Here is a 56819-nt window from a genome sequence, read left to right as displayed (position 1 = left end):
CGAGAAGACTGCGCTTTATTTTCCTCATTGGAAAAGATAAGCTCGGCTAGCTTTTCTCGGTTCAAATCTCCTGATTCTGTCAGAATCTCCTGACCCAACCAGTCTACAAGAGCATAATAAAGTTTTCCACCCTTGGCCTGCAATTCATGCACCACCTGATCTGCATCAATAATGGTATAGTCACGTCCACGCAGGTAATCGACCACTGTTGACTTGCCAGAGGCGATACCGCCTGTAATGCCGATAATCTTGCTCATATCTTTTGACACCGCGGGCAGAAATGACTGCCCCGCCCTCCTACTTTAATTTTCCAAATAGCGGTTCCGCAACGCTCGCAAGGCTGACCTGTCCGACCGTAAACCTTGAGAAAATCCTGCATAGTTCCATCTTCTCCTAGAGCATTGCGATAGGTCCTAATAGTTGACCCCCTCTTTTCTACACCCAGCTGCAAAATCCGAATCGTCTCATCGTGGAGCCGCTTGATCTGCGCTTTTTTGAGTGTCGCTACCACTGTCTCAGGGTGCACACGCGCCGCCCAAAGGACCTCATCCACATAGATATTCCCCAGACCAGCCACTAAGCTCTGCTCTAAAAGGTAAGGTTTGATTTTCTTTTTGGAAGATAGCAGAGCTGACTCAAACGGCTCAAGTTTGAAATCTTCCCTCGTTGGCTCAGGACCAATTTTCTTCTGAGCAAAGAATACCTCTAAATCAGTCTTTCTGATCAACTCCAGAGTGCCAAACTTGCGGACATCCTGATAAACCAAGGTCGCCCCATCATCCAGCCTAAAAAAGACATGAAAGTGCTTATTATCAGGCACCTGATTGTCAAAAAGTAAGTATTTTCCTTCCATCCTTAGATGAGAAATCATGAGACATTCGTCCAGCTCAAAAATGAGGTATTTCCCCCGACGAGCAAGGCTCTGGATAGTCTGACCAGCAACTGTTAAGCAAAAAACTTCTGGTTCAGGCGTTACCATCCGAGGCACACGGACATCAACCGAAGCAATTGTCCGCCCCAGAACCAATTTTTCCAAACCACGACGCACCGTTTCAACTTCAGGTAATTCAGGCATAAGACTCCTTCCTTATATTTCTAATCTATCAGAGGGAATGGGCACTCCAACCAACTAAAAAATTGTTTTGTCATTTTCAGGCTCAGACTGGGAGTTGATAGACAAGCTCACTGCAACAATCTGCTTTTACTGTCTAAGAATGATAGAGCGTTAGACTTTTCCCAGCCCAAGATTATTTGATGGGAGCTCTGTTTTCGATAATCAAGGGATTTTAGGAAAAAATAACAATGACTAGCGAAAAAATAATCTTGAATGAAAGTGTTGAAGAATCACTTGTTTTTAAAATTCCAAAGCCACCATTTGCCCGTGTGATACAGGATAGTCAACTCTTTTGTTCGTAAATGGACGATTGTTTTCTAAACACAAGATAGCATTGATGACGCCACCATGTGTCACCAACAAACTCTGGTCTGGCGCAGCTTTTTTAAACTCAAACCAAGCACTCTTGATTCTTTGAAAAAAAGTTGCTGGGCTTTCCCCATTTGGATAGGTCTGTTCCTCCGCCAATGTCCGCCAATAAAAACCCGGAAACTGCTCTTGAAAAGCCTCAAAGGTCAAGTCCGCCAAATCACCATTGTTCGTTTCCCGAAACTGCTCCATAAAGGTAATCGGAAGCAACAAAGCTTCTGAAAGAATTTCAGCAGTCTGCTTGGCCCGCAAAAGGTCACTCGAAAAAAGATGCTTGATATTCTCCTGAAAAGCCAACTGACCAGCAATTTCTTGAATGTGAATCTTACCAGCAGTCGTCAAAGAACTCTGACTCCAACCTCCTAAATAGGTCTCATCATCTTGCCCATGACGCATGAGATATAGTCTTTTTCCCACAAAATCCTCCACACGCTAATCTGCCGCCGTATCCATGAGATAATGAACCGTTCGAGACACTTCCTGAAACCCTAAAGACTGATGAAAAGCCTGACTCACTTCATTTGCGAGCTCACAGTTAGAAGCCAATTGCTGCAACCCTTGCTGACGCGTCCAAGCCTTGGCATAATCAACCATGGCGCTGGCTAAGCCTTGTTTTCGGTAATTCGGCAAGACGTAAATGCCCTCCAAAAAGGCCGTAGGTCTGTTATGACTTCCTTCTACATAATCTTGACGTAGAGACAAACTGATAAACCCCACAGCATCTTCTCCTTGCCAGTAAAGAAATTCATAGGGAAATTGACCTGCCAAAAAGGCTTGCCTAAGTGTTTCGGAGTTTGAATGCCAAACCCGCGCAGCCAGTTGTGCCCAAGCGCTAACCGTATCCTCAGTCACTGGTCTGATTGTCATCACCCAGCTCTCCTTTCTTCTCACAGAAAAATCCGCTGTAAAATCCCTGCCTCATCGCGCTCATAAAAAAGCTCTGAGGCATCATTATTAAAATAAAAATCTAAAATGTCAGCCATCGAATCCGCCAAGGCAACCTTGCCAGCCTGAATATCCTCACGACTGACCCAAACAACTTCACCTTCAATAGACGGCTGAATATCACCTGTAAACTCAGAAGTACGGTAGAGAAAAACCAGATAACGGATCTCATCCCCTCTAGTATGGAAATGTTTGACCCCAACCAACTTCGGATTAAAGATAGTAAGCCCCGTCTCTTCATAGATTTCACGGATGACAGAGGCTTGCAGGCTTTCCTTTTCTTCAATGTGCCCGCCGGGTAGTGCTGCCCCATCCCATGCATAGCGCTCAGGGTCACGGATCTGCATGACAAAACGCCCTTGATCGTCCTCCACTAAACACATATTCGTTAAGATCACTTGAGAATCTCTCGCCATTTTTTCTCCTTATACTTGCTTGCTAACTTTCATTATACCATAAAGTAAAAGCTCGCGCCTTGCTAGCAGACACGCGAAGAAAAGGTGATTGGAGACGATTTTGAAAATAGCAAGTAGACAGTTTAACGACTGATGATATGATTTCCTCTAGAATATCATAAAACAGGCAGAACAATGACAAATGCTAACCGAGAAAACAGGTTCGAGTTGTTTGGAAATCACCCAAGTTCCGGCAAGTCCAATCCTTTTAAAAATGTCAACTTTATCCTGCAGAAATAAAAAAGAAGATCTGCTCATCGCAAACCTTCTTGGTTATCGTGTTTTTGTTATCAGCTAGATGAACTCTCTAATTCCCCAATGCGAAAGTGTCTGCAAAATATTCAGCAATCATTCGTCTATGCTTGTCAAAGACAGGCTCTAGCTCAGCAATTTCTGCCTCCGAATAGAAGCCCACTTCTAAAGTTTCTCCATTGTGAAAATCTGTGATGTCAAACGCCTCAAGCGCTTTGACTTCATAGAGGATGACAACAGTCTGGACCTCATCACCATTGGGATAATGGTTTTCATCCTTGGTGTAGACGTTGAGAAGACGCGTGGCCTCAACCTTGATCCCCGTCTCTTCAAAAAACTCCCGCTCACAAGCCTCTTTTGAGCTCTCACCCAATTCCATCGCTCCTCCTGGGAGGCCGTAGCTGCCAAAGTCACTGCGTTTTTGCAGTAAAATTCTACCATTTCCATCAGCAAGAATACCGCCCGCAAAATTCAATATGATCTTGTCATGCCCAACCTTAGAGCGAATATAGGAAATATAATCTTGAGTCATAAAGCCTCCTTGGATAAGCTAAAAAGCGCCTAGTTCTGTGATTTTTATTATAGCATATTTCACAAAGGTTTTATTTCTTAAAACTGTTTTGTACTTCTTTCAACTTCTAAAACGATTTTTCAATTATTGACAGAAAATTTTAAAACTTCCTTCATTAATACTTTTCATATCATTCATTTAGCGCTATAATAGAATTAATTTTTATTGAAGGACACACCACTATGAAAAAAAGTTTTATTCATCAGCAAGAAGAAATCTCTTTTGTCAAAAACACCTTTACCCAATATTTGAAAGATAAGTTGGAAATCGTTGAAGTTCAGGGACCCATCCTTAGCCGTGTGGGCGATGGCATGCAGGACAATCTCTCAGGCGTCGAAAATCCCGTTTCCGTCCATGTCAAGCTCATTCCAGAGCATACATTTGAGGTTGTGCATTCTCTTGCTAAGTGGAAACGACACACCCTGGCCCGCTTTGGCTTTAATGAAGGTGAGGGGCTCTTTGTCCACATGAAAGCTCTGCGACCTGACGAGGACGATCTGGATCCGACACATTCCATTTATGTGGATCAGTGGGACTGGGAAAAGGTCATTCCAGATGGCAAACGTAACCTAGCCTACCTCAAACAAACTGTCGAGTTGATTTACAAGGCTATCCGCTTAACTGAGCTAGCTGTCGAAGCCCGCTATGACATCGAATCAGTCCTCCCAAAGCAAATTACATTTATCCATTCAGAAGAACTGGTCGAGCGCTATCCTGATTTGACTCCTAAAGAGCGAGAAAAAGCCATCACCAAAGAATTTGGCGCTGTCTTTCTGATCGGAATCGGTGGTGAACTAGCCGATGGCCAACCGCATGATGGCCGTGCTCCTGACTATGACGACTGGACAACTCCAACTGAAAATGGTTACAAAGGGCTCAATGGCGATATCCTCGTTTGGAATGAGGCTTTGGGATCTGCTTTTGAACTTTCTTCTATGGGAATCCGTGTCGATGAAGACGCCCTCAAACGCCAGTGTGCCATTAAGGGAGACGAAGACCGTCTGGAATTAGAATGGCATCGTGCCCTGCTCAACGGTCTCTTTCCGCTGTCCATTGGCGGCGGTATCGGCCAATCCCGTCTAGCCATGTTCCTTCTCCGTAAAAAACATATCGGCGAAGTTCAATCTAGCGTCTGGCCAAAGGCTGTTCGTGCCGAATTTGACAATATCCTTTAAGGTATCAATAACTGTAAAAAGACTATTTCAGATTATCATAGTATCTCCATTTGCCAAATATGCCAACCATTTTTAAACAATAGACTTGTTCGGAAACCGAAAATGTTTTAAAAGACAGACTTCTCCATCATCTAAGCAAGATGATTGTCATAACAATTTAAAAATCTTGAACGATAATTTATGAAAAGAGAACAACTTTTTAATGAGTTTCTGAACAAGTCTAATATAAAGCCATTATCTGGTTTAATCGCATACTGTTTTCAAACCAAGTTGCCCCTAATATTATGATATTGAAAATGACTGTCTTACAAGGGCAGTCATTTTCTTGGTTTACAATTCTGTAATCTTATCTTCCATGATACGCTAGAATAAAGTTCGGGCAATAGTTTCACAAAGACAACGTGTCATCTAGCATGCTTTTCTTGAAACAAAAGGGTATCATTCTTGGTTCGGTCGAATGTAAGACATATCACTCATGCTTTTAATAACACGTTTTCCTTGTTTTTCAAGCAAGAGACTAACACCACCTGAATTGCCATATAAATCAGCACGATTCAAAAATTCAGGTTCTAATCCTAACCACATAGCATTAAAGAGACTGAGCAAATCCCCATGGGAGACTAAGATAATATTTTCATGAGGTTGATTCAAAAGCTCATCATAGAAAGGCTTGAGACGATTCCAAGCTTCTCGTCTCGTTTCAGCATCTGAAAAAAGCCGGCTATCAATGTCCGTTTCATGAGATTCGATATTATCTTTCAGCCACTGTACTGATTGCCCACAAGCTCTACCGAGATTTCGCTCTCGTAAGGCTCCTGACAAATGGATTGGAATACCAAAAACATCTCCTATAGCTTGAGCTGTTTGCTTCGCCCGCTTCAAATCAGAACTGTACAATGTAAAATTAACATCTGGATAGTCTGCCTTTAACCTTTTAGCAATTCGCTCCGCTTGCTCTTTACCAGTCGCAGTCAACTCCCAATCGGTCCAAGACCCAATCATACCATTGGTATGGTGAACAGACTCCGTATGTTGAACTGTTATAATGCGTCTCATGTTTTATCCTCTAAAAATAAAGTAGGAATAGACAAAAAATCGTATGCTGAGGAGTGATGCTTCAATAGTTCACACAGTTGAGTAAGACTATAAAAACTGCTTTGATAACAAATAATAGTCTACTCATAGGATAACCGTATGAAGAAATTCTCTCCTAGTTTTCCTAAACTGAATAGGCAGAAATATTACAAAGCAACAAAAACTAGTCATAAAATTTAAAGAAAATCTCCCTTTTCTCACTCATTTTTTCACACCGATTTTCTATCGAAATATTGGTAGAGTTGGCACACAGCTTAATATTCTTTCTGATTATAGCCAAAATCTGCCAAGTCTAGCTTTTTGTCACGCCAGTTCTTTTTGACTTTAACCCAGGTTTCAAGGAAGACCTTGTCACCCAGCATGAGTTCGATATCACGACGGGCCATAGAGCCAATTTTCTTGAGCATGCTGCCTTGTTTCCCAATGATAATCCCCTTTTGGCTGTCGCGCTCTACCATAATAGTTGCACGAATATGAACCTTATCAGTCGCTTCGTCGCGCTTCATAGAATCAACGACAACAGCAACAGAGTGAGGGATTTCTTCACGGGTCAGGTGCAGCACTTTCTCACGAATCATTTCGGATACTAAGAACCGCTCTGGGTGGTCTGTAATCTGGTCTTCTGGGAAATATTGATACCCCTCAGGGAGGTTTTCTTTGAGAATTGCCATCAGTCGGTTAACATTGTTCCCCTGAGTAGCTGAAATCGGCACGATCTCCTTGAAGTCCATCTGGTCCTTAAAATCTTCAATTTGCTCCAAGAGCTGATCTGGATGGACCTTGTCAATCTTGTTGATGACCAAAATCACGGGAACTTTAGCATTCTTCAAGCGCTCAATAATCATATCATCTCCCTTACCACGCGCCTCGTCAGCCGGCACCATAAAAAGAACCGTCTCTACCTCACGCAGGGTTGAATAGGCAGACTCTACCATGAAGTCGCCAAGAGCTGTCTTGGGCTTGTGAATCCCTGGTGTGTCAATAAAGACAATCTGCTCAGTTTCAGTAGTGTAAATTCCCATGATTTTGTTACGGGTGGTCTGAGCCTTATCACTCATGATAGCAATTTTTTGCCCCATGACATAATTAAGAAAGGTTGATTTACCGACATTTGGTCGGCCTAAAATAGCTACAAAGCCTGATTTAAACATAGAATACAAAGGACAGCAAAAGCCAAGTGAAAACAGGAAACTAGCAGAAACGTCTCGGTTTTGTGACCGTTTATCTCGCCAAGATAGCATTTTTTGTCACCAGCTGAAGCAAGGCAAAAAGCAGGTATTTCAGTGACTTCAGCAGTCTCTCCAGACTGTCGGACACTTCCTTTTCAAACCCTGCCAATACGCATGATCTGCAATCTACTCACCAATTATGCAGAGCCAGACCAAGCGAGGTTCCTCTCCAACTGTGTCTTGTTCAATTAACACTTTTATCTTAGCTTCACTCAGCATTTTTCGTGTTCGATTAAAGAACACGGGCTGTCCTATCCTTTCATTTTATTTTTTTCAAAAAAGCAAGTTCCAAACTTTTGGCAAAAAGATAATGGCACCGGTCAAGAGGGCATACCCTGAGACAAAAAGAACTGCACCTGCTGCCATATCCTTAGCGTGCTTGGCTAGCATGGAAAAGTGATAGTCACTAGCCAAATCAACAACATTTTCGATAGCTGAATTGACGATTTCAAAGGCAATGACCAGACTAACCGCTAAAAGCAGAAAGAGCCATTCGATCGCTGATACTTGAAAGAGTAAGCCTAAGAGGACGACCAGTACTGCTGATACCCCATGCTTTCTCATGTTTCGCTCTTCTTTAAAAGCTGTCAAAAGTCCTGTGATGGCAAATTCCATACTGGTGATCAGGTCACGGTTTTTCCATTTTTTTCGAGAGTTGTTTTTATCGTGATAGTCCATAAGCACTCAAAATTTCTTCTTGGAGGCCAAACATCTCGGCCTCTTCTTCTGGAGTATAGTGGTCGTAGCCATTGATGTGAAGAAAGCCATGGACCGCTAAGAAGCCCATTTCCCGCTCAAAGGTATGGCCATAACTCTCAGCCTGCTCCCTAGCCTTATCGACAGAGATGTAAAGTTCTCCCAGATAGCTATCGAACTCCGCAATCATCTCAGCTAGCTCAGGGTTATCTTCCAAGTCTTCCTCCTCAAAAAAAATTTCAGAGTCTGGCTTGTACTCCAAGCTGACCACATCGGTCGGCTGATCCTTATCCCGATAGAGTTTGTTAATCTCTTGGATTCTGGCATTGTCCACGAAAGTCACAGCCATTTCTTTTTGCTGCTTGTCTAGACGCTTCGCCGCAAAATCCAGCAAAGCCAAAGTCTGATCCTGAATCGCCTTAGTCACCTGACCTGTTTCGTCATGCATTTCAACGTACATTTGTATTCTCGCTTTGATTTGATTAATTCCATTATATCACAGATAGCGCATTCTCGCTCAGTCTACCTGTTGGCTCACTCTAGTGATTTTTTGAAAATTATCATAGCATAGTATCAGTTTTCCCCCGTTTAATATCGGACACTGACTAAAATATCATTTATAATTAAAGAGTAATCAAACAAACAGAGGTGACCTATGTCTAAAATTCTATTTCTTGATGTTGACGGAACCATCGTTAACTACGAAAACCAAATCCCAGCTTCCACCATCAAAGCCATAAAGCTGGCCCGTAAAAATGGCCACAAAGTTTATGCCTGTACCGGTCGCTCACGTGCAGAGATGCAGCCTGAGCTATGGGACATGGGGATTGATGGCATGATTGGTGGCAATGGTAATTACATCGAGTCTGATGGCGAAGTTGTCTATCACAATAGTCTAACTTTGGAAGACTGTACTGCTATCGTAGACTATCTCCATGAGCACGGTCTTGAATTTTACCTTGAGAGTAACAGCGGACTTTACGCTTCTGAAAACTTTGAAGAGCGCTCGCTCCCTGTCATGCGCGAGTACGCTCGCCGTAAAGGATATGAAAATGCAGAAACTCTGATGACCAAGGACGCTCTGCACGGGATTGTTTTCGGTGAGACAAACCTCTACCGTGACGATGTTAACAAAATCTCCTTTATCTTGGAATCTTACCAAGATTATTTAGATGCCAAAGCTCATTTCACCAACTTTGAAGTCAACACTTGGGGCGGTAAGGGTGAAATTGCTCTTTTTGGAGATGTCGGTGTCAAAGATATTGACAAGGCTTTTGCCGTTGAACAATTGCTCAGTCATCTCCAAGCAGCACAAGTAGATACATTTGCCTTTGGTGACGCCAAGATTGACATCCCAATGTTCAATTACTGCGCTTATAGCGTTGCCATGGGAAGCGGTGGCCCAGAAGCTAAGGAAGCAGCTGATTACATCACTACAGGCGTTGATGAGGACGGTATCTACAATGCCTTTAAGCATTTAGGATTGATTTAAAAAACTAGTCCTTTCGGAGGCATTCAGCGCTTCGCTGGTCTCGCTTGCCTAACTGTGTAAGAGCTTGGCTAGGCCATGCAACTGTTTCGTCTTGTTCAGCCAACATTAAAATAGGAGTGGAAAGAACTCAAGCAATCAAAAAGAGTTCGTTTTCCCACCCCGTACAGTTGATTAGGGTTCTAAAGTTGATTATCCATGTATTAGAGCCTCATCAGCAGTGGTTCATTGGCGCTAAAGCACCTAATGATCTTTGCAGGGGTAAGACTAAGTTGGCATAGCCAACAAGTCTTACTCCCAACCACTGCGCTGAGATGTTGACGTAAACTATGAGAGATGAGGTTGGATTTTTTGTCCAGCCTCATTTCATGTACTCAAACTTGAAATTTATAGTGCTTTGGAGGATACTCGCCATGAGATAGCTTAGTATTGATGATGAAGTTCTTTTTAAAAAGACTCAACTCTGATATTTTCATTTTTAAAAGCTGTATTCATAAGCGAAGTGCTTTCATCTCAAAAAGGCATGTAGAGGTTACACACAATCCCCTCATCGTACTTCATGAGTACCTTATTTCTCCAACAACACGCGTGCTTGTTCAAGCGCTGCTGGAGTCAAACTATCTCCTGCAATCATCTTGGCGATTTCTTCCACGCGCTCCTCAAGCGTTAAAAGTCGGACACGAGAGACTGTTGAGGTCTCATCTGAAATTTTTTCGATGAAGAATTGATAATCAGCGATAGCGATAACCTGCGGCAGATGCGAGATAGCTAAGACTTGACCAGCTTGAGCGATTTTGTAGATTTTCTGGGCAATAGCCTGTGCTACACGGCCTGAAACTCCCGTATCCACCTCGTCAAAGACAATACTCGTCTTATTCTCCTTGCGCGAGAAGGCTGACTTGATGGCCAGCATAAGACGGGATAATTCGCCACCGGATGCCACCTTGACTAGCGGTTTGAAGCCCTCACCAGGGTTGGTCGAGATATAGAATTCCACCTGCTCATTGCCAACCTTACTAAACTTAGCCTTGGTAAAGGTCACCTGAAACTCAGCCTTTTCCATATAGAGATCTCGAAGCTCTTGCTTGATTTCTGCCTCCAATATCTTAGCCAAATCATGTCTCGCCTGACTAAGACGCGAAGCCTGCGTGATCAGATCTTTTTCCAAACGCTTGAGCTCCTGTTCCAGATCGCCTTGCCCCGGCAAAATGCCGGTCAAGAGCTGGTATTCCTCGGAAATTTTCTGAAAGTACGTCAAAACATCATCAACACTCCCGCCATACTTACGCGTGATACTATTGAGCAAATCAAGACGACTCTCCACCTGCAAGAGACGATTGCCATCAAAGTCCAGATTATCTAAAATCGACCCTAGACGCTTACCGACATCGTCCAAAACATAGTAACTCTCCACCACCTGATCTGCCATATTCTTATAGTCAGGTTCGTAGCTTTCGATACTCTGCAAGTCATTCATAGCCGAGCGTAAATTTCGCAAGGTTCCCAAATCGTCATCATCTAGCATGGTAAAAGCATTAGCCAGCGTATCTGCGATGTTCTTGTGGTTGACCAAGCGGTCTCGCTCCTTGTGAAGACGCTCGTCTTCTCCTGCTTCTAGCTCTGCTGACTCAATCTCGTCCAGCTGAAAACGTAACATCTCAATCCGAGCCTTGTTTTCTTGCTCATTTTTTTGCTGGGTCAGAACCTGACGGCGCAGGACACGATAATGCTCAAAAGTTTCTTCATACTGAGCTTTTTGTGCCTGAAATCCTTCATCTCCAAACTGATCCAGCATGCTGATGTGGGACTGTGTCTTCATCAGCTCCTCCTGATCATGCTGACCATGAATGTCAACTAGGTGCTGCCCGACCGCTCTCAAAACCGTCAGATTGACCATTTGGCCATTGATACGACTAACACTCCGGCCATTTTGAAAAATTTCCCGTCGGATAATCAACTCGTTTGAAACCTCAATGCCTTGCTCTTCCAAGATTTTGTCAATGGCAGAGCTTTTTTCCAGCGAAAAGAGCCCTTCGATTTCAGCCTTAGTAGCTCCATGTCGAATGGCATCAGTCGTTGCTCGCGCTCCTAACATCATATTCATGGCATCAATGATAATGGACTTCCCAGCACCGGTCTCTCCAGTCAAAACAGTCATACCAGTCTGGAAGTCCAATGAAATTTGCTCAATGATTGCAAAATTCTTAATCGAAACAGCTAGTAACATCTAAATCTCCTTGACTTTAGCAAGAACGTCTTCAATCGCTGCACCTTCTTTGACCACCATCAGGATACTATCATCATCGGCTATTACACTGAAGAGTTGATCAGGCAATTGCTCAGACAGCTGACGTTTGACAACAGCACTTGTCCCCGGCTCAACTTTGAGATGGATAAATGGTGCCTGAACCGCAAAATCGCGAAGGTACTTCTTTTGCGGTCTAATCTTACGTTTCCGTGAGTGAGGCAGATCATAGATATAGCCCGACTCAGACGGCACCTTTACAATCCCTAGAGTCTTAATGTCTCGCGAAACGGTCGCTTGGGTGGCCTTAATGCCAATTGCTTGCAAACGTGTGACAATCTCCTCTTGGGTATCAATCGCATTCTCACTGATCAAATCGCTGATAATCTGCAAACGTTCCTTTTTATTCATGCTTAAACTCCTGATGTGATTGCTCCACAAGCTCAGCCAGAGACTGACTGTAAGCCATTTCCTGTGCCTTGCTTTTTTGCAAATGAGCTAGATACTCAATATTTCCATGACCACCTTGGATCGGTGAAAAATCTAAGTTTTGGACAGAAAAGCCCGACTCAAGAGCAAAAGTAGACACATTTTCTAACACCTGCAAATGCACTTTTTTATCCTTGACAATGCCGTTTTTGCCTATTTGCTCGCGTCCTGCCTCAAACTGAGGTTTAATCAAGGCAACAACCTGACCGTCATCTGCCAAAATCTGCGTTAGTGCTGGCAAAATCAGGCTGAGCGAGATAAAACTCACGTCAATTGACGCAAACATCGGCTGTCCATATGGAAAATCATCTAATTTAGCATGGCGAAAATTGTACTGTTCCATGCTAATCACTCGCGGATCCTGACGCAACTTCCAAGCTAACTGATTAGTCCCTACGTCAACCGCGTAGACCATCTTAGCTCCAGCCTGGAGCATGACATCGGTAAAACCACCTGTTGACGCTCCAATATCCAAAGTCAATTGTTCTGCCACTGAAATCCCAAATTGCGCAAGGGCCTTTTCAAGTTTGAGGCCACCTCGGCTGACGTACTTGAGCTTTTCACCCTTGAGTTTAAGCTCAGTGTCTTCGTCAATCTTCTCACCAGGCTTGTCATAGCGGTGACCATTGACACTGGCAATGACAAGACCTGCCATGACCCCACGCTTAGCCTGCTCTCTGGTTTCAAAAAGTCCCTGACGATGCGCCAGGACATCTACACGCTCTTTAGCCATTTAATCGTAAACTTTCTATCAATTGACCGACCTGCTTTGCCTGAAACGGGCATTTTTCAGCAATTTCCTTGAGCAAATTCTGAACTTGATCCAAGGTATGATTCAAGAACTGCTGTGATTCTACTAAACCAAGTAAGGCAGGGTAGGTCGACTTCTCCGCCAAGAGATCCTTCTGCGGGGTTTTTCCGAGATCCTCAAAGTCAGCCGTAAGATCCAAAATATCATCGCGCACCTGAAAGGCTAGTCCGACTAGTTCTCCAACCTGACGCAATTTGGTCAAGACGTCCGTAGAAACCTCCGCCACAAGACCAGCTGCCACGAAAGAAAAGGTCAAAAGCTTACCTGTCTTATTGGCGTGAATGGTCTGTAAGCTCTCAAGGTCAATCAATTTGCCCTCAGACATCATATCCAAAGTCTGTCCAGCCACCATGCCATATGTCCCAGAGCTGTCAGACAGTTCCTGCACTAGATTAATTCGTATTTCTGCTGGAAAATCAGCACGGGCAATAAGACCAAATGGATCCAAAAAGAGACTGTCGCCCGCCAAAATAGCTGTTGCCTCATCAAACTGCTTGTGATTGGTCAAACGCCCTCTGCGGTAGTCGTCATTGTCCATGGCCGGCAGATCATCGTGAATAAGGCTACCTGTATGAATCATCTCCACACTTGCCGCTACCTGAAAATGAGCCTGAGTCAACGTCTGTCCCAGAGCTTCGACCATCTCCAAGAAAAAGAGTGGGCGAATGCGTTTACCACCTGCATTGACAGAGTAGAGAACCGCCTCAACGAGACGCTCTGCCACCTGTGCTTCCTCATAATAAGATCGAATAGCTTGTTCAACACCTGAGACTTTGCCTTGTCTATCCATTAAATTCTACTTCTGTTCCATCTTCTTGCATGACCTTGACCAAGGTTTCTTCTGCCTTGGCTAATGTTGCTTGGAGTTCCTTGGAGAGGACCATCCCCTTTTGGAATTCAGACAAGGCCTCTTCCAAAGCAATATCACCTGACTCTAGACGACCCACGATGGTCTCCAATTCTGCTAAATTATCTTCAAATGTTTTTTTCGTCTTTGACATCTTTCACCTCAACTTCTATCTGACCATCCCGCATCTGGATGGTAGCCTGAGAGCCGATTGCAACTCCCTTAACACTCTCAACAACGCGCCCTTTTTGATAAACCATGGCATAGCCTCTGGCTACAATTCGATTCGTATCCAGCATGAGCATAGCCTCACTGAGTTGTTTGACTTTATTCATTTTATTGTCATAAAGGATAGCCATGTTACTCTTGAGCAAACGCGTCTGTTGCTGTAAATTGACCTGCTGGCGTTTTATTTCTTGATCCAAACGCTGCGCTTTTAACCGTTCTTGCAAAAGACGCAGAGCCTGTTGATTCAGCTGGTAAGCTTTTTGCATATTCTGCTGGAGCTTATCGGTCAGATGATCTAGCTTTTGCAGGTAGCCGTCGTAAAGCCGTTCTGGCTGACGAAAAATAACCGATTGGCTCAGCTTGCGCAGACGTTCTTGATAAAAACGTAGGCGGTTGAGTGATGCCGTGTAAAGTCTGTTTTGTTGCTGACGGAGATGATTAAGCAAATCCGCCTTGGTCACTGGTGTCGCCAGCTCAGCCGCAGCCGTAGGCGTTGCGGCTCGGCGGTCTGCGACGAAGTCTGCTAAGGTTGTGTCCGTCTCGTGTCCTACAGACGAAATGATTGGCAGACGAGACTCGAAAATGGCCCGCACAACGCTTTCTTCATTAAAAGCCCAAAGATCCTCGATAGAACCGCCCCCACGACCAACGATCAGGAGATCTAAATCTCCTCTGTTATTAGCCTTTTGGATATTGGCAACGATAGCTGGTGCTGCACCAGCGCCCTGAACAACTGTCGGATAAAGCAAGATTTCCACGCCAGGAAAACGACGACTGACTGTGGTGATAATATCCCGAATAACAGCTCCACTTGGACTAGTAATAACTCCGATCTTCCTGACAAACTGAGGGAGAGCTTGTTTCCACTCGGCCTTAAATAATCCTTCATCACCCAAACGCTTCTTTAGCTGTTCAAATTGAACCGCTAAAGCACCTAAGCCATCTGGCTCAGCCCTTTCGATGATAATGGAGTAGGAGCCGCTCGGTTCATAGAGCTGTACTCTACCAACCACATTGATTTTCATCCCTTCTTCCAGTTCAAAGCCCAATTTTTGATAAATTCCACCCCAAATAGTAGCCTGGATCACAGCCCCTTCGTCCTTAAGCGAAAAGTACTGGTGGTTGGGGCGCTTACGAAAGTTGGAGACTTGACCAGTCAAATAGACGCGAGCCAGATAAGGATCCTTGTCAAACTTTAATTTCAAATACTTAGTTAGGTGCGACACCGTCAGATACTCAGTCATCGTCCCTCCTTATTCAAGATACAAAGCCCGTTTAGAAAAGCGACGGAAAATGAAAAAATTGACGAAGAGTGTAGACACTCTAGGAAATTTTTGAATTTTATCAAGCTTTTTAGGGCGTGTCCAGTTATTTAAGATACAAAGGGCGTATAAAAAGCGACTGAAAAATAGGAAATCTGACAATGAGTGTCTTCACTCTAGGAAGATTTATCATTTTTCCGAGCTTTTAGCCCGTGTTCAGTTGATTAAGATATAAGGCCGTGAAAAAATCTGATGAAAAATGAGAAGACAGACGACAAGTCTTTGGACTTGAGGAGGTTTTCGAATTTTATCGAGGATTTTAGGCCGAATTCAGTTGTAAGATACAAAGCCCGTCAAGAAAAGCGTTGAAAAATGGCGGTAAGTCAGGGAGTGAGACAGCGAACCGTTGAGTAGGGCTCTAAAATTTGATTTATCAATGTATTAGAGCCCACTCAACCACTGCGTCTTGCCACTAAACAAAAAATACAGAAGATGGGAGTGCCTTTTGTTCCGGACTCGCTCTACAAACCAGACAACTACTGCGTCAATCTGTTCAAACTATAAACGAAACGAGACTTATACCTTACCCAAGTCCCATAAACGCACCCCAGCCAGGGCAGCTAGGATTTTCACAGATGAATTCGAAAAAAATCCAGAAGGCTACCGTCCTAGCCATTCTAAACTCGATCTAGCTTTTTAGCCCATGTTACAGAATTTTGTTTCACTAATCATTATTATACCAAAAAGCCTCTCCAAATACCTAACCTTTTCCTTAAAAATTAAGATAAAGAATTGAACAAGGCCCTTTAATATAAGGAGGCAAAAGACATTTTCATCAGCACAAATTATCAAAAAAGTTATTTTTCTTTGACTTATAACTGATTTTTGCTACTTCAGAATGCTTTCAAAAAATCTAACAGTGGTTCTCTTACTACATTTAGCCTGCCTAAAAACACAAAAAAGTTGGGACAAAAAGTGTCTCAACCTTAAATTTTACTAGTTTAAAACCTGCATTCACAAGTAAGATACTTTATGCCTTTTAAAGAGATTGGGGCTGAAATACGACCGATGAGTAGCAAAAAAGCCAGCCTTAAATCCAAGGTACTGAGCTGGGAGTACAGCTCTTAGACCTAACAATAGTAGCCAGCTAGTTTATCAGGGGAAATCACGTAATCAGGCTTTTAGCCTGATCCTTTTAATCTTAAGGAGAACATGGGATTCGAACCCACGCACCGCTTACACGACCTACCACCTTTCCAAGGTGGCCTCTTAAGCCACTTGAGTAATTCTCCAAACTAGGTAACAGTATACCATGACCAGCTGAATTAATCAAGTTTTTTCTCACTTTAAGGCAAAATGCTGCGCATAAAGACAGGAATTTGCTCCGCAATCTGACTAGGTAGCGTCACATAGTTGGTCTGACTAAGCTCTCGAGCAATAGCCGAATGGGCATAAACCGCTGCGGACACCGCATCTAATCTATCATTCTTAAATTGCCCCACAAAACCCGCAATCATCCCTGCTAAAGTGTCTCCCATGCCACCTGTCGCCTGATAGGGACCACCGATCGTGATTTGCCTAGGCGTTTGTCCTAATTGCAAGATTTGGGTCTGATAGCGCTTGGCAATGAGAATACTCCCTTGTGGAAACTGCTTCAAAGCCTGTAAATTCGCTTCTACTAACTGGTCTTCTACTGCTAGGCCACTCAGTCGTTCCCATTCTTTCTGGTGTGGCGTGAGGATCATCTGCCCGGCAAAGCTGTTAACCAAGTCCAATTTCTCAGCTAAAAGCGTTAGTGCAGAGCCATCAATGATAAGGACCTGAGATGACCTAACAGCGCTGAGAACTGATGTAAAAACTTCCCTAGCCAAGTCAGATTCACCCAGTCCTGGGCCGATCACAATAACTTCAGCACCAGCCAACTGCGCTTCAAGAAGAGGGCACTCCTCTATATCAAAAGCCATAGCCTCTGGCAACTGAGCATGCAGAGCTGTTATATTATCCCGTTCTGTCGCGACCGTCACAAGTCCTGCTCCGCTGTAGACACAGGACCTTGCAGCCATGAGAATCGCACCACCATAGGGATAGCAACCCCCAATGAGAAGTACACGGCCATAATTCCCCTTGTGGCTATGAAGAGACCTAGGAAGAATGACCTTGCGAATGAGATTCACATCAACTGTCTGTATTTCTTTCACCATAATTTCGATAGGCGCTCCCTATTTTTCTAAAACTTAGCCTGTCATAAAAATCATCATTAAATGACGCCAAGTCTATTCTAAGACCAACATGTCTGCTGAAGATTTCCTGAATAAGCGAGCGGCCAATCCCTTGTTGTCGAAAATCAGTCGCCACGATCAATTCACACAGATAAACAGTCAATACGCCATCTGTTATATACCTTGCAAAACCGCAAATATTCCCATCTTCCTCAGCAATCACCCAGTGTGACTTATCTTTCAAAGACTGAATCATGTGGCTCTTAAAACTCGTCCATTTTTCCTTTTGATAAAGTTCTTCTAATCTTTCAATATCTGAATCTTGAATTTCTCTATATAGCATCGTTTAGACTCCTTTAGACGGTTAGTTGATTAACAAGGGCTACTGACTACCAGCCTCACCTGCTAAAAGACAGGCTTGGTAGGTCTGCTCCAAAAGCATGGTAATGGTCATCGGACCAACCCCTCCTGGCACTGGTGTGATATAGCTCGCCACATCCTTGACCTCATCAAAAGCCACATCTCCGATTAACTTGCCATTTGCATCACGGTTCATACCCACATCAATGACAACCGCACCTGGCTTAACAAAATCCTTTGTCACGAAATGCCCGCGTCCAATGGCCACAACCAAGATATCAGCAGTCTTAGCTAATTCTGCCAAATTCTGTGTTTGCGAATGGGCAATCGTCACCGTCGCATTCGCATCTAGTAACATTTGAGCCATCGGTTTGCCAACGATATTGGAGCGTCCAATAACAACCGCACGTTTTCCAGCTAAGGCAATCTCATATTCCTTAAACATCTCCATAATACCTGCTGGCGTAGATGGAATCATGACCGCATGCCCACTCCAGAGCTTACCCATATTGGTCGGATGAAACCCATCAACATCTTTTTTGGGATCAATAGCGTGCAAAATAGCTTCTTCATCAATATGCTGTGGCAAGGGCAGTTGCACTAAAATCCCGTGCCATGACGCATCCTGAATATAGCGCTCAACTAGGGCCAGCAACTCCTCCTGACTAATCGTAGCTGGCACGCGCACTACCTCACTCCTAAAGCCGGCCGCTAAAGCAGAGCGCTCCTTATTTCTGACATAGACTTGACTAGCTGGATCCTCACCGACTAAAATCACGACTAGCCCAGGCACCACACCCTTTTCTTCTTTTAAACGGGCTACTTTTTCAGCCAATTTTCCCTGTATTTTCACTGCTAGAGCTTTTCCATCAATCAAAACCATAGATTGCTTCTCAATTCTTTTCATTTTTTTGATTATAACAAAAACAGCCTCTATTTTCAAAAAAACGAGCTACTTATCACTGTTTTTACGAACCTTATAAGACTTTGGATATAAAATCCTTCGTTCTCTCTTTGATATAAGAGTTCTCCTTGATAATGGCCACAGATATATACCAAACGAATAGCTCCCTTCACCTGACCAACCAGCCCTCAAACGACATCCCAAATGACATCTGAATAATAAAGCAATTAGAAGTCCCTTATCAAAAGAGGATCAGAAATCTAGCCAAAGTAAAATAGGCAGAGTTCCCATTTAAAACTATAATTGACAATGTGCGTTTTTGTATATTAATCCAAAGTATTTCGTTGTTTACTGCTAACCAAAGAGTATTTAAACGTTTCATCCACCACTTCTTGCACTTTTATTTTAAAAAGAGTATACTAAAGAAAAAAAGAAGGTGAGGTAATTCCTATGTTATCAGCTATTCAAATTGACGAGACTTTTTGGTCTCGATTCCCAGAAGGCCGTATCGTCGTCATGACATTGAAAGGGATTGATAACCGTGTTATTCCTGAGAAAGAGGCCTATTTTAAAGATTTACTCCAAAAAGGCAAAGAATCTTCGCTTCAATTTTTAAAAGATGATAACTTTAGTCAAAATCCTGTTGTAGCTGAATGGCGTGAAGCTTACAGCCAATTCAAAACTAAAAAAGGCGCTCGTTCATCTATTGAAGCCATGCTCAAGCGTGCAGCTCAAGACCGTGATTTTAACCCTATCAATCCATTGGTCGATCTCTATAATTATGTTTCGCTAACCTATGCGACACCTGTTGGAGCAGAGGACATGGATAAGGTTGAGGGCACTCTCAGACTTGCTGAAACAGCTGGCGGCGACTCTTTTAAGCCACTCGGTGCGGAAGAAGATGCTCCAACCCTTGCTGGTGAAGTTGCTTGGTTAGATGATGCTGGTGCTGTCTGTCGCTGTCTCAATTGGCGTGAAGCCCAACGAACCATGCTCACAGAAGACACTCAAAATGCTATCGTTATCATGGAAACTGTCAATGAAAACCAAGCTGCACGAGCTCAGACAGCCATGAACACTCTAAAAGACCTCTGCCAAGATTATTTCGGTGTAACAGGGGAAATCCTAGTGCTATCCAGCAGCCTAGCGTCAGCTACTATTTAAACCTTGCAAAAAAAGATACCAAAGCACTTGGCTACAACCGAGTATCTTGGTATCTTTTATTTTAAAACTATATTAATAAAGCAACTCATAAATTTCCATCGCGATCAAATCAATAGAGTCAAACGTATAGGTTTCATGCGCTTCAATGTCACGAAGAGTAAAGAGCGAACCATTTTCCTCATCATAACTGTATGAAACTTCAGCAACTACGACACCTTCACGCTCAAAGTTACGTTTAAGAGTTCCCCCATCTTTAGCCATCAACTCTAGACGATTGATAATTCTCACCAAATGTGATTCCATGTTCTTCTCCTTTTAACTGAAACTGCCTTGATTAGCCTGAACTGTGTCAAAAACAACGCCAATTTCAGCTGCGTTTCTAATTCTATATCCCTATTCTACCATAAAATAAACCGCTTAGCCTAAGAAAAATGCTTATTTCTCAAAATTTGAGCCCTCAAATAACGCCAAATCCCTCGTTACACTGACTTCTCAAGCAATCAACAACCATTCCAGTAGTTATTTAATTTGGAGCAAAAGTTGACTGTTTGTCATCTGATTTTCTGAAAGCAATGTTCTAAAGCCACAATGATTCATTTAACGCACTTATAAATTCCTCGAAAAAATGGACGATAGAGGCAATAGCATTCATATGATTAATCTTTTCACTTGATTTCTCTTTAATAAGTGATATAATAAAATTAAGATTTGACCTTTATTGACCTTTAATCAGATTGTTCAAATCATTCTAGAAAAAGAGGTATTGCCATGCTTTGTCATAATTGTAAAATGAACGACGCAACCATTCACCTGTATAGCAATTACAATGGTCGCCAACAACAGGTTGACCTCTGTCAAAACTGCTACCAAATCATGAAAACTGACCCAGAAAATCCTATTTTAAGAGGATTATCTCAAATTCAAAACCAACAAAGAAGCCCGTTTGATGACTTCTTTGATAATTTGAGCAATTTCCAACATCCAAGTCAAGCTCCTGGAAATCAAATTCCACCAACTCAAGCTGGCCGAAACAACAGTAACCGTGGTGGCAATCAACAACCGCCTAAAAAGGGACTTTTGGACGAATTTGGTATTAATGTGACCGAAATCGCTCGCCGTGGCGGCATTGACCCTGTCATCGGTCGTGATGAGGAGATTGTTCGCGTCATTGAAATCCTCAATCGTCGTACCAAGAACAACCCTGTTCTAATCGGAGAGCCTGGTGTTGGTAAGACAGCTGTCGTTGAAGGCTTAGCTCAAAAGATCGTTGATGCTGATGTACCACATAAGTTGCAAAACAAGCAGGTCATCCGTCTTGATGTCGTCAGTCTCGTCCAAGGCACCGGTATCCGTGGTCAATTTGAAGAGCGCATGCAAAAGTTGATGGAAGAAATCCGTGAGCGTCAAGATGTCATTCTCTTCATCGATGAAATTCACGAGATTGTCGGAGCAGGTAGCGCTGGCGATGGCAATATGGATGCAGGCAACATCCTAAAACCAGCTCTAGCTCGTGGAGAGCTCCAACTGGTCGGCGCGACCACTCTCAACGAATACCGCATTATCGAAAAGGATGCGGCTCTGGAGCGTCGCATGCAGCCAGTCCGTGTCGATGAACCAAGTGTAGAAGAGACCATTACGATCTTAAAAGGCATCCAAAAACGCTACGAAGATTACCACCATGTGCGCTACACCGATGAAGCCATCGAAGCTGCCGCTAATCTGTCTAACCGTTATATTCAAGACCGCTTCTTGCCAGACAAGGCTATTGACCTTCTGGATGAGTCAGGCTCCAAGATGAATTTGACCCTCAATTTTGTGGATCCTAAAGAAATTGATCAACGTTTGGTTGAGGCTGAAAACCTCAAAGCTCAAGCTACTCGTGATGAAGATTACGAAAAAGCTGCTTATTTCCGCGATCAGATTGCCAAATACAAAGAAATGCAGAAGGCCACCCTTGATGAGAAAGACATTCCTGTCATTACCGAAAAAGAAATTGAAGCAATAGTTGAGCGCAAAACCAATATCCCTGTCGGAGATCTCAAAGAAAAAGAGCAGAGTCAACTTGTCAACCTTGCGAGCGACCTTAAAGCCCATGTCATTGGTCAAGATGAAGCAGTTGATAAGATTGCCAAAGCCATTCGGCGCAACCGTGTCGGACTTGGTGCTCCAAACCGTCCAATCGGCTCCTTCCTTTTTGTCGGCCCAACAGGTGTCGGTAAAACAGAGTTATCGAAACAGTTAGCCATTGAACTCTTCGGCTCAGCGGATAGCATGATTCGTTTTGACATGTCTGAATATATGGAAAAACACAGCACAGCCAAATTGGTCGGTGCTCCTCCAGGTTATGTTGGCTATGACGAAGCTGGACAACTGACCGAGAAAGTCCGCCGCAATCCTTACTCACTCATTCTTCTTGATGAAATTGAAAAAGCGCACCCTGATGTCATGCACATGTTCCTTCAGGTTCTAGATGATGGCCGCTTAACCGATGGCCAAGGCCGCACAGTCAGCTTCAAAGACACCATTATCATCATGACGTCAAATGCCGGTACTGGTAAGGTCGAAGCCTCTGTTGGCTTTGGTGCAGCCAGAGAAAATCGGACGAACTCTGTTCTTGGTCAGCTGGGCGACTTCTTCAGCCCAGAATTCATGAACCGATTTGACGGTATCATCGAATTTCAAGCTCTCAGCAAAGACAATCTTCTCCAAATCGTTGATCTCATGCTTAACAACGTTAACGATCGTCTTGCTAACAACGGCATCAGCTTACACGTGACCGATAAGGTCAAGGAAAAGCTGGTTGATCTGGGCTATGATCCGAAAATGGGAGCTCGTCCTCTCCGCCGAACTATCCAAGATCATATTGAAGACGCCATCACGGACTTCTATCTAGAAAATCCAACCGAAAAAGACCTCCGAGCAGTTATGACCTCATCAGGCAACATTGCGATAAAGCCTGCTAAAAAAACTGAAAAAACCAACACAACTGATGAGGAGACCGACCAATAGACTTGCTTACGACCTAAACTATTTTTCTCAGTCAATGGTTTGGAAGCTAAAACAGACAATCATGATGGTTTAGCCCTTACTCCCAAAGCTTTGGCCATTACAAAATTATGTGGTCTAAAGGACTAGACAAAAGGGGTGGGAATAAGTTTTGCTGACTAGGCCAACTTACTTAGCCTTAGCCTTGCATATTTTATCACCAATGAACCTGCCAAGCGAACTCGAATGTGCTGACTATCTCGGTCTTTACAGCTCTACTCAACTGTATAGGATACTTCTAACAACGCAAGCTTGAGACAAAAAACGCCTCAAGCTTACACTTGTATCTCCTAAATAATTGAACGCAGGCTTGCTAAATTTGAGCTCACCTTCTCCTTGCCTGACCAAAAGCAGCAAAGAGCGCTTGCTTAGCTGGTTAGAGTTGATTTCACAGCCTTTTTGACAAAAATCACTCCAAAATCATTATTTTTTAGTATAATAGAAAAAGAAAGTGACAAGCAAGAACTCGAATCCGGATAAATCCAAGTGAGAAGTTATACACAGCCCAACACTATCATCCAAGGCTAGTTTCACACCACTCAGCGTTCGTTTTTTTTGAAACACAGTTCGCATTCTTTCAAAAAATGCTTTGATTATCAAAAAACGACTTCCTAAGTCAAAGGAATTTACTAGTAACTAGTTCTTGTTTATCCTTAGTCGAGTCAAGGAGCCTACTTATGTCTAACCCTACTTTTGGCCACAAAGTTGATGGTGCAACTTACAAAAATCGTTATGGTGTTTATGCCATTATTCCCAGTAAAGATCGCACAGAGATGATATTGGTTCAAGCCCCTAACGGTGCCTGGTTTTTACCTGGTGGTGAAATTGAGGCTGACGAAAACCATCTCCAAGCTCTGGAACGCGAGCTTATCGAAGAGCTTGGTTTCACAGCTAAAATCGGTGATTATCTGGGGCAGGCCGATGAATATTTCTACTTTCGTCACCGTGATACGCATTACTATCATCCCGCTTATATCTATGCAGTCGAGGAATTTGCTCAAGCACACGCCCCTTTGGAAGATTTTAACCATTTGGCTTGGTTTCCCTTTGAAGAAGCCCGACAAAAGCTTAAACGAGGCAGCCACCAGTGGGGGATTGAGCAGTGGCTTCAGCATTACCAGTTTTCAAATCAAAAGTGACACTACCAACTCATGATCTCATATCGCAAAGGAGACGCTCATGAAAATCATTAATACCACCAATAGCCACGCTGAACTGGTCGCCAATCAGCTATCAAATACAGATGCTATTTTGGTCGAAACCTATTCAGCTGGAAATACCGACGTCATATTTACTCAAGCACCAAATCACTATGAACTGCTGATTACCAACAAACATCGTGCTATTCGTCAGGACGAAGTTGAGAAAATCCGTACCTTTTTCCTAAAGCGCAAGATTGACACCAGTCTCATTGATCAAGAAAAAATCCAAACTCTGGTCTGTCCAACCCTCATTGAGATGTCTATTCCCATTGTGAAATAAAGCTCAAAAAGCCAAACCTGTTACGTAACAAAGTTTGGCTTTTTATTATACACTCAATTGAGCTACATTAGTATATGATTGATTGAAACAAGATTAGGTCAAAGTTATCTCCAAATCAGAGCATCGCCTAGCATGCTTTTCTGAACCACAGTTGTACCGCTCTTGATTCAATTGACCATAGTGCTTACACTTTAAAACAGTCTGTCAAATCTTCAACGACATATCTTGAAAAAATAGCACAGCATACTCGTTAAAAGCGTGAACCTTATGTATTTTAGTTCGATCAAAATAAGAAAGACTTCCATTTAAAAAACCAGCTGAAATTGGAAACTCCGATTTCAACTGGTTGAAAAAGTCATTAGTGAACAAAGCAATTAGCTCTCAAACCCTTGAGCAACTGCTTCTGGGAAGTTTTCTTCCAAGATTTTAGCGTTTGAATCGCTCACAAAGGCATTGTAAGGACGCATCTTAGTTGTCGGGTCAATACGGCGCGAACGTTCGCAGACTTCCCCTTGAGCGCGTTCAACCGTAAAGGCTACGCCATCAAATGCGAGAGCATCTTTAGGAGCCTCTGCAAAATCAGCAATGCTCAACTGCGATACAATCAAAAGCAGGGCAACATCACTCTCTAGCGATGACAGCAAGGCTTTGACTTCTGGTGTCGCATAGATAGTCAAGTGAGCCTCAAGAGATTTCCCGATAACTTTAACATTACGAGCCTCTTCCAAGGCTTTTTGAGCTTGTCCACGCAAGTCCATAAAGTCTGCCCACTGAGCTAAAATAGTCTCTTGCTTTTCAAAAGTCTCTGCAACTGGCATCTCTGCCAATTGAACAAAATCTTCTGCTTCATGTTCTAGATAAGACCAGATTTCCTCAGCAGTGTGAGGTAAGATTGGTGTTAAAAGTTTTGTCAATTTAACGAGAATATCGTAGAAGACTGTTTGCATTTGGCGCCGAGCTGGGCTGTTTGGTGCTTCGATGTAAACAACATCTTTGGCAAAGTCCAGATAGAAAGCTGATAAATCAAGCGTTACAAAGTTGACAACTGATTTATAAATGGCCATAAAGTCATAGTCTTCATAAGCCTTGGTAATGGTTTCAATTAACTGATTGAAGCGGATGGTCATGTACTGATCAACAGGACTAAGCTCTTCATAAGCTACTGCATCATTATTTGGATTAAAATCACTGGTATTTGCCAAAAGGAAACGCATGGTGTTTCGGATTTTACGATAGGTTTCAGAAACTTGACCAAGAATATCCATGGAAACACGAACATCATTGTCTGTGTCAACTGAGGCAACCCAGAGACGAAGGATTTCAGCTCCATACTGCTTGGCAACGTCGTTTGGTGAGATGATATTGCCCTTAGACTTGGACATTTTCTCACCCTTGCCATCAAGAACGAAACCTTGGGAAAGGACTGACTTATATGGAGCATGGCCGTTGACAGCCACAGACGTGATCAAGGATGAGTTAAACCAACCCCGGTATTGATCAGAGCCTTCTAGGTAAAGGTCAGCAGGATAGGAAAGATTTTCACGCGCATTCATAACACCGTTCCAAGACGAACCTGAGTCAAACCAAACGTCCATGATGTCCGTTTCTTTTTCAAAGATGCCGTTGGGCGATCCTGGATGCGTAAAGCCAGCTGGCAAGAGATCTTTAGCTTCTGATTTCCACCAGATGATTGAGCCGTGCTCTTCAAAAAGTTCAGCCACATGATCGGTCACTTCCTTGGTCATGATAGCAGTGCCATCCTCAGCATAGAAGATCGGAAGCGGAACACCCCAAGCACGCTGACGAGAAATCACCCAATCACCACGGTCGCGAATCATGTTATAAAGACGCGTTTTACCCCAAGCTGGGTAAAAGTTAGTCGCTTCAATTTCATCTAAAATTTCCTGACGGAATTTAGAAACAGAGGCAAACCATTGCGGAACTGCACGCCAGATGATTGGTTTTTTCGTCCGCCAGTCAAATGGGTAGGAGTGGTTAATGACTTCAGAAGCCAGTAGCAAATCACCTAATTTTTCAGTAACAGTTGGCAGGACTTTATCATAAAATTGACCTTCAAAATCTGGACCAGCTAGTTCATTCATTAAACCGCGCTCATTGACAGTCACGTAAACTTCAAGGTCGTATTTCATGCCGACATTGTAATCGTCCTCACCAAAAGATGGTGCGGTATGGACGACACCAGTACCTGAATCTGTAGTAACATGGTCCCCAAGAATAACCAATTCCTCAACAGTATCATCCCAGGGGTGTTCAGTGACGATGTATTCTAACTCGGCGCCTTTGTACTGACTAACAATCTCAAAGCTGTCCCAACCAAATTTATCAGCCAAGCTATCAACTAAAGCTTCAGCCAGCACATACTTACGGTCTGAACCATCTGGTTTAACAACTACATAGTCCAAATCAGGACCCACGGTTAAGCCACGTGACGCTGTGATGGTAAATGGCGTTGTCGTCCAAACGACGATATAGGTAGCTGTATCAAGAATCCCTTTCCCGTCTTTTACCTTATTGGCATAGTAAAGTGACGTTGAATCAATATCGTGGTACTCAATCTCTGCCTCAGCAAGCGCTGACTCAGATGACCAAGACCAGTAAACCGGCTTAGCGCCTCGGTAAATAAAGCCCTTGTCTGCCATAGCTCCAAAAACACGGATTTGAGCCGCTTCATAGTCTGGTGTCAGAGTGATATAAGGATTTTCCCAGTCAGCAGAAATCCCAAGACGTTTGAAGTCTTCACGCTGTTTATCAACTTGAGAAAGGGCATAATCACGGCACATCTCAAGGTATTCTGCAAGATCCATCTCTTTGCGTTTCACACCTTGTTTAGACAAGACCTGCTCGATTGGAAGACCGTGCGTGTCCCAACCAGGAACAAATGGAGCTTGATAGCCCATCATGGATTTTGAGCGCACAATAATATCTTTTGAGATCTTATTCAACGCATGACCAACGTGGATATTGCCATTAGCATAGGGAGGCCCATCGTGAAGATGAAAGGCTGGTTTACCCGCGTTCAACTCTTGACGCTTCTTATAAATTTCTGCTTCGTCCCAACCTTTTTGCCATTCTGGCTCCTTGTTTGGCAAGCCAGCACGCATCGGAAAAGCAGTTTTCCCTAAATTTAACGTTTCTTTTAGTTTCATTTTCTCTCTCCATTTTCAAATCAGAAGGCGTTTCAGCCAACGATCCGTTAATTTATAATTTAAAAGGTACCACAAACCTCGCTAAGGACGAAAGTTCGTGGTACCACCTTAATTTAGACAGAGTTTCCCCTGTCCCTCTTGAGCATGTAAGGTATGCCATTCCTCCTGACTTAATTTCCAACCTCGTGAATTTCAGCCAGAATCTGCAAAGGGATAATCAGTTTCAAAGGGAGTACAGGTCTTCCACCATCACCTGCTCGCTAAACCTATTTAAAAAGATTGTGTCTTTGCTTAGATTCGTTTTAATATAAATCAACAGACTCAGCTTCTGCTTGTTGTACAGCATCCGTAATCTCTTGACGATTCAAAATTTGTGTTTCTTGATAAGCTTGCAACTCTTGGTTAGCTTCCTCAGCACGACGCGCAATCTCAGCCAACTCTTCTGGTGACAACTGTCTTGTCATATCTATCGCTTCTTCTTCGACAGGATGGACTTCTTCAGCCAGAGCTGTTGACACTACTTCTTTGAATGCCTCATCACTAGTTTGAAGATAAGTTGCTGTTGGACGAAGAATCTCGTCCCATTCGGCAGAATTGACAATAGCTAATTGACTCTCAATGGTTGATTTCAAACGCTGTTGGAAAACACGCGATTTATTCTTCAACTCTTCTGTCTCAACAGCTACTCGCTTAGCGTTGTCAGTTGCTTCACGCAGGATATCATTAGCCTTTGCCTTGGCCGTATCCAACAAGAAGGCTGCATCGTGCTCTGCCTGCTTGATGATGTTTTGGCTTTCGCTTGCAGATGTTGCCTTAAGTTTTTCAGCCGTGTCTTGGGCCAAGATGACCGATTGACTGAGAGATTCTTTCATCTCATCAAAATAAGCCAAGCGCTCTGTTAACATTTTAATCGTTGTTTCTTGTTCAAGATTCTTGCGGACTAAGTCTTCGTAATCACGGGTTACAATATCCAAAAACTCATCCACTTCTTGGATATTATAGCCTCGGAACTTTCCACCAAATGTTTTATCTCGAATATCTAAAGGTGTAAGAGCCATTATTTTCCTCCAATTTTTGTAATCATCAGCTTATGCTTGTTGTGGCGCGTCAATCCATTATCGTCTTCAATTTTGAAACGACCATAGCCTCGACAACTGATTAAGTCAGCTAGCTTTACAGCTTGAAATGCTTGTGAAATAGGTTGATGATTTAATTTTACTTTATTTTGCTCAATCAGCTTCGCTGCTTCTTGCCGTGACAAGCCATAAGTAGCTGCAATGACACTGTCAAGACGCAGGCTAGTGGTCAAGATTTGTTTGACCTCTGACTTCTCTGCTGGTTTAACTAACTCTGAAAAGCTAAGTTTTCGCCAACTGACAGGAACTTTTGAAATCTTAGTCACTTGCTGAGTGAGCATTTGACTAATCTTTGCATCCAGAAGAAGCTGCGTACAATCCTCAGCAATGATAATATCTCCCAAGAGATACCTTTGAATCCCTAATTGATTCACCAGATTTCCCAGGATTTGAGAATGCGTCAAATGATTGAACTTTCTAGCATATTGGATTTTCAGCAAGTCAATCTCAAAATCCTCTTCCTCTAGCATATAATAATCTGGCGCAATAATCAACCGACAAAGTTCTGTCTGTAGTATTTCTGAGCTACTATATACTTGAAGAGCAGCTCTTCTTGCTAAAGATGTTGTAATCTCAGCCTCTCTAGGATTTAAGAAAGGCGTCAATTCGATACTATACTGTTGTTGAACACGATCAATCCTGTCCAACATCTTTTCGACAAAAACTTTTTCATCGGCATGAAAATGTTGAAAAAGAAACTGATTCTCTTTTGAAGCCATCATCTGATAAACAGGACCATCAGAAAGCCTAGCAAACGCAAACCTAACATCTGAATGAGCTGTAACGAAAGAATAGCTACCGCAACCGAAAAGTCCATCATCCCAAAAGTCAGATTGAACCGTCTGAAAATGCTAATATAAGGCTCTGCCAACCTTCCCAAAATGTCTCCTAATCTTGTACGGTAAGCTCCCGGAAACCAAGATAAAAGAGCATACGCCAACAGAATAAAGGAGTAAACTTCAATCACTCTAGTAAAGACAGTTGCAATAAATTGAAATAGTTGAATCATATATTAACGTCGTTTCATATCAAAATCATACTGAGAATCACTGGTTTCACCACGCAAACCCATATCCTCAATGTTGACAACAACATTTGCAGGCGTCAGCAGCCACATCGTCGAAGAAATCTTTTTCAAGTTTCCATCCAAGACAAAACGCGCACCATCAAGGTAGTCAATGCAACGTCTCGCCTGTGAATCCGTCATATGCTGAAAATCAATTAGAACGCTAACCCCCTGCAAGAGAAGGTTTACGATTTCTCGAGCTTCTTCATATTTTTTAGGAAACTTAATGTCAATAGTCGTGGTCTCTACATTCACATTAGCGCGCTGCGGTTGTGTATGACGCGCTGTTTCACGATGATTAATCGGTGCTACCGTCTGATTTGCCATAGATTTAGTTCTCTCTTGTCTTGCTTCTACTGTTTGGGTTACTTCGATTACAGGAGTGGTTTCTTCACGAACCTCATAGTCTGGAACAACCTCGTAAGATTCCTCTTCGACTTCTTCTGTATCAAAATACCCCATCAATCTGCTAATCTTATCTAATAATGCCATAGCTGTATCCTTATTTGAAAAATGCTGTACCGATTCGAACATATGTTGCCCCTGCCGCTATCGCTAAAGGGTAGTCTTGGCTCATTCCCATACTCAACTCTGTCATGGGCATATTAGGCCAGGCTTGACTTTGAATGGTTTTGCGCAAGGTCTCTGTTTCCTCAAATATCGTCTGGATTGTCTCTTTTTCTGCTTCAAAAGGAGCCATTGTCATAAGGCCAACGATCGTAATCTTCTCTAACTTAGCTAACTGAGGTAAAACTTCCGCCAACTCTTCCACAAGAAAACCGTGCTTGCTGCCTTCTCTAGAAATATTAACCTGTAAAAAACATTTCACTGGCTTAAGAGCTCGCTTTTCGATTTCAGTCGCTAAACTGATGGAGTCTAGGGCATGAAAGTAATCAATTTCATTGATGACATCCTTGACTTTACGTCGCTGAAGACTTCCGATAAAATGCCAAGTAACCTTTTCATTTATCAGCTCCGCCTTCTTTTCTAGAAACTTATCGACACGATTTTCTCCTAAATCCGTCATTCCAGCATCAATTAGCTTTTTAGTAATAGAGCTGTCAACATACTTGGTGACAGCTATAATTTTTACCGAGGTTTCTGAACGGCTTGCTGCTTGACAAGCCTGTGCAACCTGAGAAGATACCCTTTGAACGTTTTCTTTGAGAGTCATCATTAGCGGTTACGGAAAAACGGTGGTGTATCCAATTCTTCGTCATTATCAAGATCGTCAGCAGGCGTGTATTTTTCAACAGCCACACCGTTGGTCTCATTGACAGGACGCACAATGTTGTTACGGCGCAAATCCCAATCACCAAAAGAAGATCCTCTTGGCGTTTCTGGACGAGATGGTTGTGACGGGCTAGGCTGTTCAAAACGTCCCACTGTGTCAAAATTACGCTCGTAAGCTGATGGCTGAGATGCTGCTACTGAGCCAGTCGAACTAGAAGCATTGGACTGACCCAGGCCAGAAACTGCATTTGCACGTTCCTGACGGACACCCGTTGCTACAACAGTAACACGAATTTCATCCTGCATGCTTTCATCAATCGACGTTCCAAGCCAGATGTTAACGCCTTTACCAGCCGCTTGGTGAACAATCTCTGAAGCCTCTTCAGCCTCAATCAAACTCATGTCCAGACCACCAGTGACGTTTACAATGACATCTTCTGCGCCATCAATAGTTGTCTCAAGAAGTGGTGAGTAGATCGCCTTGCGAGCAGCCTCTTGAACACGCTCATCACCTGTACCGATACCGATACCCATAAGCGCATTTCCCTTATTTTCCATAACAGTCTTAACGTCTGCAAAGTCAAGATTGATAAGACCTGGATTTGTAATCAAGTCAGAAATCCCCTGAACCCCTTGACGAAGAACGTTATCTGCTTCGCTAAGCGCCTCAAGAAGAGGAGTCTTCTTATCAACGATTTCAAGCAAGTTATTGTTTGAAATGATCAAAAGCGTGTCAACATTATTGCGAAGTTCATTGATCCCTTCAATTGCGAAATTCCCACGTTTGCCACCCTCAAAGCCGAATGGACGCGTAACGACTGCAACAGTCAGAGCACCAATTTCCTTTGCGATACGAGCAATAACAGGAGCTGCTCCTGTCCCTGATCCGCCGCCCATACCTGCAGTGATAAAGACCATGTCAGCACCTTCAAGAGCTTCCCGGATCGTTTCTTCGCTTTCTTCTGCTGCTTTACGACCAACTTCCGGCTGACCTCCAGCACCAAGACCACGTGTCAATTTAGGGCCGAGCTGGATCACTGTTTCAGCTTTAGAATTGCTTAGTGCCTGAACATCCGTGTTTGCTGCGATAAATTCAACACCAGCAACACCCTCTGTGATCATACGGTTAATCGCGTTTCCGCCACCACCACCGACACCAATAACCTTGATGACAGCGCCTTGGGCATATGCCGCTTCAAATGAAAATGTCATAACTGTTCACCTTTTCTTTTTACTTTTTATTCAAACATACTACCGAAGATTCCACGAACCTTATCCCCCAATTTTTGGCGATTGTTATTTCCATCTTCTCCATTTGAGTAAGTTGGTACCTCATCAACTGGCGTATAAGCTTGTTCATCCACTGCTGCTTGGTTAGAGGCTTGAGGAATCGGACGGAAGTTTGGCAAATCAATCGGTTTAGAGCGGAGATACTCTTCACCGTTGACTGCTGCCTGCGCAATCTGCTCAATATCATCCATATTCCCAGCATACTCAACAATGCTAATCACATGTGCAAAGGCTGGGTTTCGGATACCGATTTGGTTTGGCACATAAAGCTTCACTGGGCGATTGAAAACTTCTTGGGCTAATTCAACCACACCTGGAAGAGTTGCCCCACCACCGATGAGGACAAGGCCACCTGGTAAGTCAAGATTACGCGTACGATCCAAGTCTTGCTTCACACGATCCAAGATATGTTGAAGTCTAGCAGCAATAATCTCTGAAAGATGAACTTCTGTAATTTCCCTTGGTGTGCTTTCTCCAATCACCTCAACCTGCATCGTTTCCTTTGTGCTTGCAAGAGCTGGGTAGGCAACACCGAAAGTATACTTGAGGTTTTCAGCGATAGATTGCGATGTCGTCAGGACTTTTGAAATATCCTTAGTCACATAGTCGCCACCTTCTTGGTAGACATTGGTGTATGCCAGTTTCTGGTTACTCACACAAGCCACGGTTGTTTGCCCACCGCCAAGATCAATGACAGTGGCACCAAACTCACGTTCACCTTCATTAAGAACGTATTGTCCGATAGCTAATGGACTGATAATGATATTTTCAACAGCCACCCCAGCTTGAGAAACAGTCTTGCGCAAATTATGCAAAATGGTCTTAGGCCCTGTGTAAAGCAGTCCATGAACTTCCAAACGGATGCCCATCATACCACGAGGGTCTTTGATACCCGCAAATGAATCCACGATAAATTCTTCCGGCACAAAAGCTACAATCTCGCGCTCTGGTGTCATGTTCTTCGTCAAGGAAGATTTAATCACATTGTCCACATCTTGATCTGTAATTTCCTGTGAATTACTGGTTACAGGAATCATGCCTTGAGCAGGCTCGATCTGAAGAAGGTTTGCAGGAAGACCTACACTCACCTTATCAATGGCAACGCCCGCTTTTTCTTCAGCCTCTTTAATCGCCTTGCGGATGGCTGCGGCAGCTACCTCGATATTGATGATAATGCCGTCTTTTACACCCGCACTCTTTGCGTTGCTGACCCCAATAATATTTAATTCACCGTTTACAAATTCTGCTACAAGCACCTTGATTGAGCTTGACCCAATATCTAAACCTGTAAAGAAGCCGTCTCTAACCATTACATCAGTCCTCTCTATCCCTACTGTTTACTCTCAATTTTTAAAATAATCTTATTTAGAATTATCCAAACTTTATTATACCATAAAATACTTTAAAACCTAGTGTTTTTTCTTTCTTTTTGAATTATTTTGCATAGGTAAAAATACCTGCTTCCATGTCTATATAGCTTGGCACAGAAAGATTTCTCACCACTTTTTCATAATAGGCCATTTTTTCAGCCACTTCTGACAAGGGGACGTATACTGTGTGTCCTTCGACTGTTTCTAGGGCCAGTAGATCGGCACTAGCAGTAGTGGGTGCGGCCTTGACCGTTACAATCCTTGACAGCGGTGAAGCGGCGCCTAGTTGGCTTAGGTTAGCAACAAACGCCTTGACTTGACTTAAATCTGTCATATCAAATAATAAATACGGATCTGGTAAATTCTCGACAGCTACTGCGGTGTCTAAAGTAACCCCGCTGGATAAGACAGGGTAGTAAACAGTGCCATCCTTGACGTAACCAACTACCTGATGCTCTTCTACAGTGATTTTAAAGTCAATTGGAAATTGGTAGGAAACCTGAGCATCCTTGACCCAGACCAATTGCTTTTCAAGTGTTTTGGCAATTTGATTTTGATTTAAAAAGGTCGTGAGGGTATAATCAGCTTTCCTAATTCCAGTATTGGCTAAAACATCTTCTGCACTGACTTGACCTTGTCCTTCAACAGTCACATTTTTGAGTTTGGACCAAGGAGACACCAGATAGCCTGTGACTAAAATGGTTGTTAAAGTAACAAAAAACAAGGTTATCAAACGTATTAGATGTTTATGACTGACAGATAATCTGGCTCTGGGACGCTTTGAAGAGTTGTCAGTTAATTCAGATAAGTAGGACTCAGACTCTGGCAGGACTGTTTGCGTTTCTTCTGTTGATTCTTCAGCACCTTCTTCGGGGGCTTGTGAATCCTCTTCATTGGATTCTTTTTCCTCTTCTTCCTCCGACTCACTGCTTTCTTCAACGTCAGAAGCGTTCTCCATGTCTTCCTCAGGCAATTCCTCTTCGGAAGTCAAATCTTCATTCACTTCAAGAGCTTGTTCCAAAGTCTCTTTATCTGCCTCTGATTCTGGAATATTAGCTCCTTCTGGCTCAGAAGTTTCTGCATTCTCCAAATTGTCATTAGCAAGATGAACAATCTCCTCTTCTTCAAGGCCAGCTAGCTCCGTACTTTCGGAGTCTCTTTGCTCAGCATCCGAGATATCCTGATTGTCATCTGAAATCAGTTGAATCGTTTCCTGACGAATAGCCTTCTCTTTAGCACGTCTTTCTAAGTAAGCATTGTTTTTGCGAAGCCATTCGACCAAATCAATCGCCTTACTCGTCTCCTGCTCGGCTTCTTCTAGTAATTCTTTGGGAGTCTCTTTTTCAGACATAGTTTTTCTCTTTATTTCTTTATGGTTTCAATATCCGCCATCAAAAGCTGATAAAAGCTATCCAAGGTTTGAATTTCCTGAGATTGGCGCATGGTGGTCTCATAGACTTCCCTCTGAGAGAGAAGCTGGGTGACCATAGCATTTAGACTAGCCACTGTTAATTCTTCTTCGGGCAAAGTCAAAGCATAGCCTTTTTTTTCAAAATAAGCTGCATTTTCTAGTTGATCCCCACGACTGGCTTTTTTTCCAAGTGGAACAATCAGATGCAGTTTTTGCATGGCCAACAGCTCGAAAATCGTGTTGGAGCCGCCGCGTGTAACGACAACATCAGCAAGTTCCATTAACGGCTGGTAAAGTGACGTCACATAACCGACACGATAAAGGTTTTGACTCAGCTCCTCAAGGCTCTCATCACCAGTCAAGTTAATGATGTTGTAACTCTGTGTCAAGACCAATTTGTGTTCAGAAATCAAGTCATTAAAGACCTTAGCACCACCAGATCCACCAACAAAAAGAAGAGTCGGAAGCTGGTCATCAAAGTTTGCTAGAATCGGGCGTAACTCATCAGGAGTTTTATCTGTCTTTTCAGACACCTTAGTTACCGCGCCAATATGCTTAACTCTCGCCAAACTTTCTGCCTGCTCAAAGGTCGTATACATCTTAGTTGCAAACTTATAGGCAATTTTATTAGCCAAGCCCATAGAGAGGTCTGACTCATGAATGAAAACAGGAACGCCTGCGACTCTTGCCGCAATCACTGGCGGCACTGACACAAAGCCACCTTTGGAAAAGAGAACCTGAGGCCTTACCCTGAGCATGATGAAAAGAGACTGAAGCACGCCCCAGCCCACTTTAAAAACATCTTTAACATTTTCCCAGCTGAAATAGCGACGGAGCTTGCCCGTCGAAATCCCATGAAAGGTTACTGGGTAGCCCGATTGCTGAATTTGTTGATATTCAATCCCGCGCTTATCCCCGATATAATGGACTTCCCAACCATCGTCAATAAGTCTAGGAATAAGAAGAAGGTTCAAGGTCACATGACCGACCGTCCCTCCACCTGTTAACAGTATTTTTTTCATAGAGTCTCTCTTAATTTTCCGCTTTTAGCTGAGCAACTGTGTTTAAAAAGACATCCCCACGCACTTCAAAATTAGCATACATGTCCCAGCTGGCATTGGCAGGGCTGAGTAAGACAGTATCGCCTGAATCAGCAAGATTAAACGCTTTCCGAGTGGCATCAGAAATTTCTTCTGCCCTTGTATAGGGCACGCCAGCCATTTCAGCAGCCTTAATCATGCGAGGTGCGGACTCTCCCAAAATGACCATATGCTTTAGTCCTTTGAGGTCTGGTACTAACTCATCAAAATCATTGCCACGATCTAAGCCACCTGCAATTAAAATAACCTGACCATTGTCAAAACCAGACAAGGCTTTTTGGGTTGCTAAAATATTAGTCGATTTGCTGTCGTTATAAAAGGTAATAGCGTTGATTTGATCAACATATTGCAGGCGGTGTTTGACACCTCCAAAATAAGCGAGGGTCTCACGAATGATCGCACCATCAATACCCGATAACTTAGCCACAGCAATTGTTGCCAAAGCATTCTCCACATTGTGAAGTCCTGGCACACCAATTTCAGCAGCTGGCATAATCGCTTCGCCTTTGAAATAGAGAACCCCATCCAACAAATAAGCGCCATCAACCTGCTCTTTCGTTGAAAAAGGAACAACAGTCGCTTGTGTTTGGTCTGCCCAAAGTTTGGTCAACTCTTGATTAGCATTTAAGACGATAAAGTCATCTGCGGTCATATTCTTTTGAATTTGCCATTTAGCCGCCACATAGCTTTCAAAATCCCCGTGATAATCCAGATGAGATGCCATAAGATTCGTAATCACAGCAATCTGTGGCTTGAATGCCTCAATGCCCATCAGCTGGAACGAGGACAGCTCCATCACTAAGGTATCCTCAGCTGTCACATTTTGGGCGACACTTGAGGCAGGAAAGCCAATATTCCCGCTAAGATGAGCAGGCTTGCCACCAGCATTTAAAACTTCGGCAATCATGGTTGTGGTCGTTGTTTTACCATTTGACCCAGTAATAGCAACAATCGGCGCCTCAGAAATCAAATAAGCCAACTCCACTTCAGTCCAGACAGGGATACCTTTTTCCATTGCACGTGCTACCATTGGATTGGTATAAGGAATACCTGGATTTTTAACCATCAAGGCAAAATCCTCGTCTAAAAGCTCTAGTGGGTGACTGCCGCAAATAACCTTGATACCTTCTTCTAAAAGACTTTGCGCTGCTTGGTTTTCTTCAAGGGCTTTGCCATCATTAACCGTGACGATAGCCCCTAACTTGGTCAATAGACGCGCCGCTGATTCGCCAGATTTAGCTAGTCCCAGCACTAAGATTTTCTGATTTTGGAATTGTGTAATCTCTTTCATCTCATCTCGATTTCTTTGCGTAGTGTTTTTTACTATTTTACCGTGAATAGGCGATATTTTCAAGAAAAGAACGGGAGCGAGACAGAAATCCTAAGATTTCAATCCCACCCCCGCGAGGCTTATTTTTGTGATAAAAGCTCGTAAAATCAACAATCCTTCAAGCTATTGGAACTTCGATACACGGTTAAAGTCATTCATTTAAATGATGATGACATTTGTCTCAATTGTGTGACAATCTCAAAAAGCGTCCTCACATCACTGATCAAAGAAATTTGTCTCTGACTTATCCCTAGATCTAGACGTCATCTTCTCCATATCCCAGATCGCCCAAAGTCCCAGAAAGGTCACTATTCCTCCTGCCCAGACCTCAGCAGACGAACTGGTCAAGCTAATGATTGCCAAGATGATCAAGGTCACCACCAAGACCACCGCAAAAACAAGAAGCATAAGGTTGAGCGTTCCTTTTATAGCTTTAGGCGCTGCAAATATGTAAAACAGAACCAGTAAGACCGCTAGAATTAAGTAAAACATACTCCTCCTTTCACTTCAAGTCGCTTGATCACTAAAACCTCTAACTCATAGCTCAATATATCCAAGACTGCTTTTTTCTACTACTCATTACTTATTTTTTTCAAAAACGGCCTTAATATCGAAAAAATGCTCTCCTGATTCAAAATAGTTCACTTGTGAATACAGGTTTTAACGAGTCATTTTAGTCAGCTTTTTTCTTGTTTTTGTTAGCTTTCTCGCGCTCTGCTTTGTTAAGAATTTGCTTGCGAAGACGGATAGATTCTGGTGTGACTTCCATGTATTCATCGTCATTGAGGAATTCAAGGGATTCTTCCAAAGTCAGGATACGAGGTGTCTTAATAACAGATGTTTGATCCTTGGTCGCTGAACGAACATTGGTCATCTGCTTAGCTGTTGTGATATTAACGGTCAGGTCATTGTCACGAGAGTTCTCACCGATAATCATGCCCTCATAGACTTCTGTACCTGGATTAACAAAGATCGTTCCACGCTCTTCAATACGCATAATCGAGTAAGTTGTTGCCTTACCAGCATCAATAGAAACCAAGGCACCGCGGTGACGGCCACCGAGTTCGCCTGGAATCACTGGCAAATACTGATCAAAAGTATGGTTCATAATCCCGTAACCACGGGTCATTGACAAGAACTCAGTTGAGTAGCCAATCAAACCGCGCGCAGGGACAAGGAAAATCAGACGCGTTTGACCGTTTCCGACCATCTGCATGTCCAACATATCTCCCTTGCGCTCAGACAGCGACTGGATAACCGAACCTTGATATTCTTCAGGAGTATCAATTTGCACGCGCTCAAATGGCTCACATTTAACACCATCAATTTCCTTGATGATAACTTCTGGGCGTGATACTTGAAGTTCATAGCCTTCACGACGCATGGTTTCAATCAAGATAGACAAGTGCAATTCCCCCCGGCCTGAAACCGTCCATTTGTCAGGAGAGTCTGTCGGATCAACACGAAGAGACACATCGGTCTGAAGTTCCGCCAAAAGACGCTCCTCAACCTTGCGTGATGTTACCCATTTTCCTTCACGCCCTGCAAAAGGTGAGTTGTTCACCAAGAAGGTCATTTGCAATGTCGGCTCATCAATGCGAAGAACTGGCAATGCCTCGATAGCGTCCGTAGGAGTCACCGTTTCTCCGACGAAGATATCTTCCATGCCCGAAACAGCAATCAAATCTCCTGCTTTTGCCTCTTGAATTTCCTTACGTTCAAGACCAAAGAAACCAAAGAGTTTGGTCACGCGGAAGTTCTTGGTTGTGCCATCCAGTTTTGAAAGAGTCACTTGGTCGCCAACCTTAACCGTTCCACGGAAGATGCGACCGATACCAATACGACCAACGAAATCATTGTAGTCCAAAAGAGAGACTTGGAACTGGAGCGGTTCATCTGAATTGTCAACCGGCGCCGGGATATGCTCGATGATGGTATCAAAAATTGGCGCCATGCTCTTTTCTTGATCCACCGGATTGTCTGAAAGTGAGGATGTCCCGTTAATCGCGGAAGCGTAAACCACTGGGAAATCGAGCTGATCATCATCAGCGCCAAGCTCAATGAAGAGTTCCAAGACTTCGTCCACAACCTCTGCTGGGCGAGCAGACGGCTTGTCAATCTTGTTAACCACAACAATCGGTGTCAAGTCTTGCTCAAGAGCCTTTTTCAATACAAAGCGGGTCTGCGGCATAGTTCCTTCATAGGCATCCACAACCAGAACAACCCCATCGACCATCTTCATAATACGCTCTACTTCACCGCCAAAGTCCGCGTGTCCTGGTGTATCCATGATGTTGATACGAACATCGTTATAAGCCACAGCGGTGTTTTTAGCTAAGATTGTAATGCCACGTTCTTTTTCGATATCGTTTGAGTCCATGGCGCGCTCATCAAGTTGCGTACGAGCATCCAAAGTCTGTGATTGCTTCAATAGTTCATCAACAAGGGTTGTTTTTCCATGGTCAACGTGGGCAATGATAGCAATGTTACGGATATCTTCTCTTAATTTAGTCATAATTCCTCTTTGTTTAAGTACGGATCGAATCGTTCAATCGTAGTGTTTCATTTCTTTCAACTATCCAGTATAGCACAAACTGGTTTAAAATGCTAAAGCAACTCTATTGTAAATGTTTTCATCTATTTTCAAAGAGAATAAGGTTCCTCTTAAAAATCCAGTGAAAAAGTTGATGATTTAAAAAACAGCCTGAACAATAATTATCAATGTTAAGAATAGATAAGTTGTTTGTATGGTAATTCAATTCAAACATAGTATACGAAAGGAAATGATTTTCCGAATCAGATCTCCTCTGTTTTTGAGAATCTTTGGCTTAGCTTAGTGAATAAAAAGAGAAAGAAACTGAAAAAGGTTCCCAAAATGAGCAAGGAAAAGCCGTAGGAGAGGTGATCTAATAGTAGCCCCATCAGAGGTAAAAAGAAGATGGAAATGAGGCCTACCAGACTGCTGTGAACCGAGAGGATCGTTGCTCGCACATCTGAAGTGATCTGCTGATTGACATATTGACTGACTAGTGGAAAGGAAAGATCTAAAAGAATATTCATCAATGCAAAGCCGACCACCATCAGCGTTGGTAGCATTGAAGATAGAGCTAGGCTACTAAGTAAAAAGAGCCCTGAAATAAACCCTAAAAAGAGAAATAAGGGGATTTTTGCCACAAAGCGAGAGAGATAGGCTCCGATGACTCCGCAAAAAGTTGTCAGACCAATGATAGTAGCAATCATATTTGAGGTCATACCAGTTGCAGCAAAGGCACCTTGGATAAATCTGACTAGTGCATTTAGGAATACTTCCAATAAAGTAATGAAACTGATTAATGTGAAAAGGAGTGGTTTAGTTTTAAAGGTTTGGCTAGCAATCGTTAGTTGCTCTTTGATGGAAGTCGCTTTTTCCTGTATTAGAGGTCTGTTGTCAGTGCTTGGGCTGTCAAAATAAGCGATACAAGAGCTGGCAGTAGCAAAACAGATAGCTTCTAAGATAAAGATAGCAATGTAAAAGCTCTTGTAAAGATTTCCTCCAAGAGTCGTTGCCAAAGACAGGACAAACAGAGTCAAGATTTGAGCGTTACTCAAAACTTTCAGATAGAGGTTATCTTGCTTGTGAGCTTGTAATTCTTCAAATAAAAGGGCTTGATCGGCGCCACTACTCAACACTGTGGCAAAGGAATCTAGAGAAAAGAGCAGTGCCAGTAACCAGAAGGAAAGGCTAGGTGGTAAAAATGCAGCAGCCCACAAGCCTAGACAGGCCAGCGCGCTGAGACCAGAGGCGCAGGAGAGAACTGTTTTTTTGTTGAATCGATCGGCTATTAGTCCAGTTGGCACTTCTGCAACCATTCGAATGAGATTATAAAGAGCTTGAAGCAGTCCAAACTCTAAGACCGATAGGCCTAGACTAAGACTGTAAAGCATGAGTACCCCGCGGCTAAAGCGACTGCTCATCAGACTAACATAAAGGTAATAACGACCGATATTACGTCTCATGACAAAATTTCCTCCTGACGTATCTAGCTTTTTAATTGCCCTTATTATATAATAGTTTTAAAAATTTTAGAAAAAGGTAGTGAAAAAGGGAAATGTTTGGAGCAGCAATTAGGCAAATTCGTCAGGAAAAGGGATTAACGCTGATAGACTTATCTGACGGTATCCTAGCTAAATCACAGTTGTCACGATTTGAACGAGGGGAATCGCAGGTCGCTGTGACAAGCTTTTTTCAACTTCTCAATCGTCTCAATATCACTTTTGATGAAATGTTAGTCTATACCCAACAAAAAGACGATTTCAGAGAATTGATTAATCAAGTGGCACCTCGCTATGCTAAGGGAGATAAGGACTGGTTGCAGGCAATTATTGCGCAATTAGAAGCAAAACCATTAAAAACGCCCTATACAGTTACCATGTTAAAAGCTTTACTAGAGAGTCTGGGTGGCGATCAGGGTCCAAGTGAGGAGGAACTGGCTCAGTTAACTGATTATTTATTTACCGTGGAGTTTTGGGGACAATACGAGATTACCTTGCTTGGAAACTGCGCTAAGGTAATTAGCTTTGAAACTCTCTATTTACTGACAGTTGAGCTTATCAAAAAACGCCAAGCGACTCTTTCGCAGGATCCAGGAAATCGCAAGCTAGTAGTGCAATTAGCCATCAACTGCTTAGAAGAATGCGTTGATCACTTTGCCTTTCAGCGAGCAGCGTGGTTAATCAAAAAAATTCCTGAGATTCTGATTATTGAGAGTGAGTTTTTCGAACAGACGATCTATACCTACATGAAAGGTTACTATCAGTGGCAAAAAGGGGTGGTGGATGGAGATTCTGCTATGAAAGATGCGTTGACAGTTCTAAAGCTTATGGCACCTGAAGAATTTTTTCAAACCTACAAGACGCACTATGAACAGGTAATGAATACTGACTCTTAGATTTTATACGTAATCTTCAACAGATACACGCTTTGGAGGTGAGGGCGAAGCCATCATAGTGGTCTGTCTCAGAATCTGTGCTGACAGCGAAAGACTTGGATTAAAATAATATTTTTTAGTGATAGCAATAATTTCTTTCAAATGTAAAGGACGCGTATTATCGTGTTGTTGCTGATTTTTATAATAGACTTGTTCGAAAATCGACAAAGGGCTCAAAAGCCAAACTTCTCAACAGGTTGATTGTGTAGCGATTCGGTTTAACAATGGCATACGAAAGGAAATGATTTTCCGAACCAAAGAAAAAGCGGACGAGTCGCTCCCTTGGGGTTCCAAAGGAGTTCATTCGTTCGCTCTTTTTTGAAATACTGTCTCTCTGATGTTTTGTTAGTAGCTTCGTTCTCAGACAACTTTGTTCTCTTTCACTTTACCATCCCAATTTTCAAGACCATAACTGAGAATGTAAACTTCCTTAAAGCCATGCTTTTTGAGCAGAAAGGCTGCATTGGTCACCAAGCCACCCCGCAAATTCTCGTAGAGAAGGACCGGCTTGTCCTTACGGAGAGCGCTGAGACTACTTTTAAGCTGCTGCTGAGGAATATTACGAGCACCCAAGATATGCTTGCGGTTAAAAGCTGATGGATCACGCAAATCAATCAACTGGCCACTACGCATCAGGTGCTTAAAGTCCTCATTTTCCAAAAGCGTCGCAGCCTGATGTAATCGCCAATAGCGATAACCGATAAAAGCTGCAACCAGCACCACTATTGCCAATAAAATCAACCAACTATCCATTTCTTTTCCTCATTTTCTCCTGATATTCCAGTTCTCTGCTGTGTTCTTGGCGCAAAACCAACTCTGCTTGCAGGTATTCTTGTGTCGAAATAAGCCCACTTTCATGGACTTGCTTCAGCTCAATTCGGCTCATCTCAATGTCGTAAAGACGATTTCCCATGTAAATCAAAATCCCAAACTGTCGCAACAACTGCTGGACATCATAATAGGTTCTCATATCCCTATCTTATCAGATTTCAGATGGTTTTTCAAATTTCTACTTTAGCAGATGACCAGTTATGTTTAGGATGAAAAATCTGATAATCTGCCTCAATCCCTCGATGAGAAATAACCACACCATGTAGAGCTCCGTGATAAACAGCACCACCATCAATATCGATGCGATTCAAGCCACACCAAACCTGCGTGGCAGACTGATTCTGATGTAAATACTGAACAGGTGTATGCCCAAAAACAACAAGCTTCTCTGGCACTTTGGGATGATTATAAAATTCTTCCCTCATCCAGGCAAAATCACGTTCGCTAGTCTGACGCCAATCGTCTGTGTCTAGATTGATCCCAGCATGAACGCCAATACAAAAATCACTCTCCACATAAAAAGGCAGTTTTTCCAAAAAATCAATCAAGTCTGTATAATCTCGTAAAATCATAGCTGACAACTCTTCTGGTGACAGCTCATCTACCGCCCCTTGATACAGCAAGTCTTCAATGGTCTCTTTGCCACCGTTGGATATGTAGTTAGCAAATCGCAAGTCAGGCTCCTTGAGCCAATTGAGCAAGAGCACCTCATGGTTTCCTTTAACGCAATGAGCACGTCCTGATGTTACCAAATCCATAACAGTCAGCAAACAATCCTTACTCTTTGGGCCACGATCGGCCAAGTCTCCCAAAAAAACCAAGTCTTGCTCCTCTTCATCCCAATGCAGCAGCAATTTTTCCAAAAGGTCATATTCTCCGTGGACATCTCCCACAACAAACCATTTTTCTTTCACCAATACTCTCCTTGCGACAAGCTATTAGTAGCGTTCAGCATGCTTAAAAGCGCTGAAATCCGAGAACTTTTTTAGAAGTTATCTTCACAAACCATAGACTTTGATTCAGGACGCAGATTTTGCAGGAATACCGACTGTATTTGAATAAAACGAATGGTAACTATCAGAAAAACTGCCTTAAATGAAACTGTCGAGCTGTGAATACAAGTTATGAGACTACATTATTTGATACCTATCCTAAACCGCTCTAATCTGGTCAGTTCAGCACTGTCTCCTGATACTCTTTACCCCTAGCTTACAAAGTAGATTCTTGCCAATTAATTTCACAGTCCAGAACCTTTTGCCTCTCATCAACTTCTCCGCTTTCGATATGACCAACTAGGAGTTTTGTCGCCTGTCGCCCTTCCTCATAGGCTGGTTGTCTTATTGTAGAAACCGTCGGAGAGGACAGTCCCGTCCATTCTGTATTATCAAAACCAATTAATCCCACTTCAGGCATCTTTATTTGCAGTGACTTCATCGTTGTAAAAACCATCGGCAGCGCCCAACAATTTGGAACAAAAATCAATGTCTTGCGAGCAGGCACAATGTTGTGCAGCAAAAACGCCTTGATTTTTTCTGTCTCATCTTTCTTATCTTCAATAATCAACGTCTGATGGGCTATTCCAGCATCTGTCAAAGCGTCTCTAAAACCAGATGCACGCTCTATCCGAGTGCTTAGCAAACTGGTATCAGCGGTAATAATGATGAAGTCTTCATAGCCTTTTTGCAAACAACTGGTCGTAGCATCATAAACAGCGTCGTAGTTATTTGCTTTCACCCAGCTGGTCTTATGCTCATAGAGCTGACTATCAAAAAAAACCATCGGCTTACGCTCTTCGTTGATAATCCTAGAATATTTCCTAAAACTAGCCGTCGGCTGGATAATAAAGCCATCAACACCCAAACTCAGCATATTTTCGATATAGCGATCTTCATTTTCCGAGTTGTAGTCGCTATTGCCGATAATCACTTGATAACCACTCGCATGTGCCACGTCTTCAATGCCTTTGACAATTTGATTTGAGAAGGTATTAGTGATATCGCCAATCAAAACACCAATCAATCGGCTACCTTTGTCATTGAGACTTCTAGCGAGTGCGCTCGGCTTATAATTCGTCTCGCGAATAACCTTGGCAATTCGTTCACGGGTTTCTTGAGACATTTTCTCAAATTTACCGTTCAAATAGAAGGAAACAGTTGTTTTCGAGGTTTGAGCTAATGTCGCAATATCTTTTATCGTTACTTTTGCCATCGTTTGAAAACTTCTTTCTTTGTTCGTTCTTCCTATTTATTATAACACATTTCAAAATGACTGAGATAAACGCAGCTCCGACAACAGTAAAAACACATGGAAAAAGAGAGTGGGACAAAAATCGGTAATTTCTCAGAAATTCGATTTTGTCGTCCCACCTCCGCACAGTTACGGTGGCAACACTGGTTTGTTGAAGACAAACCAGATGTTCCACCTATGCGATAGCTGTCCAAGAGTTGCGCCCTCCAAGATACAAAGGCCGTTAAGAAAAGCGTTGGAAAATGAGAAAATTGACGAAGAGTCTATTTGACTCTAGGAAATTTTAGAATTTTATCTAGCTTTTTAGGCCGTGTTCAGTTAGTAAGCAAACGATTGGAAACAGCGAACCGTTGAGTAGGGTTCTAAAAGTTGATTTATCAACGTATTAGAACCCACTCAACCACTGCGTCTTGTTAGTAAATCTAAAAATACAGGAGATTGGAACTACTTTTGTCCCACTCTCATTTAAAATCGTTGTTTACTCCCTTTTCGTTTACCAGCGTTACCACGAACTTTCGGGCAAATACCTAACCAAGGCGCTATTTCAACATTTACTGTGCTCCCACACAAAAAAACGGATGTCACTTTCTCTTCTATCTCAAGAGAAAGATTCACCCGTTTTATCATCAATACATCAAAGGTAACTTTTAACTTAAAACCGACTACAGCTTTTAAGCTAAAATGCCTAACCAACTTCCCAGCACACCAATAATAACCGTCAAAATCACTAATTTATAAGTTGTCCACTTCTTCTGTTTAATGAGGTAATACATCAAAAGAGTGAATAGAGCTGGCAATAGCGCTGGCGCTATCTTATCGAGCATGGCTTGGATACTAACAAATTTTTGAGCCGTATTTTCAGCATCCACTTCACCGGCAGCAAAGGTGAACGGAATACTCATTTTTACAGAGGTTGCAGCCAATCCCGCAATAACTGTTACCCCAATGATATTAGCTATGCGAGAGACGACAGCCATTTGTTCGCTGAGTTTATCAATAAAATTGGTTCCTAGTCGATAGCCATAAAGACCACTTCCTAGCTTGATACCTAGCAAAATAGCATTCATCGCTAGGAAGAAGAAGATCGGCCCCATGACCAGACCATCTGTCGCCAAGGAGGCTGCAATCGTCGAAAATAGTGGCGCTAGGCAAAATTGTGTCAAAGAGTCTCCAATTCCTGCTAGTGGACCCATCAAGGCCATCTTAATGCTTCTGATTTCCGTTTCAGGACGATCACTGTCTAGCATAACAAGGTGAAGACTCGTGATAAATGGTAAGAAATGAGGATTGGTGTTATAGAATTCCACATTTTCTTCAAGAGACTTGCATAAGGCTTTTTGATCGCTTCCATAGTATTTTTTTAAGGCTGGGTAAAGGACATTGGCATAGCCCAACCCTTGATAGTTACTGTAGTTAAAACCATTTTGTAAAAAATAGGCTCTCAGTGCTGTTTTTGTGTAATCACTTTTTACGAGTTTTTTAGATCCAGTCATCAGTTTCATTCCCTTCTACCACCGCATGAGTTGCTGGCGCTTGCTTGCCATAAAGTTCAATGAGTGCGAAAATCGTGCCGACAATAGCAATACCAATCGTCGGAATATTCAAGTACGCTGCGCAGACATAGCCCAACAAGACAAATGGCACCAATTCTTTTTTGGCCATGACAGATAAAATCATCGCAAAACCAATAGCAGGAAGCATTTTTCCAGCGACAGTCAAACCATTTAACAATACCTGAGGGATATAGTCCACCAGTTTAATCAAAGTATCCATTGAAAGCGCCCCTAAGACTCCTAGAATCAATCCGATAGCTGCAAACAGCCAGATTGTTCCATTAGCAGCCACCTTAAACCCTTTGATATTGCCGTTTTGTAACTGTTTTTTGGCCATTTCTGGAGCACCTGCAAAAGCTGTATAGGCGAAAGTTTGTAGAAATTGGATCGCTACTGCAATTGGAGTAGACAGGGCAAGAGCAGCTTCTGGCGAAATTTTTCCTGCACTGGTAATAGCCATAAGCGTTCCAAAGATCCCTGGACCAATCGGATTTGGAGGAACAGTCCCACCAGCACCAACACCAAATCCCATATAGGCTAATTCAGAGATGGCTCCCATGGCTAATGCCGTTGGAATATCTCCTAAAATAATCCCTACCCCAAAAGATAATATGATACATCTGTTGGTATAAATACCAAGCAACATACCACTAAAACAAAAGGCTGTCCAAAGGCCGATGAGAACAGCCTGAATGATATTGATTTCCATGAGTTTCTCCTTGAAAATAATTTTTTAAATGTAGTCCAACAAATCAACTTCTACAGCTCCGTCATTCCCTGTAGGCGTTGTTTTAGTATTAAAGACAACTTGATGACTGGTGCTGAGTTCTCTGATAATAGCTTTATCATCATCACTCAAAAAGATAGATCTTGTCACCATTTCTTTATCAGGAGCATTGTGAATATTTCCGATATTTAGCTCTTTGATAGGAACGCCGCCCTTGACCAATCGCAACGCATCTGGTAAATCTTTCACAATGATAAAGATTTTTTGGGCTGGATTTGCCTTATGAATGACATCAATCACTTTTTGGACGGTGAAAAACCGCAACGCTATCGAAGCTGGAACGACCGTTTTCATAAGCGTTTGCTGCATGCGATCTTCTGCAACAGCATCATTAGCAACGATAACTGTATTGCAATCCAAAGACTTAATCCATAGCTGACCTTGCCCGTGAATGAGCCTCTCATCAACTCTTGTCATCACAATATTTGGTGTGTTCATTGATTGTTTTCTCCTCTTCTTTCATTACCAATAAGGATCCCAATCCTTGTAAAATCTGATCAAGGCTTCTAGGTAGTAGTAATCACCCCAGATATTGCCCTCGTCTACGCCCTTGCCAGAATGCCACGAGTAAACACCGTGCAGCACAAGAGGCCTTCCTGAAGTTTTCTCTGTATTAGCATAATTTTCTAACAAACTTCGAAGCATAGCGTGCATCGCATATTGGTAGGTCAATTTATCTGGATCCGTCTCTGGTAAGTACTTGAGCATTTCGTGAATCCCACAAACGGCTATCGCTGTTGCCGACGTATCTCTAGGCTGCCCGCTACCATCACCGAAAATCAAATCCCAGTATGAAACACAGTCCAGAGGTAAACGATTAAGAAAATAGTTGGTGACAGCTTTGAAAAGCTCAATCATCTTCGGATCGCGAATCTTCCGATAACTGAGTGGAATGCCATAAACTCCCCACGACTGACCTCTTGCCCACGATGAATCATCACTGTAGCCCTGCCGCGTAACTCCCTTTACAGGATCTCCTGTTTTAGGATCAAAGTAGAAAGTATGGAACGTAGAGGCATCATCTCTAATAACATGATTCGCTGATGTGTAAAAATGCTTAGCAGCGATGCGATAATATTTGTCATCACCTGTCTCTTCATATGCAAAGAAGAGCAATTGAATGTTCAGGAGACAATCAATAATCAAACGGTAATCCTCTGCTTTTCCAAGCTCACCCCAGGCCTGTATAAAGCCTCCATTTTCCTGATACCTTTCGATCAATTTATCAGCCGCCTTCAAAGCAGCTTCCCTAGCTTCTGGACTCTTGTTGAGCTTGTACTCACTCATACATGATGGTGTGTATAAAAAACCTAGGTCATGATGGTCGAGTTCAATCGACTGTTCAACACGATTTAAAAACGATAAAACATTTTTGTGCGCCAAATCTTTGATGCGCTGATCATCCGAATATTCGTAGGCCAACCACAGACAGCCTGTCCAAAAGCCATTGGTCCACTCTGTATTTCCCATAATGGGATATTTATTGTTAGCTGTTGCTGGCGTTGGAAACTCCTCTTTGAAATAATCCATGTTCACATAGATTTGCTCTAGGGCGCGTTCAATAGCTCTTTCAACTTCTTCTTTGGTCAATAAACCACCCTTTTTGAAGCGTTCAGGATTCAAAATGGGTTCAAGCGTAACCTGCTTAATCATAAAAACCTCCTATATCCCATCGGAAAAATCCTCAGTTTCCTGGGACTTGAGAGCCTGCCAATTCATAATACCAGCTCGACCAGAGGTCACAAGTTTATCCACCAAATCACTGATAGTCGTCGTTAGCTCGCGCTCAAAAATAGCTTCCAACAGCATCGCCAAGTTTAATCCTGATAGAACGTCCATTTTGACATCTGGCTTTTCCTCCATTACAAGAGAAGCCACCTTAAACGGCGTTCCTCCCAATAGATCACAACAGACAAGGACTTGCTCATGACACCCAATAGACTCAAGCAATTTGCTCTTAACATCTTCGGCTGTCATTTCTTCTAGGAAATTAATGGCCTCCACCTTTTCCTGCTCACCTGCAATCAAACGAGCCGAACTAAGGATTCCCTCAGCGAAACGCCCGTGCCCAATAATAATAAGTTTAGTCATCTTTCCTCCTCTTTTTGAGTTTACCGGTTTACTTGTATAATACGAGTATAGCGCTTCCATTTTGAAATGTCAATATCTTTTTTAAAAAAATTTTCTCTGTACGATTTTGAGGATTCACTGCTCCTTATTCCATCTACTTTTTGACTCGGTTCATTTCAGTTCAAAAAACCTCTTTCTTCTCTTCTTATGACACAACATTGAAAAACGGAAATTAAGGTAAAGTTAGTTGACAAAACCGGTTTACTTTGTTATGATTCAGGTAAACGGTTTTACTTGTACCATAGAAAACAAAGATAGACGGAGGACTACTGTGGCTCATTTTGATTTAGACTATTTTTCTCTAGCAGGGAAAAATGCACTGATTACCGGTGGCTCTTATGGTATTGGTTTTGCAATTGCAACAGCGTATGCTAAAGCAGGAGCAACCATCATCTTTAACGATCGCTCATCAGAATCATTGGATAGAGGCTTAAAAGCCTATGCTGATTTAGGTATCAAGGCGCATGGCTATGTCTGCGACGTGACAGACGAGGATGCTGTACAGCAAATGATAACGGAAATTAATGAAAATATAGGTGTCATTGACATCCTCGTTAATAATGCTGGCATCATCAAGAGAGAACCAATGCTAGAAATGTCTGCTGACGATTTTCGTCAAGTCATTGATGTAGATTTGAATGGCCCCTTTATCATGTCTAAAGCGGCCCTTCCAGGAATGATTGCTAAAGGGCACGGTAAAATTATTAATATCTGCTCTATGATGAGTGAACTTGGCCGCGAAACAGTTAGCGCCTATGCTTCTGCTAAAGGCGGCTTAAAAATGCTCACCAAAAATATCGCTTCCGAATACGGTGCGTCAAACATTCAGTGTAACGGATTAGGACCAGGCTACATTGCCACCCCTCAAACTGCGCCCCTGCGAGAAAAGCAGGCAGATGGTGCGCGACACCCATTTGATCAGTTTATCATTGCCAAAACACCTGCTCAACGCTGGGGTCAAGCTGAAGATTTGGCAGGACCAGCTGTCTTTTTAGCGAGCGATGCCAGCAACTTTGTCAATGGCCACATTCTTTATGTCGATGGTGGTATCTTAGCGTATATCGGTAAACAACCTTAATCAAAAACGGAGGAACCTATGAAAATTGCTTTAATAAATGAAAACAGTCAAGCGAGCAAGAATGCGATTATCTACCAACAGTTAAAAACTGTTGCAGATGAGAAAAATCACCTAGTGTTCAACTACGGAATGTATGGTCAGGAAGGGGAAAGTCAGCTGACTTATGTTCAAAATGGTCTCTTAGCAGCTATCTTACTAAATAGTGGTGCAGCTGATTTTGTCATCACTGGTTGTGGAACTGGCGTTGGAGCAATGCTAGCTCTCAATAGCTTCCCCAATGTTGTTTGTGGCTTTGCTTCAGAACCAACCGAAGCCTATCTCTTTTCCCAAATCAACGGTGGAAATGCGCTCTCTATTCCTTTTGCCAAGGGGTTTGGTTGGGGCGCTGAATTAAATCTTCGATTGATCTTCGAACGCTTGTTGGCCGAGCCAATGGGTGGCGGTTACCCAAGAGAACGCGCCATTCCTGAACAAAGAAACGCGCGAATTTTAAGCGACTTAAAAACCATCACACACACAGATATGCTGACCATTTTAGAAACAGTTGATCAAGACTTCTTAAAGGAGACGATTTCAGGAGCACATTTTCAGGAATACTTCTTTGCCAATTGCCAAAATCAAGACATCGCTAATTATTTGAAAAAACTGCTCTCTTAAAAGAAAGGAAAACTTATCATATGCCAAAAGTATTATGCTTTGGCGAGGCCTTAATCAGAATGACTCCTAAAGATTTCGCACCGATTCAAGACCACGCGCCAGCTGGTATGTTCTTTGGCGGTGCAGAAATCAATGTCGCCCGTACGCTAGCTGGACTAGGAGCCAGCAGCAAAGTCTTATCCGTTCTACCTGATAATCCGATCGGAGAGCGATTCCTAGAGTTTCTCTCTCAGAGTCGGATTGATACAAGCGCCATCTATCGCTCCAAGGAGCGATTGGGGCTCTACTTTTTAGAAGAAGGTTTTGGTATCCGTCAAAGTCAAGTCTTTTACGACCGGTCTCATACGGGATTCTTACAATTTCCCTTTGAAACAATTGATATCGAAAACTTGCTTGAGGATGTCGACCTTTTCTTTTTTAGTGGGATTACCGTATCACTTGGAAAAGCTGTCCAAAACTTTTTAGAAACGCTCTTGCAGGCTTTGCAGGAAAAAAATATTCCCATTTGCTTTGATCTGAACTATCGCTCTTCTCTTCTTCCTGTGCGAGAGGCTAAAAGAGTGTTCTCTCATTTTGCGCAGTATGCAGACTACTGTATTGGCATAGAGCCGCTGATGCTTGATGAAGATGATCTTCAGCTTTTTGACCGTGATAAAGCGAGCCTATCTGATTTGGAGAATCGTCTACAGGGGTTAAAAGAAAGATACCATCTGAAAGCCATTTTTCACACCCAAAGGACACTTAATGTTTCCAATTTAAACACCTACCAAGCATTTGGATACTCTAATCAGTTCGTGTCCTCTTGCCAATTACAAACACCTATTCTCCAGAGGGTAGGAAGTGGAGATGCCTTTGCGGCTGGCCTTATCTTCAAGTTGCTGGAAAATAGCGCTCTTCAAGACTCTCTCGATTTTGCTGTTGCTGCGGCAACCCTAAAATGCACCTACGAGGGAGATAGTCTGTTTGTCAAAAAAGAGACGGTGACATCATTATTAAATAGCCCCAAAGATATTAGGCGTTAGGAGAGAGTTATGTCAAAATCTGATACTATTTTACAATTGAAACAAGTCAAAGTCGTTGCAGTTCTAAGAGGAGAACATCTTGATGAAGGAACGAACGCCGCAATCGCTTGCATTAAAGGTGGCATTGATTGCATCGAAATCGCCTATACCAATCCCTTTGCGAGTGACATCATCAGGCATCTTAACCAGCACTATCAAGATAGGCCTTCTGTCTGTATTGGTGCGGGAACTGTTTTAGATTCTGAAACCGCTAAAAGCGCGATCGCTTCTGGAGCAAAATTTATTGTCTCTCCTTCGTTTAATGCCCAAGCAGCCACCCTTTGCAACCGCTATGCCATCCCCTACCTACCAGGATGTATGACAGTTACCGAAATGGTAACAGCACTGGAGGCAGGCTGCGAGATCATTAAGCTTTTCCCCGGAAATGCCCTCAATGGAACGATTATCTCTTCTGTCAAAGCTCCGCTACCTCAGCTCACCCTCATGGTGACAGGTGGTGTTTCCCTAGACAATGCTAAAAAGTGGCTTCTCAAGGGCGCTGACATGATCGGTATCGGCAGTGAATTCAATAAATTAGCCTCGAAAAAGGAGTTTGAGCAAATAACTGCCATTGCCAAACAATATAAGGAGCTTCTTCGCTGATTATTCTATTTAAGACTCATCCTTAAAATCGCTAGCAAAGCTATACAAAAGTCCGCATCTCATAAATGAAATGCGGACTTTCTTCTATGTCAAACTTATGCTTTATTGAGGGCAATTAACAAGGCGTACTTTTAAGCAAACAAAAGAAAATAGGGAGTGAGACAGAAGTCATGATTTCAATGAAATCAACTAGCCTCACTCTTTTATTTCTAGGTTCGGGCTAAAATAATCCACTGGATTATTTTACTCTCACCCCCGCAAGGTTGGGAGTAAGACTTGTTGGCTATGCCAACTTAGTCTTACCCCTGCACAGATCATTAGGTGCTTTAGCATCAATGAACCACTGCTGACTAGGTTTGTAGAATGAGAGTAGGACAAAAATCGGTAATTTCTCAGAAATTCGATTTTGTCGTCCTACCTCCGCAAAGTTGAGTAGGGCTCTAAAAGTTGATTTATCAATGTATTAGAGCCCACTCAACTACTGCGTCTTGCCACTAAACAAAAAATACAGAAGATGGGAATGCCTTTTGTTCCGGACTCGCTCTACAAACCAGACAACTACTGCGTCAATCTGTTCAAACTATAAAAGAAACGATACCGAATACTTTTATCCCAGCCGCTACTCTCTGTCTAGTTTAGTGACGGATCAAGTAATCAAAAGCCCCGAGAGCAGCGGTCGCCCCTGAACCCATAGAAATGATGATTTGCTTGTAGGCACTGTTGGTGCAGTCACCTGCTGCAAAGATACCGTCAACATTCGTAGCTCCGTGACTATCTACTACGATTTCGCCCGTCTTGGTTAATTCTAATCCGCTATCTGCCAACCAGTTGGTATTAGGACCTAAACCAATTTGAACAAAGACTCCCTCAACATCTAAAGATAATTCTTTTTGAGTGCTACGCTCTGTATAAATAAGCCCTTCTACACTATCGCGACCAACAATTTCTTTTGTTGCCACATTGGTCAATACAGTTGTATTAGAGAGGTTATGCAAACGTTCCTGCAAAACTTGGTCTGCCTTGAGCTCTTCCATAAATTCTAAAACATAGACTTGTTTTGCTAGGCCTGCCAAATCAATCGCCGCTTCAACTCCAGAATTGCCACCACCGATAACGGCGACAGTCTTACCTTCAAAAAGAGGGCCATCACAATGCGGGCAATAGGTCACGCCTTTATTGCGCAATTCCTGCTCCCCTGGAACATTGACTTGACGCCAGCGAGCACCCAGAGCTAAAATAGCTGTCTTAGCTTTCAGAACTTGCCCATTTTCTAGCTCCACCTCAACTAAATCTGTCTTACGAATAGCTTTCGCGCGTTGATTTTTCATGATATCAACGGGATAAGACTTAGTGTGATTTTCGATTTGCGCCATCAATTTCGGACCTTCTGTATAGGTCTGGCCTATCATGTTTTCAATGCCAACCGTTTCCATGACCTGACCACCGAAAGTTTCCACCACCATACCGGTCTTAATCCCCTTACGTGCCGCGTAAATGGCTGCACTATTACCTGCTGGACCACCACCGATGACCAAGACATCAAAGTTCCCTTTTTCGACGAAATGATCAGCTGACACTGGGCGTGCAACCTTATCAACCACTTGCTCAATCGTCATGCGGCCACTAGCAAATTCTTCTCCATTAAGAAAGACAGTTGGCACTGCCATGATTTTTTTAGCTTCCACCTCTTGCTTGAACATGCCACCTTCTACCATGGTATGGCTAATCTTAGGATTAAGAACGCTCATCACATTGAGAGCCTGCACCACATCTGGACAATTATGACAGGTCAAACTAACGTACGTCTCAAAATGAAGCTCTTGATCGATAGTCTTGATGCGCTCAATCACTTCTGGATCAACCTTAGGCGCGCGACCTGAGACCTGCAAAAGCGCCAAAACAAACGAAGTAAATTCATGTCCCAACGGTAAACCAGCAAAACGAATACCACTTGCATCATTTTTCTTTGCAATTTCAAATGCTGGCTGGCGTTGACCTAAATGAGTTTCTAACAAGCTCAAACGCGGTGACATAGCAACAATTTCTTCTAAGAATTCTCGGACTTTTTGAGAATGGTCATCTGCTGCTAAATCAGCCTTAAAAACCAAATCTGACTCCAGCAAGTCCAAATATTGTCCTAATTGAGCCTTGATATCTGCATCTAACATCGAGCCACCTCTAAATTTTACCGACAAGGTCTAAACTTGGTTTTAAAGTATCTGCTCCTTCTTTCCATTTAGCTGGACAAACCTCACCTGGATGCTGACGAACGTATTGCGCCGCACGAATCTTATCCACTAAAATACTCGCATCGCGTCCAATACCATCTGCATTGATTTCCATCGTTTGAACAATACCCTCTGGATCAATGATAAAAGTTCCACGCTGTGCTAAACCAGCTTCTTCGTCTAAAACATCAAAAATGCGTGAAATATGATGAGACGGATCACCAATCATGATGTACTCAATCTTACCAATAGCCTCTGAGGTATCATGCCAAGCCTTATGCGTGAAATGCGTATCTGTTGAGACTGAATAAACCTCTACACCCAGATCCTTGAGAGCCGCATATTGACTTTGTAAATCTTCCAACTCAGTCGGACAAACGAAAGTAAAATCTGCTGGATAAAAGCAGACGACACTCCACTTACCCTTGAAATCTTCTTGTGTGAGTGATAAAAACTTACCATTGTGATAAGCATTGGCTGTAAAATCTTCTACTGCTTTCCCAATAAGTGACATAATAGACTTCTCCTTATATATTAATTTTAATTTGACAGTCAAACAATACTATCATCTTCATTATAAACCTTGTAAGCGATTTTAGCCAGTAATTGGCACGGAAAAGGAATGTGACCTAGTATTTCTAATAACTAGACAGCGGAACCCTACTCAACTTTCATACTATCATTCTTTTGAAGTAAAATATTTTCGCAGTAGTTTGGAGAGGTGAAGCTGGGAAAACAGTGTTATCGCCATAACTGTGCAGGGGGGGAGATTTAACAGCCCAATGGGCTGTTGAAAGTTAGATGTTAGAAATCCGATTTTTCCAAAGCAAATATCAAAAAAGCAAAACTCATCAAAATCTAACAAAAAACGAGTGCTATACTTCTTTAGATTTTAGATAGTATATGATATACTGATTTTATGACATACGAATTAGATTTTAGAAAACGCGTCATTGCTTACGTTCAGGAAGGACATACCAAAAAGGAAACGAGTAAGTTATTTGGAATTAGTCCCAATACCCTCTATCTCTGGGAAAAACAACTCAGAGAGTTGAATAGCTTAGAATGTCAGCCCCGTAAGCGTAAACCATTCAAAATACCGCTGGAAAAGTTGGAACAATTTGTTCA

Annotated in this window: 57 protein-coding genes and 1 tRNA gene (1 of these 58 running past the window's edge); 12 read left to right on the top strand and 46 right to left on the bottom strand. The window is 42.7% G+C overall.

The annotated features are described in order from the left end of the window. The 6 genes from coaE to A3I5_RS0102125 all read right to left on the bottom strand — a co-directional run. Positions 1-257: the 5' end (the start) of a dephospho-CoA kinase gene (gene coaE / locus A3I5_RS0102150; RefSeq protein ID WP_040834483.1), read on the bottom strand. 340 nt of this gene lie to the left of the window's left edge; the window shows 257 of its 597 coding nt (coding positions 1-257); its start codon is at positions 255-257; its stop codon lies beyond the left edge, outside the window. Next, complete coding sequence (mutM, locus tag A3I5_RS0102145; protein WP_018372976.1) at positions 254-1075, bottom strand: DNA-formamidopyrimidine glycosylase; 822 nt, start codon at positions 1073-1075, stop codon at positions 254-256. The genes coaE and mutM overlap by 4 nt, the downstream gene beginning before the upstream one ends. Before the next feature lie 279 nt (positions 1076-1354). Next, positions 1355-1900: a histidine phosphatase family protein gene (locus A3I5_RS0102140; protein WP_145955164.1), complete on the bottom strand. Its 546-nt coding sequence runs from the start codon at positions 1898-1900 to the stop codon at positions 1355-1357. Between the two features lie 15 nt (positions 1901-1915). After that, positions 1916-2374, bottom strand: a complete 459-nt coding sequence (locus A3I5_RS0102135; RefSeq protein ID WP_282705047.1) for a GNAT family N-acetyltransferase — start codon at positions 2372-2374, stop codon at positions 1916-1918. Next, positions 2371-2844, bottom strand: coding sequence for an 8-oxo-dGTP diphosphatase (locus A3I5_RS0102130; protein WP_018372973.1), 474 nt, complete (start codon positions 2842-2844; stop codon positions 2371-2373). Before A3I5_RS0102130 ends, A3I5_RS0102135 begins: the two co-directional genes overlap by 4 nt. A gap of 346 nt (positions 2845-3190) precedes the next feature. Next, positions 3191-3667 carry an NUDIX hydrolase gene (locus A3I5_RS0102125; RefSeq protein WP_018372972.1) on the bottom strand — a complete coding sequence of 159 codons (477 nt, stop codon included), beginning with the start codon at positions 3665-3667 and terminating at the stop codon, positions 3191-3193. 221 nt (positions 3668-3888) lie between these two features. On the opposite strand from A3I5_RS0102125, the gene asnA reads away from it, so the two are divergent. Continuing rightward, positions 3889-4881: an aspartate--ammonia ligase gene (asnA, locus tag A3I5_RS0102120; RefSeq protein ID WP_018372971.1), complete on the top strand. Its 993-nt coding sequence runs from the start codon at positions 3889-3891 to the stop codon at positions 4879-4881. A 438-nt stretch (positions 4882-5319) separates the two neighbouring features. On the opposite strand, the gene A3I5_RS0102115 is transcribed toward asnA, so the two are convergent. The 4 genes from A3I5_RS0102115 to ybeY all read right to left on the bottom strand — a co-directional run bounded on the left by A3I5_RS0102115 (position 5320) and on the right by ybeY (position 8361). Continuing rightward, positions 5320-5937, bottom strand: a complete 618-nt coding sequence (locus A3I5_RS0102115) for a histidine phosphatase family protein (protein WP_018372970.1) — start codon at positions 5935-5937, stop codon at positions 5320-5322. A 293-nt stretch (positions 5938-6230) separates the two neighbouring features. Continuing rightward, entirely contained in the window at positions 6231-7127 is an 897-nt protein-coding gene (gene era / locus A3I5_RS0102110; RefSeq protein ID WP_026216879.1) for a GTPase Era, read from the bottom strand. 351 nt (positions 7128-7478) lie between these two features. Next, positions 7479-7883, bottom strand: a complete 405-nt coding sequence (locus tag A3I5_RS0102105; RefSeq protein WP_018372968.1) for a diacylglycerol kinase family protein — start codon at positions 7881-7883, stop codon at positions 7479-7481. Continuing rightward, on the bottom strand, positions 7867-8361 hold the full coding sequence (gene ybeY, locus A3I5_RS0102100; RefSeq protein ID WP_018372967.1) for an rRNA maturation RNase YbeY: 495 nt from the start codon (positions 8359-8361) through the stop codon (positions 7867-7869). Before ybeY ends, A3I5_RS0102105 begins: the two co-directional genes overlap by 17 nt. A 195-nt stretch (positions 8362-8556) precedes the next feature. On the opposite strand from ybeY, the gene A3I5_RS0102095 reads away from it, so the two are divergent. Continuing rightward, a complete protein-coding gene (locus tag A3I5_RS0102095; protein ID WP_018372966.1) occupies positions 8557-9393 on the top strand; it encodes a Cof-type HAD-IIB family hydrolase in 837 nt (278 codons plus the stop codon). A gap of 565 nt (positions 9394-9958) precedes the next feature. Here the strand turns inward: A3I5_RS0102095 and recN are convergent. The 10 genes from recN to A3I5_RS0102045 form a co-directional block, all read right to left on the bottom strand. Continuing rightward, complete coding sequence (gene recN / locus A3I5_RS0102090; protein WP_018372965.1) at positions 9959-11617, bottom strand: DNA repair protein RecN; 1659 nt, start codon at positions 11615-11617, stop codon at positions 9959-9961. Further along, a complete protein-coding gene (locus A3I5_RS0102085) occupies positions 11618-12046 on the bottom strand; it encodes an arginine repressor (RefSeq protein ID WP_018372964.1) in 429 nt (142 codons plus the stop codon). Next, positions 12039-12857, bottom strand: coding sequence for a TlyA family RNA methyltransferase (locus tag A3I5_RS0102080; RefSeq protein WP_018372963.1), 819 nt, complete (start codon positions 12855-12857; stop codon positions 12039-12041). The genes A3I5_RS0102085 and A3I5_RS0102080 overlap by 8 nt, the downstream gene beginning before the upstream one ends. Continuing rightward, entirely contained in the window at positions 12850-13725 is an 876-nt protein-coding gene (locus A3I5_RS0102075; protein WP_018372962.1) for a polyprenyl synthetase family protein, read from the bottom strand. The genes A3I5_RS0102080 and A3I5_RS0102075 overlap by 8 nt, the downstream gene beginning before the upstream one ends. Then, positions 13718-13936 carry an exodeoxyribonuclease VII small subunit gene (locus A3I5_RS0102070; RefSeq protein WP_018372961.1) on the bottom strand — a complete coding sequence of 73 codons (219 nt, stop codon included), beginning with the start codon at positions 13934-13936 and terminating at the stop codon, positions 13718-13720. Before A3I5_RS0102070 ends, A3I5_RS0102075 begins: the two co-directional genes overlap by 8 nt. Beyond that, entirely contained in the window at positions 13911-15254 is a 1344-nt protein-coding gene (gene xseA, locus A3I5_RS0102065; RefSeq protein ID WP_018372960.1) for an exodeoxyribonuclease VII large subunit, read from the bottom strand. Before xseA ends, A3I5_RS0102070 begins: the two co-directional genes overlap by 26 nt. A gap of 1222 nt (positions 15255-16476) precedes the next feature. Beyond that, a tRNA-Ser gene (locus A3I5_RS0102060) sits at positions 16477-16564 on the bottom strand. Positions 16565-16618: 54 nt separating this feature from the next. Next, the gene (locus A3I5_RS0102055) at positions 16619-17473 is read right to left on the bottom strand and encodes an NAD(P)H-hydrate dehydratase (protein WP_018372959.1); all 855 of its coding nucleotides are present in this window, start codon (positions 17471-17473) and stop codon (positions 16619-16621) included. Beyond that, positions 17448-17834, bottom strand: coding sequence for a GNAT family N-acetyltransferase (locus tag A3I5_RS0102050; protein WP_018372958.1), 387 nt, complete (start codon positions 17832-17834; stop codon positions 17448-17450). The genes A3I5_RS0102055 and A3I5_RS0102050 overlap by 26 nt, the downstream gene beginning before the upstream one ends. Positions 17835-17873: 39 nt before the next feature. Further along, a complete protein-coding gene (locus A3I5_RS0102045; RefSeq protein ID WP_026216878.1) occupies positions 17874-18734 on the bottom strand; it encodes a bifunctional methylenetetrahydrofolate dehydrogenase/methenyltetrahydrofolate cyclohydrolase in 861 nt (286 codons plus the stop codon). Positions 18735-19205: 471 nt separating this feature from the next. On the opposite strand from A3I5_RS0102045, the gene A3I5_RS0102040 reads away from it, so the two are divergent. Then, positions 19206-19919 (top strand): B3/B4 domain-containing protein, encoded by a 714-nt coding sequence (locus tag A3I5_RS0102040; protein ID WP_018372956.1) that lies wholly within the window; start codon positions 19206-19208, stop codon positions 19917-19919. Between the two features lie 72 nt (positions 19920-19991). Here the strand turns inward: A3I5_RS0102040 and A3I5_RS0102035 are convergent, their stop codons facing one another. Continuing rightward, complete coding sequence (locus tag A3I5_RS0102035) at positions 19992-20222, bottom strand: DUF1797 family protein (RefSeq protein ID WP_018372955.1); 231 nt, start codon at positions 20220-20222, stop codon at positions 19992-19994. 465 nt (positions 20223-20687) lie between these two features. Here A3I5_RS0102035 and A3I5_RS0102030 point away from each other — a divergent pair, with 465 nt between their 5' ends. The 3 genes from A3I5_RS0102030 to A3I5_RS0102020 all read left to right on the top strand — a co-directional run bounded on the left by A3I5_RS0102030 (position 20688) and on the right by A3I5_RS0102020 (position 24446). Then, positions 20688-22928 (top strand): ATP-dependent Clp protease ATP-binding subunit, encoded by a 2241-nt coding sequence (locus A3I5_RS0102030; RefSeq protein ID WP_026216877.1) that lies wholly within the window; start codon positions 20688-20690, stop codon positions 22926-22928. Positions 22929-23641: 713 nt separating this feature from the next. Next, positions 23642-24103, top strand: coding sequence for an NUDIX hydrolase (locus tag A3I5_RS0102025; protein WP_018372953.1), 462 nt, complete (start codon positions 23642-23644; stop codon positions 24101-24103). A gap of 40 nt (positions 24104-24143) precedes the next feature. Continuing rightward, on the top strand, positions 24144-24446 hold the full coding sequence (locus A3I5_RS0102020) for a DUF1827 family protein (RefSeq protein WP_018372952.1): 303 nt from the start codon (positions 24144-24146) through the stop codon (positions 24444-24446). A gap of 374 nt (positions 24447-24820) precedes the next feature. Here A3I5_RS0102020 and ileS read toward each other — a convergent pair whose 3' ends face one another. The 14 genes from ileS to A3I5_RS0101950 form a co-directional block, all read right to left on the bottom strand. Then, positions 24821-27613: an isoleucine--tRNA ligase gene (gene ileS, locus A3I5_RS0102015; RefSeq protein WP_018372951.1), complete on the bottom strand. Its 2793-nt coding sequence runs from the start codon at positions 27611-27613 to the stop codon at positions 24821-24823. A 302-nt stretch (positions 27614-27915) separates the two neighbouring features. Further along, positions 27916-28671: a DivIVA domain-containing protein gene (locus A3I5_RS0102010; RefSeq protein ID WP_018372950.1), complete on the bottom strand. Its 756-nt coding sequence runs from the start codon at positions 28669-28671 to the stop codon at positions 27916-27918. Next, positions 28671-29471 carry a YlmH family RNA-binding protein gene (locus A3I5_RS0102005; RefSeq protein WP_018372949.1) on the bottom strand — a complete coding sequence of 267 codons (801 nt, stop codon included), beginning with the start codon at positions 29469-29471 and terminating at the stop codon, positions 28671-28673. Before A3I5_RS0102005 ends, A3I5_RS0102010 begins: the two co-directional genes overlap by 1 nt. Then, positions 29468-29758 (bottom strand): YggT family protein, encoded by a 291-nt coding sequence (locus A3I5_RS0102000; RefSeq protein ID WP_018372948.1) that lies wholly within the window; start codon positions 29756-29758, stop codon positions 29468-29470. The genes A3I5_RS0102005 and A3I5_RS0102000 overlap by 4 nt, the downstream gene beginning before the upstream one ends. A 3-nt stretch (positions 29759-29761) precedes the next feature. Further along, complete coding sequence (locus A3I5_RS0101995) at positions 29762-30307, bottom strand: cell division protein SepF (RefSeq protein ID WP_018372947.1); 546 nt, start codon at positions 30305-30307, stop codon at positions 29762-29764. Between the two features lie 10 nt (positions 30308-30317). Beyond that, entirely contained in the window at positions 30318-30989 is a 672-nt protein-coding gene (locus A3I5_RS0101990) for a YggS family pyridoxal phosphate-dependent enzyme (protein ID WP_026216874.1), read from the bottom strand. Between the two features lie 2 nt (positions 30990-30991). Further along, positions 30992-32260, bottom strand: coding sequence for a cell division protein FtsZ (gene ftsZ / locus A3I5_RS0101985; RefSeq protein WP_018372945.1), 1269 nt, complete (start codon positions 32258-32260; stop codon positions 30992-30994). Positions 32261-32286: 26 nt separating this feature from the next. Then, positions 32287-33648 carry a cell division protein FtsA gene (gene ftsA, locus A3I5_RS0101980; RefSeq protein ID WP_018372944.1) on the bottom strand — a complete coding sequence of 454 codons (1362 nt, stop codon included), beginning with the start codon at positions 33646-33648 and terminating at the stop codon, positions 32287-32289. Positions 33649-33772: 124 nt separating this feature from the next. Then, on the bottom strand, positions 33773-35059 hold the full coding sequence (locus tag A3I5_RS12040) for a cell division protein FtsQ/DivIB (RefSeq protein WP_018372943.1): 1287 nt from the start codon (positions 35057-35059) through the stop codon (positions 33773-33775). 11 nt (positions 35060-35070) lie between these two features. Further along, positions 35071-36141 carry a UDP-N-acetylglucosamine--N-acetylmuramyl-(pentapeptide) pyrophosphoryl-undecaprenol N-acetylglucosamine transferase gene (locus A3I5_RS0101970; protein ID WP_018372942.1) on the bottom strand — a complete coding sequence of 357 codons (1071 nt, stop codon included), beginning with the start codon at positions 36139-36141 and terminating at the stop codon, positions 35071-35073. A gap of 10 nt (positions 36142-36151) precedes the next feature. Continuing rightward, positions 36152-37510 carry a UDP-N-acetylmuramoyl-L-alanine--D-glutamate ligase gene (gene murD / locus A3I5_RS0101965; protein ID WP_018372941.1) on the bottom strand — a complete coding sequence of 453 codons (1359 nt, stop codon included), beginning with the start codon at positions 37508-37510 and terminating at the stop codon, positions 36152-36154. 255 nt (positions 37511-37765) lie between these two features. Continuing rightward, positions 37766-38041, bottom strand: coding sequence for a DUF3165 family protein (locus A3I5_RS0101960; RefSeq protein ID WP_018372940.1), 276 nt, complete (start codon positions 38039-38041; stop codon positions 37766-37768). A 181-nt stretch (positions 38042-38222) separates the two neighbouring features. After that, on the bottom strand, positions 38223-40064 hold the full coding sequence (gene typA, locus A3I5_RS0101955) for a translational GTPase TypA (protein ID WP_018372939.1): 1842 nt from the start codon (positions 40062-40064) through the stop codon (positions 38223-38225). Positions 40065-40345: 281 nt separating this feature from the next. After that, positions 40346-41545: an MFS transporter gene (locus tag A3I5_RS0101950; protein ID WP_018372938.1), complete on the bottom strand. Its 1200-nt coding sequence runs from the start codon at positions 41543-41545 to the stop codon at positions 40346-40348. 92 nt (positions 41546-41637) lie between these two features. Here A3I5_RS0101950 and A3I5_RS0101945 point away from each other — a divergent pair, with 92 nt between their 5' ends. Next, positions 41638-42477 carry a helix-turn-helix domain-containing protein gene (locus A3I5_RS0101945; RefSeq protein WP_018372937.1) on the top strand — a complete coding sequence of 280 codons (840 nt, stop codon included), beginning with the start codon at positions 41638-41640 and terminating at the stop codon, positions 42475-42477. A 399-nt stretch (positions 42478-42876) separates the two neighbouring features. Here the strand turns inward: A3I5_RS0101945 and A3I5_RS0101940 are convergent, their stop codons facing one another. The 9 genes from A3I5_RS0101940 to A3I5_RS0101900 all read right to left on the bottom strand — a co-directional run bounded on the left by A3I5_RS0101940 (position 42877) and on the right by A3I5_RS0101900 (position 50025). Further along, positions 42877-43269, bottom strand: coding sequence for a rhodanese-like domain-containing protein (locus A3I5_RS0101940; protein ID WP_018372936.1), 393 nt, complete (start codon positions 43267-43269; stop codon positions 42877-42879). Further along, the gene (locus A3I5_RS0101935) at positions 43262-43486 is read right to left on the bottom strand and encodes a YqgQ family protein (protein ID WP_018372935.1); all 225 of its coding nucleotides are present in this window, start codon (positions 43484-43486) and stop codon (positions 43262-43264) included. The genes A3I5_RS0101940 and A3I5_RS0101935 overlap by 8 nt, the downstream gene beginning before the upstream one ends. 31 nt (positions 43487-43517) lie before the next feature. Continuing rightward, complete coding sequence (locus A3I5_RS0101930; RefSeq protein ID WP_018372934.1) at positions 43518-44261, bottom strand: metallophosphoesterase; 744 nt, start codon at positions 44259-44261, stop codon at positions 43518-43520. Positions 44262-44556: 295 nt separating this feature from the next. After that, positions 44557-45555: a LacI family DNA-binding transcriptional regulator gene (locus A3I5_RS0101925; RefSeq protein WP_018372933.1), complete on the bottom strand. Its 999-nt coding sequence runs from the start codon at positions 45553-45555 to the stop codon at positions 44557-44559. Positions 45556-46265: 710 nt separating this feature from the next. Next, positions 46266-47087 (bottom strand): PTS system mannose/fructose/sorbose family transporter subunit IID, encoded by an 822-nt coding sequence (locus tag A3I5_RS0101920; protein ID WP_018372932.1) that lies wholly within the window; start codon positions 47085-47087, stop codon positions 46266-46268. Then, complete coding sequence (locus tag A3I5_RS0101915) at positions 47074-47856, bottom strand: PTS mannose/fructose/sorbose/N-acetylgalactosamine transporter subunit IIC (RefSeq protein ID WP_018372931.1); 783 nt, start codon at positions 47854-47856, stop codon at positions 47074-47076. Before A3I5_RS0101915 ends, A3I5_RS0101920 begins: the two co-directional genes overlap by 14 nt. 24 nt (positions 47857-47880) lie before the next feature. Further along, positions 47881-48372 (bottom strand): PTS sugar transporter subunit IIB, encoded by a 492-nt coding sequence (locus tag A3I5_RS0101910; RefSeq protein WP_018372930.1) that lies wholly within the window; start codon positions 48370-48372, stop codon positions 47881-47883. Between the two features lie 24 nt (positions 48373-48396). Further along, positions 48397-49587 carry a glycoside hydrolase family 88 protein gene (locus tag A3I5_RS0101905; protein WP_018372929.1) on the bottom strand — a complete coding sequence of 397 codons (1191 nt, stop codon included), beginning with the start codon at positions 49585-49587 and terminating at the stop codon, positions 48397-48399. 9 nt (positions 49588-49596) lie between these two features. Further along, positions 49597-50025 carry a PTS sugar transporter subunit IIA gene (locus tag A3I5_RS0101900; protein WP_018372928.1) on the bottom strand — a complete coding sequence of 143 codons (429 nt, stop codon included), beginning with the start codon at positions 50023-50025 and terminating at the stop codon, positions 49597-49599. Positions 50026-50335: 310 nt separating this feature from the next. Between A3I5_RS0101900 and A3I5_RS0101895 the strand changes: the two genes are divergently transcribed. From A3I5_RS0101895 to A3I5_RS0101880, 4 genes are read left to right on the top strand one after another with little or no spacing between them, the layout of a single operon-like run. Then, entirely contained in the window at positions 50336-51142 is an 807-nt protein-coding gene (locus tag A3I5_RS0101895) for a gluconate 5-dehydrogenase (RefSeq protein WP_018372927.1), read from the top strand. 18 nt (positions 51143-51160) lie between these two features. Then, entirely contained in the window at positions 51161-51799 is a 639-nt protein-coding gene (locus tag A3I5_RS0101890; protein ID WP_018372926.1) for an RpiB/LacA/LacB family sugar-phosphate isomerase, read from the top strand. A gap of 20 nt (positions 51800-51819) precedes the next feature. Next, entirely contained in the window at positions 51820-52821 is a 1002-nt protein-coding gene (locus tag A3I5_RS0101885; protein WP_018372925.1) for a sugar kinase, read from the top strand. 9 nt (positions 52822-52830) lie between these two features. Then, positions 52831-53463, top strand: a complete 633-nt coding sequence (locus tag A3I5_RS0101880; RefSeq protein ID WP_018372924.1) for a bifunctional 2-keto-4-hydroxyglutarate aldolase/2-keto-3-deoxy-6-phosphogluconate aldolase — start codon at positions 52831-52833, stop codon at positions 53461-53463. A 635-nt stretch (positions 53464-54098) separates the two neighbouring features. Here A3I5_RS0101880 and ahpF read toward each other — a convergent pair. Together ahpF and ahpC are read right to left on the bottom strand one after the other, a co-directional pair. Next, the gene (gene ahpF, locus A3I5_RS0101875; protein ID WP_018372923.1) at positions 54099-55631 is read right to left on the bottom strand and encodes an alkyl hydroperoxide reductase subunit F; all 1533 of its coding nucleotides are present in this window, start codon (positions 55629-55631) and stop codon (positions 54099-54101) included. A 10-nt stretch (positions 55632-55641) separates the two neighbouring features. Then, the gene (gene ahpC, locus A3I5_RS0101870) at positions 55642-56205 is read right to left on the bottom strand and encodes an alkyl hydroperoxide reductase subunit C (protein WP_018372922.1); all 564 of its coding nucleotides are present in this window, start codon (positions 56203-56205) and stop codon (positions 55642-55644) included. 405 nt (positions 56206-56610) lie between these two features. Here ahpC and A3I5_RS0101865 point away from each other — a divergent pair. After that, the coding region (locus A3I5_RS0101865) for a helix-turn-helix domain-containing protein (RefSeq protein ID WP_018372921.1) at positions 56611-56819 on the top strand (209 nt) is incomplete at its 3' end.

The sequence above is a fragment of the Streptococcus merionis DSM 19192 genome (genome assembly GCF_000380085.1).
Taxonomy (GTDB): Bacteria; Bacillota; Bacilli; order Lactobacillales; family Streptococcaceae; genus Streptococcus; species Streptococcus merionis.
This window is presented reverse-complemented; position numbering and strand designations above follow the sequence as displayed.

What these genes read in the sequence shown, in the direction of transcription:
- mutM (WP_018372976.1), bottom strand. Translation starts at nt 1,075, where the DNA reads ATGCCTGAATTACCTGAAGTTGAAACGGTGCGTCGTGGTTTGGAAAAA.
- A3I5_RS0102130 (WP_018372973.1), bottom strand. Translation starts at nt 2,844, where the DNA reads ATGGCGAGAGATTCTCAAGTGATCTTAACGAATATGTGTTTAGTGGAG.
- A3I5_RS0102125 (WP_018372972.1), bottom strand. Translation starts at nt 3,667, where the DNA reads ATGACTCAAGATTATATTTCCTATATTCGCTCTAAGGTTGGGCATGAC.
- asnA (WP_018372971.1), top strand. Translation starts at nt 3,889, where the DNA reads ATGAAAAAAAGTTTTATTCATCAGCAAGAAGAAATCTCTTTTGTCAAA.
- A3I5_RS0102115 (WP_018372970.1), bottom strand. Translation starts at nt 5,937, where the DNA reads ATGAGACGCATTATAACAGTTCAACATACGGAGTCTGTTCACCATACC.
- era (WP_026216879.1), bottom strand. Translation starts at nt 7,127, where the DNA reads ATGTTTAAATCAGGCTTTGTAGCTATTTTAGGCCGACCAAATGTCGGT.
- A3I5_RS0102105 (WP_018372968.1), bottom strand. Translation starts at nt 7,883, where the DNA reads ATGGACTATCACGATAAAAACAACTCTCGAAAAAAATGGAAAAACCGT.
- ybeY (WP_018372967.1), bottom strand. Translation starts at nt 8,361, where the DNA reads ATGTACGTTGAAATGCATGACGAAACAGGTCAGGTGACTAAGGCGATT.
- A3I5_RS0102095 (WP_018372966.1), top strand. Translation starts at nt 8,557, where the DNA reads ATGTCTAAAATTCTATTTCTTGATGTTGACGGAACCATCGTTAACTAC.
- recN (WP_018372965.1), bottom strand. Translation starts at nt 11,617, where the DNA reads ATGTTACTAGCTGTTTCGATTAAGAATTTTGCAATCATTGAGCAAATT.
- A3I5_RS0102085 (WP_018372964.1), bottom strand. Translation starts at nt 12,046, where the DNA reads ATGAATAAAAAGGAACGTTTGCAGATTATCAGCGATTTGATCAGTGAG.
- A3I5_RS0102080 (WP_018372963.1), bottom strand. Translation starts at nt 12,857, where the DNA reads ATGGCTAAAGAGCGTGTAGATGTCCTGGCGCATCGTCAGGGACTTTTT.
- A3I5_RS0102075 (WP_018372962.1), bottom strand. Translation starts at nt 13,725, where the DNA reads ATGGATAGACAAGGCAAAGTCTCAGGTGTTGAACAAGCTATTCGATCT.
- A3I5_RS0102070 (WP_018372961.1), bottom strand. Translation starts at nt 13,936, where the DNA reads ATGTCAAAGACGAAAAAAACATTTGAAGATAATTTAGCAGAATTGGAG.
- xseA (WP_018372960.1), bottom strand. Translation starts at nt 15,254, where the DNA reads ATGACTGAGTATCTGACGGTGTCGCACCTAACTAAGTATTTGAAATTA.
- A3I5_RS0102055 (WP_018372959.1), bottom strand. Translation starts at nt 17,473, where the DNA reads ATGGTGAAAGAAATACAGACAGTTGATGTGAATCTCATTCGCAAGGTC.
- A3I5_RS0102050 (WP_018372958.1), bottom strand. Translation starts at nt 17,834, where the DNA reads ATGCTATATAGAGAAATTCAAGATTCAGATATTGAAAGATTAGAAGAA.
- A3I5_RS0102045 (WP_026216878.1), bottom strand. Translation starts at nt 18,734, where the DNA reads ATGGTTTTGATTGATGGAAAAGCTCTAGCAGTGAAAATACAGGGAAAA.
- A3I5_RS0102040 (WP_018372956.1), top strand. Translation starts at nt 19,206, where the DNA reads ATGTTATCAGCTATTCAAATTGACGAGACTTTTTGGTCTCGATTCCCA.
- A3I5_RS0102035 (WP_018372955.1), bottom strand. Translation starts at nt 20,222, where the DNA reads ATGGAATCACATTTGGTGAGAATTATCAATCGTCTAGAGTTGATGGCT.
- A3I5_RS0102030 (WP_026216877.1), top strand. Translation starts at nt 20,688, where the DNA reads ATGCTTTGTCATAATTGTAAAATGAACGACGCAACCATTCACCTGTAT.
- A3I5_RS0102025 (WP_018372953.1), top strand. Translation starts at nt 23,642, where the DNA reads ATGTCTAACCCTACTTTTGGCCACAAAGTTGATGGTGCAACTTACAAA.
- A3I5_RS0102020 (WP_018372952.1), top strand. Translation starts at nt 24,144, where the DNA reads ATGAAAATCATTAATACCACCAATAGCCACGCTGAACTGGTCGCCAAT.
- ileS (WP_018372951.1), bottom strand. Translation starts at nt 27,613, where the DNA reads ATGAAACTAAAAGAAACGTTAAATTTAGGGAAAACTGCTTTTCCGATG.
- A3I5_RS0102010 (WP_018372950.1), bottom strand. Translation starts at nt 28,671, where the DNA reads ATGGCTCTTACACCTTTAGATATTCGAGATAAAACATTTGGTGGAAAG.
- A3I5_RS0102005 (WP_018372949.1), bottom strand. Translation starts at nt 29,471, where the DNA reads ATGATGGCTTCAAAAGAGAATCAGTTTCTTTTTCAACATTTTCATGCC.
- A3I5_RS0102000 (WP_018372948.1), bottom strand. Translation starts at nt 29,758, where the DNA reads ATGATTCAACTATTTCAATTTATTGCAACTGTCTTTACTAGAGTGATT.
- A3I5_RS0101995 (WP_018372947.1), bottom strand. Translation starts at nt 30,307, where the DNA reads ATGGCATTATTAGATAAGATTAGCAGATTGATGGGGTATTTTGATACA.
- A3I5_RS0101990 (WP_026216874.1), bottom strand. Translation starts at nt 30,989, where the DNA reads ATGACTCTCAAAGAAAACGTTCAAAGGGTATCTTCTCAGGTTGCACAG.
- ftsZ (WP_018372945.1), bottom strand. Translation starts at nt 32,260, where the DNA reads ATGACATTTTCATTTGAAGCGGCATATGCCCAAGGCGCTGTCATCAAG.
- ftsA (WP_018372944.1), bottom strand. Translation starts at nt 33,648, where the DNA reads ATGGTTAGAGACGGCTTCTTTACAGGTTTAGATATTGGGTCAAGCTCA.
- A3I5_RS12040 (WP_018372943.1), bottom strand. Translation starts at nt 35,059, where the DNA reads ATGTCTGAAAAAGAGACTCCCAAAGAATTACTAGAAGAAGCCGAGCAG.
- A3I5_RS0101970 (WP_018372942.1), bottom strand. Translation starts at nt 36,141, where the DNA reads ATGAAAAAAATACTGTTAACAGGTGGAGGGACGGTCGGTCATGTGACC.
- murD (WP_018372941.1), bottom strand. Translation starts at nt 37,510, where the DNA reads ATGAAAGAGATTACACAATTCCAAAATCAGAAAATCTTAGTGCTGGGA.
- A3I5_RS0101960 (WP_018372940.1), bottom strand. Translation starts at nt 38,041, where the DNA reads ATGTTTTACTTAATTCTAGCGGTCTTACTGGTTCTGTTTTACATATTT.
- typA (WP_018372939.1), bottom strand. Translation starts at nt 40,064, where the DNA reads ATGACTAAATTAAGAGAAGATATCCGTAACATTGCTATCATTGCCCAC.
- A3I5_RS0101950 (WP_018372938.1), bottom strand. Translation starts at nt 41,545, where the DNA reads ATGAGACGTAATATCGGTCGTTATTACCTTTATGTTAGTCTGATGAGC.
- A3I5_RS0101945 (WP_018372937.1), top strand. Translation starts at nt 41,638, where the DNA reads ATGTTTGGAGCAGCAATTAGGCAAATTCGTCAGGAAAAGGGATTAACG.
- A3I5_RS0101940 (WP_018372936.1), bottom strand. Translation starts at nt 43,269, where the DNA reads ATGGATAGTTGGTTGATTTTATTGGCAATAGTGGTGCTGGTTGCAGCT.
- A3I5_RS0101935 (WP_018372935.1), bottom strand. Translation starts at nt 43,486, where the DNA reads ATGAGAACCTATTATGATGTCCAGCAGTTGTTGCGACAGTTTGGGATT.
- A3I5_RS0101925 (WP_018372933.1), bottom strand. Translation starts at nt 45,555, where the DNA reads ATGGCAAAAGTAACGATAAAAGATATTGCGACATTAGCTCAAACCTCG.
- A3I5_RS0101920 (WP_018372932.1), bottom strand. Translation starts at nt 47,087, where the DNA reads ATGACTGGATCTAAAAAACTCGTAAAAAGTGATTACACAAAAACAGCA.
- A3I5_RS0101915 (WP_018372931.1), bottom strand. Translation starts at nt 47,856, where the DNA reads ATGGAAATCAATATCATTCAGGCTGTTCTCATCGGCCTTTGGACAGCC.
- A3I5_RS0101910 (WP_018372930.1), bottom strand. Translation starts at nt 48,372, where the DNA reads ATGAACACACCAAATATTGTGATGACAAGAGTTGATGAGAGGCTCATT.
- A3I5_RS0101905 (WP_018372929.1), bottom strand. Translation starts at nt 49,587, where the DNA reads ATGATTAAGCAGGTTACGCTTGAACCCATTTTGAATCCTGAACGCTTC.
- A3I5_RS0101900 (WP_018372928.1), bottom strand. Translation starts at nt 50,025, where the DNA reads ATGACTAAACTTATTATTATTGGGCACGGGCGTTTCGCTGAGGGAATC.
- A3I5_RS0101890 (WP_018372926.1), top strand. Translation starts at nt 51,161, where the DNA reads ATGAAAATTGCTTTAATAAATGAAAACAGTCAAGCGAGCAAGAATGCG.
- A3I5_RS0101885 (WP_018372925.1), top strand. Translation starts at nt 51,820, where the DNA reads ATGCCAAAAGTATTATGCTTTGGCGAGGCCTTAATCAGAATGACTCCT.
- A3I5_RS0101880 (WP_018372924.1), top strand. Translation starts at nt 52,831, where the DNA reads ATGTCAAAATCTGATACTATTTTACAATTGAAACAAGTCAAAGTCGTT.
- ahpF (WP_018372923.1), bottom strand. Translation starts at nt 55,631, where the DNA reads ATGTTAGATGCAGATATCAAGGCTCAATTAGGACAATATTTGGACTTG.
- ahpC (WP_018372922.1), bottom strand. Translation starts at nt 56,205, where the DNA reads ATGTCACTTATTGGGAAAGCAGTAGAAGATTTTACAGCCAATGCTTAT.